48 protein-coding genes and 1 riboswitch are annotated in these 46,157 nt (G+C 35.0%); of the genes, 20 read left to right on the forward strand and 28 right to left on the reverse strand.

Annotated features, from left to right (window positions below):
• Nucleotides 1-161 precede the first annotated feature (161 nt).
• Nucleotides 162-1,358, reverse strand: coding sequence for a methionine adenosyltransferase (gene metK, locus CBF37_RS09685; protein WP_125984554.1), 1,197 nt, complete (start codon nucleotides 1,356-1,358; stop codon nucleotides 162-164).
• Nucleotides 1,356-1,444: riboswitch (SMK box riboswitch) on the reverse strand. Its footprint overlaps the gene before it by 3 nt.
• A gap of 100 nt (nucleotides 1,445-1,544) precedes the next feature.
• Between metK and CBF37_RS09690 the strand changes: the two genes are divergently transcribed.
• Entirely contained in the window at nucleotides 1,545-2,297 is a 753-nt protein-coding gene (locus CBF37_RS09690; RefSeq protein ID WP_125984555.1) for a hypothetical protein, read from the forward strand.
• 85 nt (nucleotides 2,298-2,382) lie between these two features.
• On the opposite strand, the gene CBF37_RS09695 is transcribed toward CBF37_RS09690, so the two are convergent.
• The 3 genes from CBF37_RS09695 to asnB all read right to left on the reverse strand — a co-directional run bounded on the left by CBF37_RS09695 (nucleotide 2,383) and on the right by asnB (nucleotide 6,217).
• Nucleotides 2,383-3,102, reverse strand: coding sequence for an aspartate/glutamate racemase family protein (locus CBF37_RS09695; protein ID WP_125984556.1), 720 nt, complete (start codon nucleotides 3,100-3,102; stop codon nucleotides 2,383-2,385).
• Nucleotides 3,103-3,105: 3 nt separating this feature from the next.
• Entirely contained in the window at nucleotides 3,106-4,293 is a 1,188-nt protein-coding gene (locus CBF37_RS09700; protein WP_240626702.1) for a carboxylate--amine ligase, read from the reverse strand.
• Nucleotides 4,294-4,381: 88 nt separating this feature from the next.
• Nucleotides 4,382-6,217, reverse strand: a complete 1,836-nt coding sequence (gene asnB / locus CBF37_RS09705; RefSeq protein WP_125984558.1) for an asparagine synthase (glutamine-hydrolyzing) — start codon at nucleotides 6,215-6,217, stop codon at nucleotides 4,382-4,384.
• Nucleotides 6,218-6,490: 273 nt separating this feature from the next.
• Here asnB and CBF37_RS09710 point away from each other — a divergent pair, with 273 nt between their 5' ends.
• The gene (locus CBF37_RS09710) at nucleotides 6,491-7,441 is read left to right on the forward strand and encodes a glycosyltransferase family 2 protein (protein ID WP_125984559.1); all 951 of its coding nucleotides are present in this window, start codon (nucleotides 6,491-6,493) and stop codon (nucleotides 7,439-7,441) included.
• Between the two features lie 165 nt (nucleotides 7,442-7,606).
• Complete coding sequence (locus CBF37_RS09715; RefSeq protein ID WP_240626701.1) at nucleotides 7,607-8,719, forward strand: glycoside hydrolase family 3 protein; 1,113 nt, start codon at nucleotides 7,607-7,609, stop codon at nucleotides 8,717-8,719.
• 32 nt (nucleotides 8,720-8,751) lie between these two features.
• Here the strand turns inward: CBF37_RS09715 and CBF37_RS09720 are convergent, their stop codons facing one another.
• Nucleotides 8,752-9,306 carry an NADPH-dependent FMN reductase gene (locus CBF37_RS09720; RefSeq protein WP_125984560.1) on the reverse strand — a complete coding sequence of 185 codons (555 nt, stop codon included), beginning with the start codon at nucleotides 9,304-9,306 and terminating at the stop codon, nucleotides 8,752-8,754.
• A 168-nt stretch (nucleotides 9,307-9,474) separates the two neighbouring features.
• Here CBF37_RS09720 and CBF37_RS09725 point away from each other — a divergent pair, with 168 nt between their 5' ends.
• The 7 genes from CBF37_RS09725 (at nucleotide 9,475) to CBF37_RS09755 (ending at nucleotide 14,516) form a co-directional block, all read left to right on the forward strand.
• Nucleotides 9,475-10,035, forward strand: a complete 561-nt coding sequence (locus tag CBF37_RS09725) for a hypothetical protein (protein ID WP_125984561.1) — start codon at nucleotides 9,475-9,477, stop codon at nucleotides 10,033-10,035.
• Between the two features lie 4 nt (nucleotides 10,036-10,039).
• Nucleotides 10,040-10,753 (forward strand): class D sortase, encoded by a 714-nt coding sequence (locus CBF37_RS09730; RefSeq protein ID WP_125984562.1) that lies wholly within the window; start codon nucleotides 10,040-10,042, stop codon nucleotides 10,751-10,753.
• A 12-nt stretch (nucleotides 10,754-10,765) separates the two neighbouring features.
• Nucleotides 10,766-11,644: a hypothetical protein gene (locus CBF37_RS09735; RefSeq protein WP_125984563.1), complete on the forward strand. Its 879-nt coding sequence runs from the start codon at nucleotides 10,766-10,768 to the stop codon at nucleotides 11,642-11,644.
• 150 nt (nucleotides 11,645-11,794) lie between these two features.
• The gene (locus tag CBF37_RS09740) at nucleotides 11,795-12,352 is read left to right on the forward strand and encodes a hypothetical protein (RefSeq protein ID WP_125984564.1); all 558 of its coding nucleotides are present in this window, start codon (nucleotides 11,795-11,797) and stop codon (nucleotides 12,350-12,352) included.
• Between the two features lie 3 nt (nucleotides 12,353-12,355).
• The gene (locus CBF37_RS09745; RefSeq protein WP_125984565.1) at nucleotides 12,356-13,024 is read left to right on the forward strand and encodes a class D sortase; all 669 of its coding nucleotides are present in this window, start codon (nucleotides 12,356-12,358) and stop codon (nucleotides 13,022-13,024) included.
• 14 nt (nucleotides 13,025-13,038) lie between these two features.
• The gene (locus CBF37_RS09750) at nucleotides 13,039-13,887 is read left to right on the forward strand and encodes a hypothetical protein (protein ID WP_125984566.1); all 849 of its coding nucleotides are present in this window, start codon (nucleotides 13,039-13,041) and stop codon (nucleotides 13,885-13,887) included.
• Between the two features lie 68 nt (nucleotides 13,888-13,955).
• A complete protein-coding gene (locus CBF37_RS09755; RefSeq protein WP_125984567.1) occupies nucleotides 13,956-14,516 on the forward strand; it encodes a DNA-3-methyladenine glycosylase I in 561 nt (186 codons plus the stop codon).
• A 15-nt stretch (nucleotides 14,517-14,531) separates the two neighbouring features.
• Here the strand turns inward: CBF37_RS09755 and CBF37_RS09760 are convergent, their stop codons facing one another.
• Both CBF37_RS09760 and CBF37_RS09765 read right to left on the reverse strand, forming a co-directional pair.
• On the reverse strand, nucleotides 14,532-14,969 hold the full coding sequence (locus tag CBF37_RS09760) for a hypothetical protein (protein WP_125984568.1): 438 nt from the start codon (nucleotides 14,967-14,969) through the stop codon (nucleotides 14,532-14,534).
• Nucleotides 14,970-15,089: 120 nt separating this feature from the next.
• Nucleotides 15,090-15,350, reverse strand: a complete 261-nt coding sequence (locus CBF37_RS09765) for a hypothetical protein (RefSeq protein WP_125984569.1) — start codon at nucleotides 15,348-15,350, stop codon at nucleotides 15,090-15,092.
• A 92-nt stretch (nucleotides 15,351-15,442) separates the two neighbouring features.
• Between CBF37_RS09765 and CBF37_RS09770 the strand changes: the two genes are divergently transcribed.
• From CBF37_RS09770 to CBF37_RS09790, 5 genes are all read left to right on the forward strand, one after another.
• Nucleotides 15,443-16,132: a response regulator transcription factor gene (locus tag CBF37_RS09770; protein WP_125984570.1), complete on the forward strand. Its 690-nt coding sequence runs from the start codon at nucleotides 15,443-15,445 to the stop codon at nucleotides 16,130-16,132.
• Nucleotides 16,129-17,637, forward strand: a complete 1,509-nt coding sequence (locus CBF37_RS09775) for a sensor histidine kinase (RefSeq protein ID WP_125984571.1) — start codon at nucleotides 16,129-16,131, stop codon at nucleotides 17,635-17,637. The genes CBF37_RS09770 and CBF37_RS09775 overlap by 4 nt, the downstream gene beginning before the upstream one ends.
• 104 nt (nucleotides 17,638-17,741) lie before the next feature.
• On the forward strand, nucleotides 17,742-17,963 hold the full coding sequence (locus CBF37_RS09780; RefSeq protein WP_125984572.1) for a DUF3955 domain-containing protein: 222 nt from the start codon (nucleotides 17,742-17,744) through the stop codon (nucleotides 17,961-17,963).
• A 78-nt stretch (nucleotides 17,964-18,041) separates the two neighbouring features.
• On the forward strand, nucleotides 18,042-18,509 hold the full coding sequence (locus tag CBF37_RS09785; RefSeq protein ID WP_165866691.1) for a DUF2975 domain-containing protein: 468 nt from the start codon (nucleotides 18,042-18,044) through the stop codon (nucleotides 18,507-18,509).
• Between the two features lie 14 nt (nucleotides 18,510-18,523).
• The gene (locus tag CBF37_RS09790) at nucleotides 18,524-18,748 is read left to right on the forward strand and encodes a helix-turn-helix domain-containing protein (protein WP_125984574.1); all 225 of its coding nucleotides are present in this window, start codon (nucleotides 18,524-18,526) and stop codon (nucleotides 18,746-18,748) included.
• Nucleotides 18,749-18,767: 19 nt separating this feature from the next.
• Here the strand turns inward: CBF37_RS09790 and CBF37_RS09795 are convergent, their stop codons facing one another.
• The 14 genes from CBF37_RS09795 to CBF37_RS09860 form a co-directional block, all read right to left on the reverse strand.
• On the reverse strand, nucleotides 18,768-19,040 hold the full coding sequence (locus tag CBF37_RS09795; protein ID WP_125984575.1) for a hypothetical protein: 273 nt from the start codon (nucleotides 19,038-19,040) through the stop codon (nucleotides 18,768-18,770).
• Between the two features lie 97 nt (nucleotides 19,041-19,137).
• A complete protein-coding gene (gene deoD, locus CBF37_RS09800) occupies nucleotides 19,138-19,848 on the reverse strand; it encodes a purine-nucleoside phosphorylase (RefSeq protein ID WP_125984576.1) in 711 nt (236 codons plus the stop codon).
• A gap of 24 nt (nucleotides 19,849-19,872) precedes the next feature.
• A complete protein-coding gene (locus CBF37_RS09805; RefSeq protein ID WP_125984577.1) occupies nucleotides 19,873-20,688 on the reverse strand; it encodes a purine-nucleoside phosphorylase in 816 nt (271 codons plus the stop codon).
• A gap of 14 nt (nucleotides 20,689-20,702) precedes the next feature.
• Nucleotides 20,703-21,875, reverse strand: coding sequence for a phosphopentomutase (gene deoB, locus CBF37_RS09810; protein ID WP_125984578.1), 1,173 nt, complete (start codon nucleotides 21,873-21,875; stop codon nucleotides 20,703-20,705).
• A gap of 68 nt (nucleotides 21,876-21,943) precedes the next feature.
• A complete protein-coding gene (locus CBF37_RS09815; protein WP_125984579.1) occupies nucleotides 21,944-22,897 on the reverse strand; it encodes an ABC transporter permease in 954 nt (317 codons plus the stop codon).
• The gene (locus CBF37_RS09820; RefSeq protein ID WP_165866692.1) at nucleotides 22,894-23,994 is read right to left on the reverse strand and encodes an ABC transporter permease; all 1,101 of its coding nucleotides are present in this window, start codon (nucleotides 23,992-23,994) and stop codon (nucleotides 22,894-22,896) included. Before CBF37_RS09820 ends, CBF37_RS09815 begins: the two co-directional genes overlap by 4 nt.
• Nucleotides 23,987-25,552 carry an ABC transporter ATP-binding protein gene (locus CBF37_RS09825; protein ID WP_125984581.1) on the reverse strand — a complete coding sequence of 522 codons (1,566 nt, stop codon included), beginning with the start codon at nucleotides 25,550-25,552 and terminating at the stop codon, nucleotides 23,987-23,989. Before CBF37_RS09825 ends, CBF37_RS09820 begins: the two co-directional genes overlap by 8 nt.
• A gap of 217 nt (nucleotides 25,553-25,769) precedes the next feature.
• Nucleotides 25,770-26,867, reverse strand: a complete 1,098-nt coding sequence (locus CBF37_RS09830) for a BMP family lipoprotein (protein WP_125984601.1) — start codon at nucleotides 26,865-26,867, stop codon at nucleotides 25,770-25,772.
• A gap of 30 nt (nucleotides 26,868-26,897) precedes the next feature.
• A complete protein-coding gene (locus CBF37_RS09835) occupies nucleotides 26,898-27,296 on the reverse strand; it encodes a cytidine deaminase (protein ID WP_125984582.1) in 399 nt (132 codons plus the stop codon).
• A 310-nt stretch (nucleotides 27,297-27,606) separates the two neighbouring features.
• A complete protein-coding gene (locus CBF37_RS09840; RefSeq protein WP_125984583.1) occupies nucleotides 27,607-28,908 on the reverse strand; it encodes a pyrimidine-nucleoside phosphorylase in 1,302 nt (433 codons plus the stop codon).
• 126 nt (nucleotides 28,909-29,034) lie between these two features.
• Entirely contained in the window at nucleotides 29,035-30,036 is a 1,002-nt protein-coding gene (locus tag CBF37_RS09845; protein WP_125984584.1) for a LacI family DNA-binding transcriptional regulator, read from the reverse strand.
• A gap of 117 nt (nucleotides 30,037-30,153) precedes the next feature.
• Entirely contained in the window at nucleotides 30,154-31,095 is a 942-nt protein-coding gene (gene menA / locus CBF37_RS09850) for a 1,4-dihydroxy-2-naphthoate polyprenyltransferase (protein ID WP_125984585.1), read from the reverse strand.
• Nucleotides 31,096-31,129: 34 nt separating this feature from the next.
• Entirely contained in the window at nucleotides 31,130-32,212 is a 1,083-nt protein-coding gene (locus CBF37_RS09855; protein ID WP_125984586.1) for an FAD:protein FMN transferase, read from the reverse strand.
• Nucleotides 32,213-32,327: 115 nt separating this feature from the next.
• A complete protein-coding gene (locus CBF37_RS09860) occupies nucleotides 32,328-32,897 on the reverse strand; it encodes an FMN-binding protein (RefSeq protein ID WP_125984587.1) in 570 nt (189 codons plus the stop codon).
• 280 nt (nucleotides 32,898-33,177) lie between these two features.
• Here CBF37_RS09860 and CBF37_RS09865 point away from each other — a divergent pair, with 280 nt between their 5' ends.
• The 4 genes from CBF37_RS09865 (at nucleotide 33,178) to CBF37_RS09880 (ending at nucleotide 38,572) form a co-directional block, all read left to right on the forward strand.
• Entirely contained in the window at nucleotides 33,178-35,115 is a 1,938-nt protein-coding gene (locus CBF37_RS09865) for an NAD(P)/FAD-dependent oxidoreductase (RefSeq protein WP_125984588.1), read from the forward strand.
• A 132-nt stretch (nucleotides 35,116-35,247) separates the two neighbouring features.
• Entirely contained in the window at nucleotides 35,248-35,775 is a 528-nt protein-coding gene (locus tag CBF37_RS09870; protein WP_125984589.1) for a Gx transporter family protein, read from the forward strand.
• 25 nt (nucleotides 35,776-35,800) lie between these two features.
• Nucleotides 35,801-36,787, forward strand: a complete 987-nt coding sequence (locus tag CBF37_RS09875; RefSeq protein WP_125984590.1) for a polyprenyl synthetase family protein — start codon at nucleotides 35,801-35,803, stop codon at nucleotides 36,785-36,787.
• Nucleotides 36,788-36,949: 162 nt separating this feature from the next.
• Complete coding sequence (locus CBF37_RS09880) at nucleotides 36,950-38,572, forward strand: ABC-F family ATP-binding cassette domain-containing protein (RefSeq protein ID WP_125984591.1); 1,623 nt, start codon at nucleotides 36,950-36,952, stop codon at nucleotides 38,570-38,572.
• Between the two features lie 49 nt (nucleotides 38,573-38,621).
• Here the strand turns inward: CBF37_RS09880 and CBF37_RS09885 are convergent, their stop codons facing one another.
• From CBF37_RS09885 to rpsF, 7 genes are all read right to left on the reverse strand, one after another.
• Nucleotides 38,622-39,497, reverse strand: coding sequence for a DegV family protein (locus CBF37_RS09885; RefSeq protein WP_125984592.1), 876 nt, complete (start codon nucleotides 39,495-39,497; stop codon nucleotides 38,622-38,624).
• Nucleotides 39,498-39,567: 70 nt separating this feature from the next.
• Nucleotides 39,568-40,860: an adenylosuccinate synthase gene (locus CBF37_RS09890; RefSeq protein ID WP_125984593.1), complete on the reverse strand. Its 1,293-nt coding sequence runs from the start codon at nucleotides 40,858-40,860 to the stop codon at nucleotides 39,568-39,570.
• A 120-nt stretch (nucleotides 40,861-40,980) separates the two neighbouring features.
• Nucleotides 40,981-42,342 (reverse strand): replicative DNA helicase, encoded by a 1,362-nt coding sequence (gene dnaB / locus CBF37_RS09895; RefSeq protein WP_125984594.1) that lies wholly within the window; start codon nucleotides 42,340-42,342, stop codon nucleotides 40,981-40,983.
• 23 nt (nucleotides 42,343-42,365) lie between these two features.
• Entirely contained in the window at nucleotides 42,366-42,818 is a 453-nt protein-coding gene (gene rplI, locus CBF37_RS09900) for a 50S ribosomal protein L9 (protein ID WP_125984595.1), read from the reverse strand.
• Between the two features lie 133 nt (nucleotides 42,819-42,951).
• A complete protein-coding gene (gene rpsR, locus CBF37_RS09905; RefSeq protein ID WP_125984596.1) occupies nucleotides 42,952-43,191 on the reverse strand; it encodes a 30S ribosomal protein S18 in 240 nt (79 codons plus the stop codon).
• A gap of 22 nt (nucleotides 43,192-43,213) precedes the next feature.
• Entirely contained in the window at nucleotides 43,214-43,723 is a 510-nt protein-coding gene (gene ssb, locus CBF37_RS09910) for a single-stranded DNA-binding protein (protein ID WP_125984597.1), read from the reverse strand.
• Between the two features lie 43 nt (nucleotides 43,724-43,766).
• The gene (gene rpsF / locus CBF37_RS09915) at nucleotides 43,767-44,066 is read right to left on the reverse strand and encodes a 30S ribosomal protein S6 (RefSeq protein WP_125984598.1); all 300 of its coding nucleotides are present in this window, start codon (nucleotides 44,064-44,066) and stop codon (nucleotides 43,767-43,769) included.
• Between the two features lie 961 nt (nucleotides 44,067-45,027).
• On the opposite strand from rpsF, the gene CBF37_RS09920 reads away from it, so the two are divergent.
• The gene (locus CBF37_RS09920) at nucleotides 45,028-45,564 is read left to right on the forward strand and encodes an HdeD family acid-resistance protein (protein WP_125984599.1); all 537 of its coding nucleotides are present in this window, start codon (nucleotides 45,028-45,030) and stop codon (nucleotides 45,562-45,564) included.
• Nucleotides 45,565-46,157: the final 593 nt, after the last annotated feature.

Below are 46,157 nucleotides of genomic sequence, written 5' to 3' on the forward strand. Positions count from 1 at the left end.
CTTCTTCTTTTACTTCTACTGGATAAGCAATCCTTTTAACCATAAAAAACACACCTCCGTTAAATTCATTTTACATGAATTCAACAGGGGTGTTTTTATATTTGTCTCATCTTTTGGGGTCAGTTCCCAAGCTTTCAATAGGTCTTTTTAATAGTATTCAATTATTTATGTTCTGCAGCAAATTGTTTTAATTCATCCACTTTATCTAATTTTTCCCATGTAAAGTCAGCATCATCACGACCAAAATGACCATAAGCTGCTGTCTTGCGATAAATTGGACGACGCAAATCAAGCATTTGAATAATACCTGTCGGCGACAAGTCAAATAATTCACGAATCGCTTCGATAATTTTTGATTCAGATATAGTGTTGGTACCAAATGTCTCAACAGAAATGGAAACAGGTTGTGCCACGCCAATGGCATAGGCAAGTTGAACTTCGCACTTGCTGGCCAAACCTGCAGCAACCACATTTTTAGCAATATAGCGTGCAGCATAACTAGCCGAACGGTCAACTTTTGTCGCATCTTTCCCTGAAAAAGCACCACCACCGTGACGAGCATAACCGCCATATGTGTCGACAATAATTTTGCGACCAGTCAATCCAGAATCACCTTGAGGACCACCAATAACGAAACGACCTGTTGGATTAATATAATAGCGTGTCTTTTCATCTAATAATTCAGCCGGTATTTCGGTTTTAACCACTTTGTCTATCAAATCATTTTTGATAGTTTCCAACGACACATCTTCATCATGTTGTGTACTGATAACAACAGTATCTACGCGCAGCGGTTTATCCTGTTCATCGTATTCAACTGTCACTTGTGATTTAGCATCTGGACGTAAGTAAGGTAATTCTTCGCTCTTGCGTAAATCTGCTAATTTCTTCGTTAAACGATGACTTAAAGCAATCGGCAAAGGCATTAATTCTGGTGTTTCATCAATTGCGAAACCAAACATTAAACCTTGATCACCCGCACCAAGAACTTCGACAGCCTTGTGCTGTCCTTCTTTTTTTTCTAATGATTCATCAACACCTTGTGCAATATCGGGTGACTGTTCATCAATCGCGACCATAACTGCACACGTATCACCATCAAAACCATATTTTGCACGAGTGTATCCGATACTTTTAATCGTATCTCTTACGACGCGTTGGATGTCAACGTAAGCAGTCGTTGTAATTTCACCGAAGACAAGAACTAATCCTGTCGTTACCGATGTTTCACAAGCAACACGTGCATGCGGATCTTTCGCTAAAATAGCATCTAAAATTGCATCACTGATCTGATCAGCAATTTTATCTGGATGGCCTTCTGATACTGATTCTGATGTAAATAATCGTCTTTCTTTCATTTCGGTTATTCCCCCTGAGTTTTATTCGGTTACAAGGCATCTTTACAAAACTAGATGTAAATCCTATCGGGAATCTTGCAACATTGTCAGTATAACAGATATTTTCAACTTTACCTATACAAAATTTCTTGACGTTTAATAAAACTTCGCCTAACATTAAAGTGATGTGAAAAAGGAGGTAAACCAGTGCTGAAAAAAAAGACATTATCACTGCCATTTGTAATCATTATCACTTGTCTGCAAACTGCCATTTCTATTGTACCGGGCGCTTTATTCTTTAGGGACAGCAGTCAAGGTCCTAATATTCTGCCATATATGATTGCCTACTTGTTAATCTGCGATTTTTTTCATATCTTTGGTCGAATGACCTACAAACAGGGGCGTTCTCTGGCTTTACCAGCTTACAGTTTAAAAATAATTATCAGTGTTGTCTTAATCTTTCTAATCACTAAGGAAACCGCCATCCAATTTGCGACTATCTTACTAGCTTATGAAGGGTTCCAACTGCTGACCTTTTCAAAACGATTTTTCTATATAGATTCACTGTCTTACTCAGTCGTCAATGCTTTTTTCAAAGGAATTGTTTTTAACCAACTCCTGACAATCAACTACCCGTTTACTTATCATTTCGACTTAATGAAACCATTTATTTTTTCTTTTGTCCTGATTTTATTTATTACAATTCTCAGTCAGGGAATGTACTCATTCCTTAAACGACAAGCCTGGTTTTTGATTTTAGCTGTTCTTTGTTTAGTAGCTATTTACTTTTTATTATTCAGACAGTATCAGGATGGAAGTATAAATCTCTTAAAATTTATCGGGTTCACATTAATTAATTTAGCATCAATCTACTTCTTTTTACGCTCTAAGAGCATGCATAAAAAAGAATTCGTTTTAAATGTTATGGCATTAATCGGATTATACATATATTATCTATAAAGACTGATTTTGATACATTCAAATTTAGTCTTTTTATTTATCAAAAAAGCCTCGAAACGATAGACGTTTCAAAGCTTTTTAATTTTTATTCAGCCACTTGTCTAAGTGCCATTGCCATGTTCACCGTTACATCGGCTAACACATCTTGAGGATCTATCACCAAACCATCTTGATAAGATTCAAAATCTTCAACCAATGATAATTCCGTACAACCTAACAAGACAACATCACAAGTTAATTCTTTAAACATTCTATCCAGAATTGTAAAATACAGTGTTGTATCATAGTCATTTGCCGCTTTCACTTTATCAAAGATTAATTCACTAACCAAGTCTTGAATATCTTGTGTTGGGTGAACCACTTCATACCCTGCTTCTTCAATAAATGGATCATAAATACCGTTTTTTATAGTACCCTCTGTCCCTATTATTCCGACACGAGCACCGCTTTTTTTAAAATCAGCAATACGTTCAACGGCCAGTCTCGGCATATGCAGAATAGGTATTGGTGTAGCCGCTTCAAGTTCTTCAAAGAAATAATGTGCGGTATTGCAGGTTAAAACAAAAAATTCTGGATTCAAACGGCTTTGCTGCTGCAGTATTTCAATTAAATAAGGCATCGGATTATCATTCAATTCTGGATTCATAATATAGCTACTACGATCAGGAATCGTTGAGTAATTAACTAAAATATAGTCTAAATACTCTTGGTCTTTTGTTGCTGGAGTTTTGCGATTAATCATCTTAATATATAACTCTGTCGCCATTGTTCCCATGCCGCCAATAACTGTAAAAAACTGCTTCATGCTTTACACCACTCTTTTTCCATATTTTTTAAATTCTTTACGATAATATCTAAACATACGCTGTAAATTAATGTAACGAGGTAAATTACGATCACCTTTGTAATAGAAGGTGTAGCCATACCTTTTCTCTGAAATCATTTGCTGTGCTATTTTCTTATATGGTGTATTCGGTACATAGCGGTTAAACACATCAATCGGTACATTCAACCACAATTTCCCCTCGTCATCAGAAATATTGCTGATTAAATTATCAGCATCTTTCAAGTCGTCATAAATATAATCTCTAACAACCCATTCAGCAAGATTCAATCCGTTTAATGTGACAAAAAAACTGCTACGTCCCTGACGAAGATTGATTTCAAAAAACTTATAAGTATTATCTTTGATATCGTATTTCAAGTCAAAATTAGCAAATCCGGTATAATTTATATCCTCAAGGAAAAACTTAACTTTTTCGCAAATTTCTTTATTATAGTCGGGCATAATTGCCAAATAATTACCAATTCCTAAAGGTGTTGGGTCTTCAAGCAAGGCATGACCTAGACACATCATCTTGACTTTATGATTTTTATCAACGTAGACATTCAAGACACGCATTGGGCTCTCGTTACCTTCAACAAATTCTTGAAGCACCATGTTATCGCGATAGCCAGCTTTATAAATACCTCTAATAATGCGAATGTACTCTGCTTCATCATGAATAATATATACTTTTTCCTTAATTGGCGCATCAAAATCATTCCACGTCACGCTGTTTGCCGGTTTTAATGCCACCGGATAAGAAAACGGATTAGCATCTTCACCCTTAGACATCATATCAACAGTAATGATATGAGTCTTTGGATAAGGCAGACCGTATTTCTCACAGACATTGTAAAAACTCTCCTTATTCTCCAGTTGATTTTCTAAAGATTTCGCAATATAAGGACAAACAAAAGTTTCCGACAACTCTGACAAATGTTTTGAAATTAAATCTGTATACCAATCACCCATTCCCATTAAAATAACAGGAACTTCAGCATGTGCATACTCTTTTGCTACTTCTCTCATTTTATTAATAAATATTGGGTCTGTATCAAAACCTGGTACAACTTCCATATCTAAAATCTTTGTATGCTGTGTCGGCGCGAGTACATCACTGGCGATAACTCGCACTGGCTCATGTGTTATATCATAAAAAGACCGCGCCATTCCGTATAGGTTTAAATCGCCCCCTAATAATACTGGAATAAAGTCTTGCTTTTCTGCCACTCTCATCTAACTCCTTTTAGAATTACTTTTAGTTTTCAATAAAATATACTTCATACCATTTTATAAATGTATACACAGTAAAAATCTTTTGCATATTTGCAATTCCTTGCAGTTGCTCATCCAATAATTTGTTTAGATAAGCCGTATTAAAGAATTTTTCTGCAATATCAGAATTAAATGCATCGCGAATCATTGCTTGATATTTGTCTTGTTTTAACCACGTTGCTAAAGGAGATGGGAACCCCAGTTTTTCACGATTAACAATACGGTCTGGTAATTTGCTCTCAGACGCTTCACGCCAAGCCACTTTAGTAACACCATCTTTTACACGTGTATTTACTGGCATCCTTTTCGCTACTTCTGCTACTTCTTTATCTACTAATGGCGTACGAACTTCAAGTGAGTTGGCCATACTCATACGATCTGCTTTATGTAAAATATCATATGCTAGCCATTCGTGAATATCAAAATGCTGCATTTGTGTCACTGGATCTTGGTCTTTTACTTCATTAAATAATCCCTTAACAAATGTTGATGACGGTTTATTATATTTTGAATTTTTAAGCAGATCATTTCGCTCTGATTCATTAAACACATAATTAACCCGGTAGTAGCGTTCGCTGATATCTTGTGCCCCACGAATTAAGAAACGACGGCCATGAAAATGCGGCATACGTTTAGCAGTTTGTGAGAATAATTTACGCATTGTACGTGTCGTAAATTTATTGTACGTTTCAAAAGTACCGGCCTCTAAATATGTGTTGTATCCGCCGAAGAATTCGTCCGCACCTTCACCTGACAGAGCAACTTTAACATGCTTACTGGTTTCTTGAGATAAGAAATACAGTTGAATAGCTGAAGGATTTGATAACGGCTCGTCCATGTGATACATCGCTGTTGGAATAATATCAAAGAAGTCCTGGTCATCAATTAGAATAGCCGTGTTCTTTTGGTCTATTTCAGCAGCAAACTTTTGCGCCCATTCTAATTCACTGATATTTTTATCTGAAAAACCCAGAGAAAATGATTGGATGTTCCCATCTTCACAAGCTTCATTTAGAATATAACTTGAATCAATCCCACTTGATAGAAAACTACCAACTTCAACATCTGCAATCATGTGTGATTTAACTGATGAATCGACTGTTTCAATTAACTCAGCTTTCACATCATCCATAGTTAAACTATTATCTGGTTCAAACTCAAAATGGTAGTACTCTTTTACAGCTAATTTACCGTTTTTATATAAAAAGAAATGTCCTGGATTTAACTTAAACACATTTTTAAACATTGTTTCATCATTTGGGATAAATTCAAAACTTAAATGAACAGGTAACAATTCTTCATTTAACTCTTTAACAAACGACGGATGATCCAAAAAACCTTTGATTTCTGAAGCCCATAGAAAGGCATGTTCATCTTTATAGTAGTATAATGGTTTAATACCAAAATGATCACGTGCACCGAATATCTCTTTAGTTACTGAATCATAAATGACAAATGCATACATCCCACGAATGCGATCTAATAATTTTTCTCCCCATGCATCGTACCCATGAATAAGTACCTCTGAATCAACATCTGTTTTAAAGTCATAACCCATAGCTTGTAATTCTTCTCGTAATTCCAAATAGTTATAAATTTCACCATTAAACGTCAAAATCTTTGTTCCTGAATTATTTGCCATCGGCTGACTACCATGATCAATATCAATAATTGATAAACGTCTAAAGCCCATTGAAATAAAATCATCTTGAAAATATCCTTCGTCATCGGGGCCGCGATGAATAATACGATCAGCCATCTTTTTAATTGTTTCTTCGCCGACCATCTTCTGATTTACATATCCTACAAAACCACACATATAATTAGTCCTCCATCACTTTCACTATTAATTTATTTAGTCATTCTATTTTCTAATCTTACAACTTTCAAGTATACGTTAAAATCTATAAAATTTAAAGATTTCCAGAGTTATTATATCAATTTTAATCAGACTCTACACGATTACTGCTTTTTATTTTCTTAAATCTTAATAAGTCAACCAAACAATCTATTTGGATTGTGTATATTTTTTATCAATAAACTGATATAATTAGTAATTAAATAGATTATTACAAGTAAAGGGAGTCTATCCATGAAAGTATCCATCATTATCCCATGCCTTAATGAAGAAAAAATGATTCCTATTTTCTTTAATGCAATGGAGTTAGTTAGACAAACAAATCATTATCACTTTGAATATATTTTCGTCAATGACGGTTCTAAAGATCAAAGTTTAGCTGAAATGCGTCAGCTTGCACAACAGTATAACTATGTTCGCTACATTTCTTTTTCTCGGAATTTTGGGAAGGAGTCTGCTCTGTATGCCGGATTAAAGACAGCGACAGGAGATTTAGTTACCGTTATGGATGTCGATCTTCAAGATCCACCAGAGCTATTACCTAAAATGATTGACCGTATTTTAACTTCTGATATTGATTGTGTGGGTACTCGTCGATCTGATCGGCAAGGTGAACCACCAATTCGCAGTTTCTTTGCCCGTAAATTTTACCAATTAATTAATAAAATCAGTGAAACCGAAATGGTTGATGGTGCTCGTGACTACCGCTTAATGACTCGCCAAATGGTTGATGCTGTTTTAGAACTTTCAGAGTACAACCGATTCTCCAAGGGTTTATTCAGTTGGGTAGGTTTTAACACAGAATACCTTTCGTTTGAGAATAGAGAACGTGTTGCTGGTGAAACATCTTGGTCTTTTTTCAAATTATTCAAATATTCAATTGACGGAATTGTCAATTTTTCTGAAGCACCTTTAAATATTGCCTCTTATACTGGTTTTTTATCTTGTATTGCGGCTGTTTTAGGGATGATTTTTATTATTTTTCGTGCCTTAGTCTATGGCGACCCTACAGCTGGTTGGCCATCAATGATTGTCGTTATCCTTTTCTTAGGTGGTTTACAGTTATTATGTCTGGGTATTATCGGCAAATACATCGGTAAAATATTCTTGGAAACAAAAAAAAGACCCATTTTTATTGTGAAAGAAACTGAAAAAGATCTATTAAAATCCAATGAACATCAATAACATATGTCAATCGTTCTTCATTATTCTACTGAAGAGCGATTTTTTTGATTGGTTATCTAATAAGGAGGTAATCTTATTTTGCGTGCTATCGTTAAATATTTAATGTTTATTTGTCTATTTGTACTTCTCATCACCTTTTTTTTAGTTATATGCGGCTCTCACCAAATGGATAAAACATCCTATCAAGTACATTTGTCTGAAGATAAGCCAAACCCAGAATGTATCAGAAAAAGCGCCGATATGACCTCAAAAAAAGCTACTCAATTAAAAGACACTCTCAATAAAATGACAGTCGATGAAAAAATCGGGCAATTATTTTTAGCTCGAGTACCAGAAAAAAATGCTCTTGTTGACATTAAAACTTACCACCTGGGCGGATATCTTTTGTTTGGGCGTGATGTTGCTGGCGAAACCACTGATTCATTAAAGAAAAAAATCGTCTCCTATCAATCAGCCAGTCGTATTCCGCTGCTGATTGGTTCAGATGAAGAAGGCGGTACTGTCTCTCGATTGAGTCAAAATTCGCAGATCATTCAAACGCCGTTTAAATCTCCGCAAGACCTTTATAAATCTGGAGGTTGGGAAGCAATCAAACAAGATACCGCAGTTAAATCAACAATCTTTAAAGAGTTAGGTATTCATACCGGACTATTTCCAGTGGCAGATGTATCAACTAACTCCAATTCTTTTATATACGACCGAACAATTGGACAAGATGTTGTGAGTACTAAAAAATTTGTGACCGTTATCGTATCCGAGCTTAAAGATCAGCAAATTGGTTCTACTCTTAAGCATTTTCCCGGTTATGGAAATAGTTCAGATTCACACACAGCCGTTATTCATGATTCTCGTACGCTGAAAGAATTGCAGACCGACGCCTTACCACCGTTTCAAGCTGGTATTGATGCTGGGGCTGACAGTGTCTTAGTTGCCCACAATATTTTCGACAACATTGATGCACATCTACCTGCCTCCCTCTCTAAACCAATCCATCAGCTGTTACGAGATGATTTGAACTTTAATGGTGTAATCATGACTGATGACATGGATATGGCCGGTATTACTGATTTCACCAGTCAAAGTGACGCAGCCTTAAAAGCTTTAGAAGCCGGAAATGATTTGATTTTATCATCGTCCTATGCTGAACAAATTCCCACAATCAAAAAGGCTCTCAACTCAACAGAAAGTACCCTAACTGAAAAACAATTAGATGAATCTGTACTAAGGATTTTAGCCTGGAAACAATCACTGGGGCTGATACAACAAAATACTCCTTAACCATTCATCACTAATGGTTAAGGAGTATTTTATTATTTAAAATTTTGATCTGCCCACTGAACATAACTATCAACAGCAGAGTTGATAAAATCAACAGTCTTTTCCATTAAAATACCATCATCATTCATACTATCTGCAATATGACCAATATACATCTCTGGCTGATCCATCGTATGAACATTTAAGAAACTTAAAACCTGTCTAAGATGATGATTGGCACCAAAACCGCCGATAGCACCTGGAGATACACTGATAATTGCTGCTGGTTTATCATTCCAGCCATTCTCTCCATAAGGTCTTGAAGCAATATCTAAGGCATTTTTTAACACCGCTGGGATAGAACGATTATGTTCGGGTGTGATAAACACATAACCATCTAACTTTTTGACTTTATCTCTAAATTCTGTCCATTCAACTGGTGAGTGATCAGCGTCATCCAATCCCTGATCAAAAAGTCCCAAATGATTAATAGGGAGTGTCTCAATAACAAACGATTGACTTAATCGTTGACTAACTGTTTCTGCAACTAACTGACTGTATGAACCTGGGCGACTGCTTCCAACTAAAATTCCAACTTTTTTTGACATAACGTGTATCTCCTCTCGTTAATGTAGTCCATCTTTAGTTTATACTAGAATAGACGGATGTTACAAACAATTGACTTTAAATACTTATGATAAATCATTTAATTTATCCACGATTTAAATAATAATCTATGTTATAATAAACATAGATTATTATTGGAGGGAATTATAATGAAAAAAATCTGGAGTCTTGCTCTGTTGGCTTTAATTACATTTGGCTTCTCAACTATGGTAAGTGCAAATAATCCGTTAACTACAAATGAAAAGGCTATTTTAAAAGAATTAGAGTCTGTCACTTCCGCTGATGGTACTATTTATAAAATACCGACAGATAAATTGACACAAGTAGAGAATACACTCAAAGCTAATACATATACCGATAAACAAACCGCAGAAGTCCTTGACTTAGTAAAAGCATCTAAAAAATTAGTCCACAATACATCAAAAGGTATCAAAGGAAAAGGTGGCAACATCATAGATTTCGGGAAACAATTACCAGAAACAACAAAAAAAGAAATTCGTGCTAATTTTACTAAAGCTGCGAGCATTTTAGAATTAAAAGTAGATCCTAAGACATTATCATTAGTCACTAAAAATGATAAAACTGCAACAAACGGTCCTGTCGTTAAAGCAACCGGCGGTAATTACCTAAAAAGTTTTGGTGCAGTAAGTTCATTATTCATCGGTGCACTCGTGCTTGGTTTTAGCACTAAAAAATATTGGTTGGCTTAATATTATGAGAAAATACAAGTTGTGGGCATATATTTATATGCCCATTCTTTTTCTTTGTTTAGGTTACGGTATTTTATCTGTGATATTAAGTCCAGTCATTGATTTAGTCAAGTCAACAATCACGTTGGTTATTATGGATAAACCAACCTCTGATATGAAACAAGCAAAATCTATTTTTAGTGACAAAAAAACAGAAAAAAAGAATGGTGAAAAAAAAACTAATATCAAAGAGAAAGAGACGACCCAAAAGACTCAACCAGCAACCATTCCAGCCAAAGACGTGACTTATCCCGATACCAGTGTCGAATATGCAAAAATTAATATCGATAAGGCAAACATTCATTCTAAAATATTTTTTGGTGATAGTCCCGCTGATTTACGCAAAGGTGTTGGGCAATATCCCGGCAGTGTTTTTCCAGGTGAAGTCGGAACTTCATTAATGGGTGGGCATAATACAACGGATTTTGGCACCATGAACTTAGTTGATGTCGGCGATTCAATTGTTATTGAAACAAATTATGGTACGTATACTTACAAAGTAACGAGCCACCGTGTGGCTAAGTTTAACGACCCGTCAGCAATTGAATCGCTCTATGTGAAAGAGGGGCATAAACTAATTTTATACACCTGTTACCCCATGGATATGGTTGGTCTAACGGATGATCGCCTGTTTGTTTACGCAGACCTAGAATCTGGACCTCTCATTGATGCATCATAAAGGAGTAAATCTATGAAGAAAAAACAACGTCTCATTCGTCAATTTATTTGGGGATTTGTGGCTTTTGCAATAACTATCTTTTTATCTGGTTTTATTATTCTGTTAATTATCCAACATACTATTTTTTCAGGTGATTATTATCTTAAACAAGCTGATAAAACCGATTATTTTCAAAAAGTCCACAAAGAAGTTATTGTTTCCATTCAAGATTTAGGACGAGGTAGCGGTATCCCACCAAAAGTCTTATCTAATGCTATCGAACAAAAGCAGGTCACTACCGATATGACAATGTATCTAAAGCATGCACTTAATCAAGAAGATTTCCAGCCACAAAAAGAACCCGTTCAGAATTTAATTGAAAAAAAAGTAACCGTTTATGCTAAAGAAAAGTCTGGAAAATTGAGCAAACAGGAATTAGATGGTATTAATTATTTCACCGAAGAAGCCTATAAACAATACATATCTTATTTAAAAATACCTTTTCTAGCAGCCCTAGGTCAAAAAATTGGGACCTTTAATCAGCAAATTATGCTATTTTTAATTAGCTTGGGACTAGGAACAGTCATTTTATCAGGTATGCTTATCTTCCTATTATACAAACGTCTTTTTATGCTGTTACGGTATCTATCTTTTGCTTTCAGCGGAACCGGTCTTATTCTAATAACTATGCCACTCATAATTATCACTTCAAAAGTCATTAATCGGTTGTCTATACAGCAACCATCGTTGTACACTTTAATGACGACTGTTTTGAAGGGTAGTCTGATTCGGCTAATTGTACTAGGCAGTCTATTTATAATAATTAGTCTTATTTTAAGTTATTCCTCGGTCCAATTAAGAAAAAAAGAGGTTGCTGCTCGTGTCAGACGGAAACGTAAGAAAAAATATTAATAGCTCATATAAAGATTTCATAAATATAAAAATAAGGCATATGATTAAGTTTGTTCCAACATTTTTTTAAAAGGCTTTATGTTTAACATATGATTATGATACAATGCTAGTGTATCACTGTCTCAAAAAATAAATAATGGAGGAATTCAAATGAAAAAACTTTTTAGTTTATTGTTAGTTTCTTTACTGGCTGTTATCTTTGCTAGCTCAGCAAGTGCTAATACTGCTAAAGGCGGAGCTATTTTAGATGAGTTAAATGCTGGTGTTACAACTGATGCTGGTACTTTCTACTTACCGCAACAATTTATTACACAGGCTGAAAATGAATTAAAAGCTAACAACTATACTGATAGTCAAGTTGATCAAGTTGTTGCGAATATTCGTGCAGCAAAACAATTGGTTATCGATAATTCAAAAGGATTGAAAGCAAACAGCTTAAGCGAGTTGATGAATCAACTTCCTCAAAATGTTATGGACCAAATTTGGAGTTACGTAACTAAATCTGCTAACGTCCTAGGTTTATCAATTGACCAAAAAGGTAATATCCTATCACGTGATGGTAAAGCTATTATCACAACAAACACTAAGAATCAACCGGTTGTTAAAGCTACTGGTGCCAACTATACAACAGCTTTAGCATTACTATCAACATTGGTTTTAGGTTCTATCGGTAGTGCTGTTGTTTTAAAAAGACGCGCGGTTGCATAATTTATGAAGAACAAAAACGTATGGGCATATTTTTATATGCCTATTCTTTTTCTCATTATTGGATACGGCACCATCTATATCCTACTGTCACCGGTAGTGGATTTAGTATCTTCTTCTGTTCGTTTAATTCTATTAGATACAAAACCGACTTTTAATAAAGCAGATAACTCCATTTTTGATGAGAACAAAGAATTAAAAGATAATAATAAAACTCTTTCCCAAAATGACATAAAATATCCAACACTAGGTGTTGAATACGGCCAAGTAATTGTAGATAAAGCTAAAATCAAAGCCAAGCTTTACTTCGGCGACAGTCCTGAAGACTTACGTCGCGGGGTTGGCCAATATAACGGCAGTGTCTTTCCTGGTGAAGAGGGAACATCTCTAATCGGCGGTCACAATACAACTGATTTCGGTACCTTAAATGTTGTTGAAACGAACGATCCGATTGTCATAAAAACTAATTACGGCACATACACTTATAAAGTTACAAGTAAACGAGTTGCTAAATTTGATGATCCTACTGCAATTGAGTCGATTAATGTGCGAAATAAAGGACGGCATTTAATCTTATATACCTGCTATCCGATTGAAATGATTGGTTTAACGGATGATCGTCTGTTTGTCTATGCAGACTTAGTCTCTGGACCGTTAATCGAACCTAATAAGTAAGGGGAATAGAATAGATGAATAATAAGCAATCTTTTTTACGACATTTTCTTTTAGGCTTTCTTTCTTTTGTCTGTACAGTTTTATTATCCAGCTTAGCAATTGTAATGATTATTGAGCATACTCTCTTTTCTAGTAATTTTTTAATTGCTTCAGCAGAAAAATCAAATTATTATTCAGAATTGTCAAAAGATATTAAAACAAACATACAAGATTTAGGCATGGGCAGTGGAATTCCTAAAGACGTTATCCAAACACCTGTTAGTCAAGAACAGATTAAAGTTGATGTTAATTCATACATTAAGCATGCATTTAACGGTGCACAAGTCCTTGGTGATAAAGAAGCCTTTAAAAAGAATTTAACAACTAACGTTACAGCCTATGCTGAAAAACGTGATAGTACCATTTCCGAGACTGAAAAACAAAATATCCAAAAATTTGCAGATACAGCTTATGCAAATTACACTGAATACGTAGAAATTCCTTTTTTACCTGCTTTTGGTCAAAAAGTTCAGGTGTTTAAAGCAAATTCATTAATTTTTAAAATTATTTTAATTTCTTGTCTTGTTTTGCTACTTATCCTGCTTTGGTATTTATTACATACGTGGATACATCGCTTATTGCGTTACTTATCCTATGTCTTCAGTGGATCAGCCCTCATTTTAGGTGTTATCCCTTTAATTATTTTGATAAGTCGCATAATCGACCATATATCAATTACATCTAAACCGCTGTATGATTTAACTACATCATTTTTAAAGGGATCGCTCATGCATTTTGTTGTTGTCAGTATGGTTTTCCTAGTCATCAGTGTCGTCAGCGGTCTTTCTGCCAATCGCTTGCGGAATAAAAAAATAAAGAGCTGATATCAAAGTCACTAATCATCCGATAGTGGCTTTTCTTATAAATTTATTTTTGAAGGAGGGGTATCTTTATGGGAACACGTTGCGACTGGGCTGAAAATAATTTATCAGAACAACATTATCATGACACGGAATGGGGTCGACCTGTTCATGATGACACTATTCTATTTGAATATCTAATACTGGAAAGTATGCAGGCAGGCCTAAGCTGGTCAACTATTTTAAAGAAAAGAGAAACATTGACTAAAGCTTATAGTCATTGGGATTATCAAAAAATTTCAGACTACAACGAACAAGATGTTACACGTTTACTTAATAATCCAGGTGTTATCCGACATAAACTGAAGATAAAATCTGCCATTACTAATGCACAAGCATTTATGATAGTTCAAAGAGAGTTTAGTTCATTCGATTCCTATCTATGGGGATTTGTGAACAATCAGCCCATCATTAATCATTGGCAATCAATCACTGAAGTCCCAAGCCGGACTGACCTTTCTGATGAAATCAGCAAAGACTTGAAAAAGCGTGGTTTTAAATTTTTAGGCAGCACCACTGTCTATGCTTATCTGCAAGCTACAGGTATTATTGATGACCATTTAGACACATGCTTCATCAGAGAAAAAGAATAATAATGACTGGCATTATTATTCTTTTTCCTCTAACGAGAGAATATTTATTTGAGGCGGCAAGGACTTGGTCATTGCTGCTTTTTTTTCTACTGAAAAAGAAACTTTTTTCCCTTTTTTAAGCTGTTCTCCTGATAAATTGGCTTTATCCAACACCCCTTGTTGAACAATCAGCACTACACCATCAGCGTTTAATATCTGTTGAATCTCAGCCCCATGCGTAATATTCTTTATGTCTTGAACTAAAAAGGTTGTCACTCCTGTCTCATCAGTAACAGCAGCTTGTTCAATAATACCGCTCAGCACAGCTGTTTGTTCACTAACAGCAGGATGAATGATTGAACTACTTGTTGTACTCGATACATCTGTCTCTTCCTTACCTCTTAATTGACTACATGCCGATAATAAAAGTACCATCCCCATTACCGTCACGCCTAACTTTAACCATTTTATCATTCGATATCGCTCCCTCCTATGATACAAACTTTCATTATCACTTATCTCAAATTTATTATACTATAAAAATAACCTGTTAATTGTATTTTACAATTAACAGGTTTCTTTTTCTGAACACTACTAGCGAACAGCCTCAGTTGATTCAGTCATGTGTTGTCTATAACCTCGCTCCGAGCCGCATCTCCGATGGTTTTTTTTATTCATATGATGTTCTCGACGTTCAACACATCTATCTTGCCGATAGCCATTTTCAGACATCATCGTACCGCTCTTTTGTACCGATGTCTCGACATCAGAAATACTTGTTGTTGCGTGAACTGTAGTTATGCCGATACCACTAAATAAAGCCAAACCACCAATTATTACTAATTTCTTCTTCATTATCATCCCTCCTATGTTATCTTTAATGTATAGTAAGTATAAAATAAAAATGTGGCAGAATTATGACAAAAAAGAAGATAAGGAGAATAAACATGACTATTCTAATTATTGAAGACAACTCAACTTTACGTAAATTATTAGCCGATTATTTAAAACAACAAGGTTATCTTGTTCTTGAAGCTGAATCAGGTGAATCGGGGTTAGGTTTATGGAAATCACAAGTGATTGATTTAATTCTCTTAGATATTATGCTTCCAGGTATCGATGGATTTACCGTCTGCCAAACGATTCGGCAAACTTCAATGATTCCCATTATCATGATTACTGCTAAAAGTGAAGACCATGATAAAATATTAGGCTTGGACGTCGGTGCAGATGACTATATTGTTAAGCCATTCTCTAACAAAGAAATGTTAGCAAGAATACATGCAATTATGAGACGTGTCGAATTCACCAATTCTGCAGATAAAAAACTGATACTAAAAAACTTAAACATGAATTACTCCGCACATCAAGTATATTTAAATACTTTACCAATTCATTTAACACAAAAAGAATTCGACTTGCTTTATTTATTTATTACCCACCCTAATCAGCTGTTTTCTCGAGATCAACTTTTAGATGCTGTTTGGGGAATGGATTATTTCGGCGATTTTCGAACGGTTGACAGTCATATTAAACGATTGCGCGAAAAACTAAAGCAGTCCGACAAGCAGACATATAATTGGGCAATAAAAACGATTTGGGGAAAAGGCTATTTATTTGAGGTTACCAGACTATGAAAAAAAAGATTGTTTACCGTTTAACTGCAAGTTTTTCTTTTATCTTGATTACTTTTTCTCTGATTTCATTGATTACTTTCTTTATTATTTATAATCGGCAGACTGCCACAATTCAATTCAAACAAATGACTGAACAAGGACAGATGCTGGCAGATAAATTAATCGAGGATTATAATCAAAGCGATATACAAGCTGGACGACAAATGAGACATCAGCAAAGCAACGGTTGGGGCCACATGACAGCTTATAATTATCAAACACTAGTATCTTTTATGAATCAATTAACAACCACTTCAGTTTGGATTGTTGATGATACTGGGAAAGCGTTATTTGACAATTCACAGATGATGATGCGACATCAGAAAATTGAAACATTTTCTAATCTACCGAAACAACTTAATCCCATACTGAAAGAAGCCACTGTAACTAAGAATAATGTGGAGAAAAAAAATAACTCTCTCTTACAAACCGGCAAACAGCAATTAGCGATACCACTAATCGATAACCATCAGCAAATATTTGGTGTTATCGTGCTTGAGCAAGCACCAATCATCAAATCTAATTTGCACTCAGGTGATTTTGTCAGTCTGATAAACAGTTTTCTAGTTGCTCTGCTATTAACTATTATTTTGGCAACTTTAACAGCAAAACGCTTTGTCAAACCAATCTATCACATGGCCGATTACACTGAACAACTAATTAAAGAAGATTATGCTGGCACTTTGATTATTTCAACAGAGGATGAATTAAACTTATTAGCTGATAAATTGAATAGATTGACACAACGTCTAGCACAAGCTAAGCAAGAACAAGATAATCGTGAGGCTAGTCAAAAACAATTCCTTTCTCAAATCTCACACGAGTTACGAACACCTGTCATGATCATCAAAAATACTTTAGAAACACTATCTGAACAGTCTGATCTTTCTACAACCAATCAACAGCAAGTTCACTCCTTACTATTAGAATCACAACAGTTGACTATCTTGTTAAATGATTTACTAGAATTAAGTCGGCTTCAATCATCAGAATTTACAATTAATCAAGAGATTATTGATATTTCTGCCGTTATCAGTGATAGCTTGCGTAGCTATCGACCACTCTTTAACAATGCTGAGCGATATTTAAATGTCACTTACATACGCCCTCAATCATCTGATTTCGCCGTCTTGGGTGATTATATGAGACTTACCCAACTGCTGAAAATTTTATTAAGTAATAGCTTAAAATATAGTCTGATTGGATCACAAACAGAGATTACTATCGGCCATAATCAGCAATACTTTCAATTGACCATCACTAACTTAGTTGAACACACTCTATCACAAAAAGAGGCTGAGCAACTCTTTCATCACTTTAAACGTGGCAATAATCCTGATATCTCCGGACATGGATTAGGCCTGGCGATTGCAAAACAAATTGTAGAAAGACATCATGGCAGCATTAATATTTTAAGCGAAAATCAAAAATTCAGTGTATTAATTACTTTACCTTTATATTCTTAAAGGATATAAAATTATTGTTTTACGATAAAAAAATATTGCTTAACAATATTCAATATGCTATATTAGAGGTATGAAAAAATATAGAAAGAAAGTTGGCAATAACTATGAAAAAAATATCACCTATAACAATAGCATCACTAACATCTCTAATCCTTGGTATTGTAGTTTACTTAGTAAGTTCACAAATGCCATCAACCATTGACAGTAATGGAATATTACATGAACCCTACTTCTTTATGTTGCCTGTAGGTGCCTTGCTAGTTTGTTTAGGCATTATCCTTGGTGCCATTAGTTTCATTAGAAAAATGACAAGAAAAAACCTATAATCTTTGATTATAGGTTTTTCTCAGCATTAATATCGATTATAATAGATAAAAGAATACCTCTAAGGAGATATGACACTCATGATGAAATTAAATACATTGAGCAATTTATTCCAAACTTTAATTATACTGACCGCTTGTTTAGGCTTAGCCTTTTTACTATTTGTATCCCCAGAGTTATCTAGTTTCTTTAATATTCAAAAATACAATACTTGGTTGCAACTGTTCTTTTGGATTACGGCCATTCCTGTTTACTATATTCTTTTCAGTCTGTGGCGATTAAGTACCGATTTCAAGCAAGAAAGGCTATTCACAGCTGAAACCAAAAAACGACTAAAAATAATCGCCTATGCGGGAATTGGTGAAAGTATTTTTTATGCTTTTTCTCTAACTTGCGGTATTATTTTCTTTAAAATAAACTTACCTTTCTTAATTTTATCAGGATTATTTTTCTTTATCGGCATAATTATTGCAATTATTGCAGCCCTTTTATTTTATTTATTTGATGCGGCTGAACAACTGCAACAAGACAACGACCTAACTATATAACAGGAGGAAATAATGTGGCTATCCAAGTAAACATTGATGTTATGTTGGCTAAACGAAAAATGAGTGTCACTGACTTAGCCAACCATGTTGGCATTACTATGGCTAACATTTCTATTTTAAAAAACGGCAAAGCTAAAGCAGTTAAATTTTCAACCCTTGAAAAAATTTGCGAAGCTTTAGATTGTCAACCTGGAGATATTTTAGAATACATACCTGAAATTAATAAGAACACTGACTAATACTAGGTAAATCCCCAGATTAATCAGTGTTTTTCTGTTTCGTAAAATATTCTTTTTTACCCTTCCGCCATAAATCAATTAGAAAAATCAACCAACCGACTAAACAAAGTCCAATAAAAATCTTTTGTCCTTTATCAATTTGCTGTGTGTAATTAATCAGCAGATAGACAAAGGTCCCTTCTGTTACAGCCGCATAGACGATGCCCGCAATCCTTTGACGATAATAGCCTAACCACCACATAATAACTGATAAAACAGCAATCGCTAAAAATAATAATACTAGATTAAACACTTTATCCACCAACCTTATAACTTTCATCTCTTATCTATCAAATCATAACACAAAAAAACTGGTTCTTGCTAATTAACAGCAAGAACCAGTTTTTAATTTAATCTTCTTTGATAATTGTTTCTAAGCCGACTATCATCATTTCATCAAAGGTCGTTTGACGCTCCTCAGCGGTCGTCTCTTCACCAGTAATAATATGATCACTGACAGTCATTAAAGCTAATGATTTAACTCCATATTTTGCAGCTAAGTAATAAATGACTGCTGCTTCCATTTCAACACCTAACACACCATGTTCAGCTAATTTAATTGTGCCTGAGATATCGTCCGCATAAAAAGTATCGCTTGATAAAACATTCCCAACATGAATATTAAAGCCATGTTCTTCTGCAGTATCGTAAGCAGTCCGTAGCATCCCGAAATTAGCGATTTGTGGAAAATCAAAAGTTGGAAAACTTTGACGGATAATTGCTGAATTTGTTGCTGCTGCTTGTGCTAAAATCAAATCACGAACATGGACATCTTTATGCAGCGCACCACAAGTCCCTACACGCATTAATTTCTTTACACCATATTCACGAATTAATTCGGTCACATAAATAGCCGCTGACGGCATACCCATACCAGTTCCTTGAACCGATACACGATGACCTTTATATGTTCCCGTATAACCTAACATTCCGCGAACATTATTATAACAAACAGGATTATCTAAAAATTTCTCAGCAATATATTTTGCTCGTAGCGGATCGCCTGGAAGTAAAATTTTATCAGCTATTTCTCCTTGTTTTGCTTCAATATGTACACTCATTAAAATAAGCTCCTTTGAAATAAATTAGATTCTTTCTAGTGTTAATTTAATTAGTTCTTTGAAGTGTGCTTTAACACGTTCAGTTGTTTCCACAACTTCTTCGTGGTTTAAATTAGATTGCATACCTGCAGCTAAATTAGTGACACATGTAATACCTAACACTCGCATTGACATATGGTTGGCAACGATCACTTCTGGAACTGTTGACATACCAACTGCATCGGCACCCATTAGACGAGCCATTCTGACTTCAGCCGGTGTTTCATAAGTTGGACCAGAGAACCCCATGTAAACACCTTTTTGAAGGGTGACTTTTAATTCATCTGCAACGTCTTTCGCGATTTTTCCGTATTCTTTATCATATGGTTGTGACATATCAGGGAAACGAGGTCCTAATTCATCATCATTTAAACCGATTAAAGGATTGTCACCTGTATAGTTGATTTGATCAGTGATCAGCATTAAATCACCAGGTGAAAATGATGTGTTCACACCGCCTGCAGCGTTGGTTACGACCATGGATTCAGCACCAAGGGATTTCATCACACGAACTGGGAAAGTAACAGTCTGCATTGAGTGACCTTCATAGTAGTGGAAACGACCTTGCATTGCTAATACATTTTTACCAGCTAATTTTCCGTAAACCAATTGACCCGCATGACCAACAACTGTTGATACTGGGAAGTGTGGAATAGATTCATAAGGAATCACGACACGGTCAGTAATTTCATCTGCCAATTCGCCTAATCCTGAACCTAAAATTAAACCAAACTCAACATCTTTAACACCTTGAGATTGAATAAATTGTGTTGTCTCTGTTAATTTTTCCATGAATGACATTTTAATGTAACTCCTTATTTTAAATATTTTAAGAAACTTTCACCATTTTCAGTTGCTGGTACATCAAAGTTTTCAGCAATTGTTGCGGCAATATCAGAATAATGACCTTGAGGCAATGAACCGTGACCAGTCATTTTTTTACTATATGCTAATAACGGTACATATTCTCTTGTGTGATCCGTTCCAGGGAAAGTTGGGTCGTTACCGTGGTCAGCCGTAATTAATAATAAATCATCTTCAGCCATGGCATGATAGATTTCAGGCAAGCGACCATCAAATTCTTCAAGTGCTTTACCATAACCTTCTGTATCACGGCGGTGTCCGAATAAAGCATCAAAATCAACTAAGTTAGTGAAACTTAATCCTGTAAAATCTTGTCCCATCACTTTAAGTAATTGGTCAACACCATCCATATTGGATTTTGTACGAATGGCTTCAGTCACACCTTGGCCGTTAAAAATATCATTAATTTTACCAACAGCAATCACATCTTTACCGTTGTCTTTTAATGCATCTAACACTGTTTCATCAAACGGATCTAACGCATAGTCATGACGGTTAGCTGTTCGTGTAAAGTTGCCTGGCTCACCAACATAAGGACGTGCAATGATACGGCCAATCATATATGGATCATCTTTGGTAATTTCACGAGTGTATTCACAAATTTTATATAACTCTTCTAAAGGAATGACATCTTGGTGTGCTGCAATTTGTAGAACAGGGTCAGCTGAAGTATAGATAATCAAATCGCCGGTTTCCATTTGTTCGGCACCAAAGTCTTCGATAACTTTTGTACCACTGTAAGGTTTATTGGCTGCCATGATAATACCACGGCCAGAAAATTCAGTAATTTTATCTAACAAATCTTGTGGGAATCCTTCAGGAAAAACACGGAATGGTGTTTTAATATCTAGTCCCATAATTTCCCAGTGACCAGTCATAGTATCTTTACCCACAGAAATTTCTTCTAATTTAGTTGCATAACCTTTGTGATCTTCAACTGCTTTAACACCTTTTAAATGTTCAATCGTTCCTAATCCAAGATTTTCCATATTTGGTACATCTAAGCCGACTTTTTCAGCGATATGACCTAATGTATGGCTGCCAACATCGCCAAATTTTTCAGCATCTGGTGCTTCTCCAATACCAACAGAATCTAAAACGATTAAATGAACTCTCTTAAACATACTATTGCCTTCTCTCATGATATTTATTTGATTAAACACCCTCAAAAATGAGGGTGTTATCGCTAAATTTATTTAGATTTAATATATGTTTTACCATTAGCTTTAGGACCAGTTGATTTACCAATGAATAAAACTAAAACTAAAATTGTTAAGAAGTATGGCGCGATTTCCATGTAGACTTTTGGAATACTTGAAATAATCGGCAAGCCGTCGCCAGCAATACTTAAGTTTTGAGCAAAACCAAAGAACATTGCTGCTCCCATTGCACCAATCGGATTCCATTTACCAAAGATCATAGCGGCCATTGAGATAAAACCTTGACCCGAAATAGTAGTCACTGCAAAACGGCCAGAAATAGATTGAGCAAATACTGCGCCACCCATACCACCTAAGAAACCTGATAATAATACACCAGCATATTTCATACCGTAAACATTAATACCTAATGTATCAGCCGCTTGGGGATTTTCACCAACTGCACGCAAGCGTAAGCCAAAACGCGTTTTATAAAGAACGAACCAAGAAATAATTGCTATAAAAATAGCAACAAATGCTGGTGCTGTCGTATTTGCAAATAGCAATGGTCCAATCACTGGAATTTTACTTAATACTGGAATACTTGTATAACCAAAGGTTTCAGTTACTTGGTCTGTTTGACCTTTGCTATAAATAATTTTTACTAAGAAAATACTTAAGGCTGGCGCCATTAAGTTAATTACCGTACCACTGATGATGTGATCTGCTCGTAAATTAATCGTAGCCACCGCATGTAATAGTGAAAACAGCATACCTACCAGACCACCGACTAGACAAGCAAGCCACGGTGTCCAAGCACCAAAGGTTGAAGCAAAACTTAAGTTAAAGACAATTGAACTAAATGCACCCATTACCATGATACCTTCCAAACCAACGTTAACAACGCCACCACGTTCAGAGAATGTACCACCTAATGCCGTTAAAACAAGAGGTGTCGAATACACCAATGTCTGAGTAATGATTGAGGCAATTGTTTCTAAACTCATGATGCTTGACCTCCTTTAGCAACTTTTTCTGATTTCTTTGTTTCAATTTTCTTCAAGATAAATTTAATTAAGTAACTAATACCAATGAAGAAGATAATCGCTGCAATAACAACATCTACTAACTCTGTTGGTACACCTGCAATCATCGGCATACCTTGACCGCCGAGTTTTAAAATACTGAATAATAGAGCGGATAACAGAATTCCGATAGATGAACCTCCGCCTAATAATGATACGGCCATACCGTCAAACCCAATACTTAATGACCCACCTTGAACGAAGAAGTTTCCAAAAGTTCCTAATCCGTAAACAACACCACCAAGTCCAGCCAAAGCACCAGAGATGACCATAGATAAAACGATAATACGTTTGCTGCTCATCCCAGCATACTCAGAAGCAAATGGGTTTAACCCAACAGAGGTAATTTCAAAACCTAATGTTGTTTTCTTCATTAAAAACCAAACAACGACTAAAGCAATAATAGCAAAAATAATTCCCATGTTTAAACGAGAGCCGTTACTGATTTGATTCAAAAATTCTGTTCTAAGCGATGCATTGGCTCCAACCATTTTAGTTGTACCTTTAGTTGAAATATATTGTTTTGCGATAACATTATTAACAATATGTGTACTAATATGCAGCAAAATATAATTCATCATAATGGTAACGATAACTTCACTGGTACCAAAATAAGCACGTAAAAACCCTGGAATTGCAGCAGCAATTGCTCCAGCAACAACACCGACCACTACAGCCGTAATTATTGTAATGAAACGTGGTGAATCGTGCATCACCAAACCGACCCAAACACTTGCTACCCAGCCAGCCAATGCCTGCCCAGACAAACCAATATTAAAGAATCCAGCAGAATTAGCCACGGCAAAACCTAAGGCTGTAAAGATTAGCGGACCAGCCATTACAAAAATTTCACCTATACTTTTTGGTGAACGAAAGGCTGTTTCAAACATAGCTTGGTAACCCAATATAGGATTATAACCGAAAACAACCATAATAATTGCACCTAAGATAAAGCCCATAAGAATAGAAAATAACGGAACCAGTATCCTATTCAGTTTATTAAATTTCAGATTACTCATGAGGCTCACCTACTTTCACGTTCAATTCTTTTCTCGCTTCTTCCAGTGAGTATCCAGCCATTAATAAACCAAGTTCTTTTTCAGATGTTTCTTTTGGATCAACAATACCGACAATTTCACCCGCATGAATAACTGCAATACGATCAGAAACATTAAGTATTTCTTCTAATTCAAAACTAACTACTAATACGGCTTTACCTTTATCACGATGTTCAATTAAGCGTTTGTGGATATATTCAATCGCACCGACATCAAGTCCACGTGTGGGTTGTGAAACAATCAATAGATCTGGATCACGATCCATTTCACGAGCAATAATTGCTTTTTGTTGATTACCACCTGATAATGATCCAGCAAGTGCCATTTCACCAGTAGTTCTTACGTCGTATTCTTCTATTAATTTACGTGCGTAATCATTAATATATTTTTGATTTAACACACCACTCTTACTAAATGGTGGATGATAATAACTCTGTAAAGCAATGTTATCTGCTAACGTCATTTCTAAAACTAAACCAAATTTATGGCGGTCTTCCGGAACATGTCCAATACCAGTTTCAGTGATTTGACGTGGACGTTGATTAGTCACATCTTTATTTAGAATAGTGACAGATCCTTTTTCTACCTTCTTCAAACCCGTAATTGCTTGAATTAATTCTGTTTGACCATTTCCATCAATACCGGCAATTCCAACTACTTCACCCGCACGAACGTCTAAAGACAATCCTTTAACCGCATCTAATCCGCGGCTTTCTTTAACATACAAATCTTTAATTGATAAGATAGCTTCTTTTGGATCAGCTTCTTTTTTCGCTGTTTTAAATGATACTGATCGACCCACCATTAAATCTGCCATCTCTTGTGAAGACACATCTTTAACATCAACCGTTTCAATACTTTTACCACGGCGAATAACTGTGCAACGATCAGCAACTTTTTTAATTTCATCCAATTTATGCGTAATAATAATAATTGATTTTCCTTCTTTAACAAGTTCTTTCATTGTGGAAATCAATTCATCAATTTCCTGAGGTGTTAACACTGCTGTCGGTTCATCAAAAATTAAAATATTTGCCCCGCGATATAATGTTTTTAAAATCTCGACACGCTGTTGCATACCAACAGAAATATCACGGATTAAGGAGCTAGGAACAACCTCCATTCCATACTGCTTTGAGATGCGTGCAATTTCTTTCGCTGCTGTTGCTTTATCTAATTTACCCTTTTCAGTCGGTTCATCACCCAAAATAATATTCTCTGTAACCGTAAAAGCATCAACCAACATAAAATGCTGATGTACCATACCGATTCCGCGCTTGCTAGCGTCTGTAGGTCCTGAGAAGTTAACCGGTTTACCATCCATATAAATTTGACCGCTTGTCGGTTGTAGCAGACCTGACAGCACATTCATTAATGTTGATTTTCCTGCACCATTTTCACCTAATAATGCATGAATCTCACCTTTTTTAATCTGCAAATTAATGTTATCGTTAGCCTTAAAATCACCAAATTGTTTTGTAATATTACGCATTTCGATGACATAATTCTCTTGACTCATGGTTTCACATCCTTTTTTAAAATAAATGCTTCAGTTGCATAGTCGATCCAATTCTTTTAGATCTTTTAGATATTGAAGGAAACAAAAATAATTGACATAATTGTCAGAAGTTCACACTTCCTTTAAAACCTAAAAATAAAAACTTCATGGAAAAGCAATTAATCCATTTAAGGGATTCATGCCTCCCATGAAGTTTTAAAAGTACAAGTCTTAATTATTATTTTTCAGGAGCTTCAGGAACTTTTACATCACCTTTAATCACGCGATCACGAGCTGCCTTGACAGCGTCTAATGCTTTTGTATCTAAATGACCATCGACTAACTCAACACCACCATCTTTTAATCCATATGATAAGTGCTCGCCACCAGGGAATTTGTTGTCTAAAGCACGAGTAGAGATATCTTGAACAGCTGCACCCACACCTTTAATTGTAGATGTTAATGTAAAGTTAGATTCTTTACCATCTTTATCTTTATATTTACCATCTTCATCTTGATCTCTATCAACACCAATTACCCAAACCTTGTCAGCTTCAGTACGTTTTTCATTGATACTTTTAGCTTCTTGGAAGATCCCAGGTCCAGTACCGCCTGAAGCATGATAGATAATATCAGCATCGTCTTGATACATTTTAGCAGCTAATGCTTTACCTTTAGCAGGATCACCAAATGATGCTGCATATTTCACATCAACTTTAACTTCTTTTTTCAATTCCTTAGCACCGTCAGCCACACCTTTAACAAAACCAGCCTCAAAACGGTCGATTACGGCTCCTTCTTCTCCACCAATAAATCCAACTTTATCAGTTTTTGTTGTGTATGCTGCCGCAATACCAGCTAAGTATGCCGCTTCATTATCTTTAAATGTCGCTGAAACAACATTGTCTTTTCCTTCGATAACATCATCAATAATACCAAAGTTTGTTTCTGGATTTTGTTCAGCTGCTGATGTGATTGAATCTTTCAATAAGTAGCCAATCCCAAAGATTGTTTTGAAACCACTTGACACAGCTTGATCGATATTCGTTGTATACTCAGAAGCGTCGTTTGATTGAATATAGTCATATCCATCAACACCTTTAGATAAATCATGCTCTTTGCCCCATGCTTGTAATCCTTCCCAAGCTGATTGATTAAATGATTTATCATCGACACCACCGACATCGGTAACGATTGCTACACTATGATCTTTGTCTCCCTTTTTATCTGAACCGCCATCTTTTTTAGCATCTTTAGCGCCGCTGCCACAAGCTGCAAGTCCAACAATAAGACCTGTTGTTAATAGTGTAACGCCTAATTTTGTTGATTTTTTCATCATCAAAATCCTCCAATATATTTTTTATTTTTAATGCTCAATGTTAGTAAAGGAGTATGGTAATAATTCCTGAATGGTCGTCTCCTTTAAATCGCCATTCAGATTACATAATGTCACCGGCATGTCCGGTTTGCAAAATTCTACAAGCACTTGCCGACAAGCACCGCAAGGCGAAATCGGTTCATCCGTTTGGCCAATAACAACTAAGTGCTTAAATTCTTTGTGTCCCTCAGAAACAGCTTTAAAAATAGCTGTCCTTTCAGCACAATTAGTTAATCCAAAAGAGGCATTTTCAATATTGCATCCGGCATAGATCTGGTTACCTTCTGTTAATAACGCTGCTCCTACAGGAAATTTAGAGTAAGGAACATATGCAGATTGCATCATTTTTCTAGCAGATTCTATCAGTTTCTCTTTTAGATGATCCATAATATTAACCTCGATTCATTTTCACTCACTAATGCTATTAAAGGCCAAGATAAATAAATAATCCATAGCCATTTTACTATGTTTTACTGCTGATTAGTGATAAATAATCACAATTATTTTATTTTTTACCATAGAAAGCCCTTCAAACGCTAACATTATTACGTTTAGTAATTTAAATTTTTTTAGCAAAAATTAAGTAATTTCAACTTTTATTGTGCTAAAAAAACCTCACATAACTAAGATACTACGTTTATAATGTTTAATCAATCATTCTAATTAAATACAAACTATTTTTAAATAATGTTATTTATCATTCGGTTATTATTTTGTGAATTAACTTAGGTTCTTCTCCTTGGTCAGAAATTGAAATATTACGATATAGAACATCTTTAACATCTTCAACATCTTCACGATTTGACTGAATAGTTACTAATGACTCACCTTCTTTAACTGAGTCGCCAACCTTTTTGTTTAAATAAAGTCCTACTGCATAATCTATCGGTTCTTCTTTCGTACGTCGACCAGCACCTAAAAGCATTGCAGCAACACCAACCTGATCAGCCACAATTTTCGATACAACACCTGTTTCCTTCGCTGGCAATTCAATGATGTATTGTGGTTGTGGTAATTTCTCAGGGTGGTCAACAACTGAATCATCCCCACCTTGGTTTCTAATCATTTCTTTAAATTTATCCAAGGCTTTACCTGAATTTATGCTTTCTTCCAACATTTGACGAGCTGCATCCAGTGTATCTGCTTTTTTAGCTAAGACAACCATCTGACTACCTAGTACATAAACCATTTCCATTAAATCTACAGGTCCATTTCCATTCAAAGCATCAATAGCTTCTTTAATTTCATTTGCATTTCCGATAGCATTCCCTAAAGGCTGCGACATGTCTGAAATAATAGCCATTGTTTGACGATTAGCTAATTTTCCGATACGAACCATTGTGTGTGCCAATCGCTCAGCATCTGCCAAGTTTTTCATAAATGCTCCGTCACCAGTAGTGACATCTAGTACAATCGCATCAGCACCTGAAGCAATTTTTTTACCCATGATTGAACTGGCTATTAAGGGAATAGAATCAACTGTTGCCGTGACATCGCGTAAGGCATAGATTTTTTTATCAGCCGGCGCCAAATCACCCGATTGACCTGTTACAGCGACATAGCTTTTATTAACTAATTTAATAAATTGTTCATTAGGAATTTCCACTTGAAATCCTGGAATAGCCTCTAGTTTATCAATTGTTCCACCTGTGTGACCTAATCCTCGTCCGCTCATTTTTGCAACTGCCGCACCCACTGAAGCCACTAACGGTGCTAGAATAAGTGTCGTCGTATCTCCAACACCGCCTGTTGAATGTTTATCTACTTTTATTCCTTCAATTGCTGACAAATCAATCGTATCACCTGACTGACTCATTGCCATTGTTAAGTAAGTTATTTCTTCATCTGTCATATCATTAAAAAATACAGCCATCAAGAAAGCACTCATTTGATAATCTGGAATTGTTCCATCAGTATACCCATCAATCAAAAAGTTTATTTCTTCTTTAGTTAGAACTTCTTTATCACGTTTTCTTTGAATTATATCAACAATTCTCATCTTGCACTAACCCTCCATCATCTTTAATCACATACAGTAAAGCGCTTTACCAAAAACGAGTAAAACGATTTACAAAATAGTAAAACATTAGATATAGCGCTTACATTTAGAATATACCACTCTTCTTTACTTTTTGTCAATGTTTTTTGTACTATTTCTAATAACTAGACTCGTTTTAAAATTTACATTTGGAATATTTTTTTCACCAAAATTTATTGATTGAAATAAATTTTTAGCCGCAATATAACCAATATCGAATGCCGGCTGTTCCACTGTTGTCAACGGTGGATTTAAAAATTCTGTGATTTCTAAATTATCAAAACCAATAATTGATAAATCATCAGGAATAGATAAGCCTTTTTCAAACGCTGCTCGATATGCTCCAATAGCCATTTGATCATTTCCACAGCATAACGCCGTAACATGTTCCCTCTCTAACAAACGGGAAGCTGCCTCGTAACCGCCTTGAATAGAAACCGGACCATCTTCTATGTATTTACTATCATAGTCCAATCCATTAGCAATTAAACAGTCATAATAAGCTTGGTAACGGTCAGTCATTTCATAATAACCCGTTTCGTTCGTTAAAATACCAATCTTCTTGTGACCCAAATCTACCAAATACTGAACAACATCATAATATCCTCCGTATTCATCAACCAAAATGTTACCGTGTTTTCTAGTATTTAATCCTCTATCAATCAGCATATAAGGACATCGATTCATATTTTTTTCTAATTCAATCGCATTAGGACTTGCCAAAATAATCCCTGCTACCGATCGATTTTGAAGTTTTTTTATATATTTTTTTTCTAATACTCCTGAATGTTTTGAATTACACAGTAAAATCATATAGTCTTTCTCATTTAGATAAGATTCAACGCCTTCAATCACTTTAGAAAAGAATAAATCTGTTACATCAGGTACAATCATCCCAATTGTTTTTGATTCTTTTTGAACCATATTTTTAGCAAAGTAGTCTGGTGTATAGTCATTATCTTTAACAATTTTTAATACATTTTTTCGTGTTTCTTCGCTAAAGCGCTGACCTTTATTATTTAAGATTTGAGATACTGTAGTTGTCGAAACACCAGCGATGTTCGCAATATCTTTAATTGTCATTTTCATTCCCTATCCCCCTTATTCTTTTTATAACCGTATCATACCAAACAACCAATATTTATGACAACGTTTTCTCAAAAAAACATACGAGCATATCTTAACTGAGCTACTCGTATGTTTCATTTATTTTAAAATAATACTAAGGATTAATCCCAAAATTTGTGCACCATTGAATATAACTAAATTTTTAATTGACACACTAAATGTCTGCGATTTTATTTGTTTTTTTGTAAAACTTTGGGTATTTTTTCTAATCTTCGGTAGCGTTAAAAAAACAACCAACATTGCCCAATGATAAATACCAAAGAAAATACCTATAAACACCGTCACATAACAGCCATAAATCAAAATATTAAATAAACGAATACCATTTTGTCTGCCAATATAAAACGGCAGTGTATACCGATGGTTCTTAATATCTTGATCCATATCACATAAATTATTAGCCAGCATTATATTAGCTATTGTAAAGATCAGTGGTAAGGATGCCCAAAGAACTACCACCAGCTGAACAATATTACCATAAATTCCGAAATAGCCTGATTGTAATTCTAAAACTAGAATATCTAAATGAGCAATGTTTAAATAGATTGTAATAAAGAAAATACCAAACCCCATTGTCACTCCACTGAAAACTTCACCTAACGGCATTCTGGATAGTGGAATGGGCCCAAAAGTATAGAAAATACCAATTAAAAAACACAAACCGCCCATTGCCAGTAGCAGCAAACTTGTCCGATAAGTCAAAATCAAACCAATTAAACTAGAAAATGCAATCATTCCATAAATTAATTTTGATACATGTCTCACATCTAAGTTAGCTGACCCGACTATGTTTGTTGCCGTTTGATACTCATTATCATGTGCCTTTTTATAATCCATTAAATTATTAATGGCTGTAGTCGCCATATCAAAAGACAGCATCGCTGCAAAAAATAATACCATATTTTCAAGATTAACCTGCTCAAAATAATACCATGAAAATAATAAGCCAACTGCATAAGGAAAGAGACTGGCCAATTTGGTACGGATCTCAACCAGTTCTAAAAAAACCTTTATTGTCACAACAACCTAACCTCCTTCAATTAACTACTTTAATTCACTGCTTTAATTCACTGCTTTTTTTAACTTTATAATGAGACTCTTCATTAAATTTAAAATTATCTTGAATTCCACTGCTTAAATAAATATCATCATTTTTTGTTACGAAAATAGCTTCAATATCTTTTCGATTCTCAACGAAATTCAGTCCTTCTTTCACACCCATCGAAAAAACTGCGGTTGATAATCCATCACCTGCGATTGACGTTTCTGAAATAATTGTGACACCTGCAATCTCATTATCAAAGGGATAGCCTGTTTTTCCATTAAACAAATGATGATACAATTTCCCATCCACTTCTAGATTACGCTCGTAAATACCTGACGTAACAATAGATTTGTTTTTTTCAGTTACAGAACCGACTACTGTATTCCGTGCTTCATTAGGATCTTGAATCCCCACACGCCAGTCGCCCGTTTTTCCTCGTGGACTGTCTCCTAAAACATAAACATTGCCGCCTAAATCAACAATAGCACTTGTTACATCGTTCTCTTTCAGCACGTCAACCGCTTCATCTGTAATATATCCCTTAGCAATCGCGCCCAAGTCAAGCTCCATTCCTTTTTCTTCAAGATAGACCGTTTTAGCTTTATCATCTAAAATTACTTTATGGTAATCAACGAATTTTAATTCACGATCAATTTCTGTTTGTTCAGGTTTTCGGGCATCATCAAATCCGATATGCCATAATTGTGTAATCGGTCCGATTGTTAAATCAAAACCACCTTTAGATTCCTTACTGTACTTAATAGCATCTTTGATTAAATCATATACATCATCAGAGACTTTTACAGGCTTAATTCCTGCTTCTTTATTAATTTTATCAACCTCTGATCCTGGTTTATTGACGGTAATTTTTTTATCCAGCTCTTTAATTCGATCATAAACTTTTGGAATAACATCTTTTTTTCCTTCATCAAAAATCTGTACATTTACATAAGTTCCCATCAAAAACTGCTGTTCTTTATATGGTTCAACCATATACTTTGGTTTTGATTCCTCTTTTTTTCCACAAGCCGTTATAACAATCAGCAACACCAAAGGTAGTAGCCACTTCACATATGATTTTGTTTTTTTCATTGTTTCATTCCTATCTTTTTTAATTAACATTAACTATAGCATCATTTTATTAATAGAAATAGCGACAAGTCAATAAAAACTCGTCGCTAGATGATTTATTCAAATGGTAGTTAAACTATTTTTTCTCAACTTTATTATCAATTTCAATTTTAGCTGTGTCGCCTTTTTTAGCTGCTTCAACTAATTGTTTAGCGTAATCTTTGAATGTTTCTGATGATGACGTTGCACCTGATACAGTGTCGACAACTTCAGGGTCTTGTGCTTCAACTAACGCTTTATTTAATTCTGGAATAAAGATGTCTGGAGATGTACCAGATTTATCCTTCATCATTTTATTATATTTTGTATCTGCAGTTTTTGATTCGCCGTCTTTATTTATATTATCGTATTTAGACTCTGAAATTTTTCCGTCTTTAACAACAATTGTGAAAACAGTACGATAACCATTACTTTCATTTTTTTCTTCTAGTGTATATTCACCATCTTTTAAGTCTGCTTTAGCATCAGTTTTGGTTTCTGATGATGTTGATGATTTAGATGTTTCTGTTTTAACTACAGATGATGATGAAGCTGACGAATCTTTAGCAGTTTTTGTATCATCCTTTTTATCACCGCCACAAGCTGCAAGAACTAGAGTAGATAATGCTAATAATGTCACGCTTGATATAATTTTTTTCATCTTCATTTTATTTACCACCTTTTTTATTTATAAGTTATTTAATGTTAAAAACGTTTACAAGTAGAATTGTATTATATTATATTTTAAAAAGCAAACAATTAATTAATTTTTTCACAATTTTTTAATAAAACTTATTTTTATCTTTAAATATAACATTTTCATCATTTTGTGATAGACATTTCTATTATCAGCTTATATAATAATAACGATTGTGTATTTTTTTTCACGTAATCATTATTATTATTTATATTATTGCTATATTTTTATTAATCAAGGAGGAACGAAAATGACAAAAACAGAAATAGTTGTTGTCGGTGCTGGTTATTCCGGTGTGGCAGCAACCAAAATGCTGTCGAAAAAGTTAAAAAAACAAGATGTACATATTACATTAATTGACCGTCATTCCTATCAAACAATGATGACTGAACTACATGAAGTCGCCGGAGGACGTGTTGAACCAGAAGCAATTCAATATGACTTACAGCGTCTATTTTGCAAACGTAAAAACGTTAGCGTTATCACTGATGAAGTTGTTAATGTAGATAAAGATAAAAAAGTAGTAACAACACGTGGCGGATCTTTCTCATTTGACTACCTTGTATTGGGTATGGGTGGTGAACCAAATGACTTCGGTACACCTGGTGTTAAAGAAAATGGTTTTACTTTATGGTCAATGGAAGACGCTATTAAATTACGTCACCATATCGAACGTACAGTGGCTATTGCTGCTTTAGAGCCAGATGCTGACAAACGCAAAGCAATGCTTACTTTCGTAGTCTGTGGTTCTGGATTTACCGGTATTGAAATGGTCGGTGAATTAATTGATTGGAAAGACCGTTTAGCAGCAGATAACAAAATTTCTCCTGATGAAATTAATTTATTAGTTGTTGAAGCAGCACCAACTATTCTTAATATGCTTGACCGTAACGATGCAGCTAAAGCTGAGAAATACTTAGTGAAGAAAAAAGTTCAAATTTTAAAAGACACACCGATTGTAGAGGTTGCCGAAAATCATATTAAATTGAAATCCGGTGAAGAAATTGCTACAAACACACTAATTTGGACTGCTGGTGTCAAAGCAAACAGCGATGCTGAAGAATTCGGTATGGAAAAAGCTCGTGCCAATCGCTTAATAGCTAACGAATACATGCAGGCTAAAGGCTTTGAAGATAAAAATATTTATGTTGTCGGTGACTTAGTTTATTTTGAAGAAGCTGATAAAGAAAATCGCCCTACACCACAAATTGTGCAAGCTGCTGAACAGACTGGTCATTGTGCAGCTAAGAATATCATTGCTGATGTTGCTGGTGGAGAAAAAGAAGCCTTTAAAGGTAAATATGATGGATTTATGGTTTCTATCGGTTCAAAATATGCAGTTGCCTGTGTCTTTAATAAAATCCATATGAGCGGTTTCTTTGCAATGTTAATGAAACACATCATTAACCTACGTTACTTCTTTGACGTTCGTTCTGGTTATTATATGTTTGAATATATTATGCATGAGTTCTTCCGTATTAAAGATGAGCGTAATATTTTCCGAGGACATACATCTCGTAACAGTAATGTCCTATGGTCTGTACCGTTAAGAATTTTCTACGGATCTGTCTGGTTAGTTGAGTCAATGAAAAAAGTTGTTGGTAACGGCAGTGTCTTAAAACCTGGAACTTGGTTTGGTGAAGGTTCATGGTTTACTGATACCGTTGTTTTCCCATTCCCATGGCTGCAACAGACAGCTGAAGCAACATCTGGTGCATCCGGGGCTGCAGAAGCAACATCTGGTGCATCTGGTGCAGTAGTTGAAGCCGCAACCGCTGCAGTGCCTGACCCTACATTTGGTTTGAGTTATGCTTATGGTGAAACACCAATGACTGTCTTTAAATCAATGCCTGATTGGTTTGCCTCTATTATGAAATTTATGATGCCTAATCAAGAAGTTGCTCTATTCATGCAAAAATTCATGACTATTGTAGAAATTTGTATCGCACTAGCGATCATTGTTGGTCTGTTTACGTGGCTGGCTAATGCAGCAACAATCGTTTTAGTCTTCATGTTCTGTTTATCTGGCATGTTCTACTGGGTTAACATCTGGTTCTTATTCGTTGCCTTTGCCTTAATGAACGGATCTGGTCGTGCATTTGGATTAGACAAATGGGTAATTCCTTGGATCCAACGTACACTTGGCAAATGGTGGTATGGCGATATTAAAGCCAGATACGGTCATTAATCTATCAGTTGAATAACTGATTTTTAATAAAGTTCTAGAAGTCAGCACTTCTAGAACTTTATTTTATATTGTATCTTTTTTATTGCTTTCACTAACAAATGATAGTATTCTCACTATGTTAGGAGAATCATAATGAAAAATAAAAATAAGCGTTTAATCTATATTGCGCTACTTGTCGCTCAGGGTGTCGTTTTAGGTCTGCTTGAGAATATGATTCCTTTCCCCTTCGCAATTGCCCCTGGAGCAAAATTAGGATTAGCTAATCTGATTACCGTTATTGCTCTCTTCACGCTTCCGATGAGAGATAGTTTTCTTTTAGTCATCATGCGCTTGTTTCTAACCACTTTACTTGGTGGTACTGTTTCTACTTTAATGTATAGTGCAGCTGGCGCTTTACTAAGTTATTTTGGGATGCTGACAGTCAAACAGCTAGGACCAAAACGTATCAGCACTATCGGTATTAGTGCCTTAGGCGGTTTTCTGCATAATATCGGCCAACTACTTGTTGCTAGTTGGATTGCACAATCATGGACCGTTATGATGTATCTACCTATCCTATCGTGGATTGGAATCTTGGCCGGTATCGCTATTGGTATCGCTACAAACTATATTATGGAGCATGTTAAAACAATCAAAGAATTTAAAACACTATATAACTAGACACTGATACTAAAGGAGTCGAACGATGCAAATTCATCCAATGTGGGACAATTACCCAAGTTTAAAAAAAGAATTATCAGCCACGATGACTTTGATGTCTGATTCAATTAATTTACCAAATAAAGAGGTCGAACAATCAATTCTTGATGTGATTCAAGCTGGCGGAAAACTGCTGCGTCCAGCTTACTTGTTACTTTTTTCTGAATTTGGAAAGAAAAAAGACATAAAAAAAAGCGTTGCTTTAGCTGCTGCAATGGAAACACTACATACAGCTACGTTGGTTCATGATGACGTCATTGATGAGGCTGATACACGGCGCGGTGTAAATACCTTGCAAACAAAATTTGATCGGGATGTCGCGGTTTATGCGGGGGATTACCTATTTATTGTCTGTTTCAAACTACTAGCTAACTATTCTGAATCGCTTAAAAGTATCCAATTAAATTCCACCAGTATGGAGCGTGTATTACTTGGGGAATTAGGTCAAATGAATTCTAGATATGATTTAGATGTTTCAATTGATGACTACATTAAAAATATTTCTGGGAAAACGGCTGAACTTTTTGCTTTAAGCTGTTTTCTCGGTTGTTACGAAAATGGTGGTTCATTGAAACTGGCCGAAAAATGCCGTAATATTGGCAAAGATATTGGTATTACTTTTCAAATTATTGACGATATTCTTGACTATTCACAAAGTCAGCTTTTTATTGGTAAGCCTGTCCTAGAAGACGTTAAACAAGGTGTCTATAGTTTGCCTCTAATCTGTGCGATTAAAGAAAATCCAGACGCATTTAAACCCATTTTACAAAAAAAAGACTTGATGACTAATGATGATACGCAAGCAATTCTTGATTTAGTCGTGACACACAATGGTATCCAAAAAGCTTATGAGCTAGCTGAACTGTATACTAATCAAGCACTTAGTGCGATTCAAGCGTTACCCGAAACAAAACTAAAAACAAAACAAACAATCTACGATTTAACGCGAACCATTTTAAATCGTCAAGTCTAAACTTAAAAACCATTCTCTAACACTAAGAGAATGGTTTTTAAGTTATAACTATTGAGCAAACAATAAATTAATATCAACCTACTTGCATTCCCCTGATAACCTAGATATAATCGGGAAGATACTATGATTACATGAGAAAAAATAAAGTGAGGTAAATTATACATGATTACAGTAACAAATGTGAGTTTACAATTTCCTGACCGTAAACTATTTGATGACGTAAATATTAAATTTACTCCTGAAAATTGCTACGGATTAATCGGAGCAAACGGTGCAGGTAAATCAACATTTTTAAAAATTTTATCCGGCGAAATCGAACCGACTACCGGAAGCGTTACATTGGGACCTGATGAACGATTAGCAACACTAAAACAAAACCATTTTGATTATGAAGATGAGACAGTTTTAGATACAGTTTTTATGGGACACAAGCGTCTTTATGAAGTTATGAAAGAAAAAAATGCTATTTATTTGAAAGAAGATTTTTCAGATGAAGATGGAATCAAAGCTGCTGAATTAGAAGGCGAATTTGCTGAATTAGACGGCTGGGAGGCTGAACCTGAAGCTGCTAGTTTACTACAAGGACTAAATATTCCAGAAGAACTGCATACATTAAAAATGGCTGAATTAACTGCTGGACAAAAGGTTAAAGTCTTACTTGCCCAAGCTCTTTTTGGAAAACCAGATGTTTTGCTTTTGGATGAACCAACTAACGGTTTGGATATCGAATCAATCGCATGGTTAGAAGAGTTCTTAATTAATTTTGACAACACAGTAATTATTGTATCCCATGACCGTCATTTCTTAAATAAAGTCTGTACACACATGGCTGACTTAGACTTTGGAAAAATTCAGCTATATGTTGGTAACTATGATTTCTGGTTAGAGTCCAGTCAATTAGCTGCGAAATTACAAGCTGATCAAAACGCTAAAAAAGAAGAAAAAGTCAAAGAACTAAAAGAGTTTATTGCACGGTTCAGTGCCAATGCTTCTAAGTCAAAACAAGCAACATCACGTAAAAAAATGCTGGATAAAATTGAGTTAGATGATATCCAACCTTCATCACGTCGTTATCCGTTTGTCGGGTTCAAAGCAGAGCGTGAAATTGGTAATGACTTATTACAGGTGGAAAATTTATCTAAAACTGTCGATGGTAAAAAAATATTAGACAATGTTTCCTTTACGTTAAATAAAGATGATAAAGTAGCTTTCATTGCCAAAGACGATATCACTACAACGACTCTCTTTAAAATTATTATGGGAGACATGGAACCCGATACCGGCAGTGTTCGTTGGGGTGTGACCACTTCACAAGCTTACTTACCAAAAGATACATCTGAAGAATTCTCTACGGACACCCCAATCTTGGATTGGCTGCGGCAATATGCTTCAAAAGAAGAAGATGACAACACGTTTTTACGCAGCTTCTTAGGACGGATGTTATTCTCAGGAGATGAAGTATTAAAACCAATTAATGTCTTATCTGGGGGGGAAAAAGTTCGTTGTATGTTATCTAAATTAATGTTGTCTAAGTCAAATGTTTTAGTACTTGATGATCCGACAAATCATTTAGATTTAGAATCAATTACTGCATTGAATGATGGACTAATTGCCTTTAACGGATCTATCCTCTTCACTTCTCATGACCATCAATTTATTCAAACTATTGCTAATCGGATTGTTGCTGTCTCTGATAAAGGCGTTGTGGATCGTGCAGAAACAACTTACGATGAATTCTTAGAAAACACAACTGTCAAAGAACAATTAAAAGAGTTGTATAAATAAAATAAAAAAAGAGATTAGATAAATTAATTTTCTAATCTCTTTTTTTATTTTATTTTCTCTTTTCTCCAAAGGAAAAAACCGCTATAGCTCCATAACCTGTGTGGCTTGAAATAGTTGGACCCATTGGATACAACTCCACACCTGCAATATCAATCGATTGTAATAATAACTCTTTCACTATCTCAGCTGCCTCTAAATCACCGGCATAAGCAACGTAAAGGACTTGCTCAGAACTATTTTGAATCGTTTCAGATGTCTTAACTACTAACTCTTTTAATGAGTGCTTACGACCACGAATCTTACCAACATTGATTAATTGCCCCTCTAAATTCATCACAATAATCGGCTTGATTTGGATGAGACTACCTAACGTTGCAGAGACCTTTGAAATACGACCACCACGCTCTAAATGACTTAAATCAGTCACCGTTACCCACGAATGCAGATAATCGATATGATCGTTCAACCAAAAAATCGTATCATCGAGCGTTTTTCCTTCATTTTTTAAATTAATTAAATGATTTGCCAGCAACCCTTCACCTAAACAAGCTGCTTTTGAATTAACTACGGTTACATTGACATTTTCATGCTCTTCTTTCAACATATTTACCGCTGTAACTGCATTTTGATAAGAACCACTCAAACCAGAAGAAAATGCAAGATATAATAATGGCTGTTCACTATTTATGTATGGTTTAAATAATTCTAAATATGTTCCCAAATTAATTTGCGAAGTTGATGACATTGCGCCGTTTTTTAAGTCTGTCATAAATTTTTGATTATCAAATGTTTTGCCTAAATCATCAATATATTCTTCACCATCTATATTAATAATCATACTAACTAGTTGGACATTACTTTCTGCTAATCTTTTATAAGGTAAATCACAGCATGAATCTAACAATAAATCAAATTTGTCTGTCATGTCAAACACTCCTTTCTTTGTTTATATCAAAAAAAGAAGAGTTTGACAACTCTTCTTTTTTATTTGTTCGTTATATTTGTGCCCAAACACTTTCTAAGACATTTGTTTGTGTACGATCAGGTCCAACAGAGAATGTTGAAATACGGACACCAACTAATTCAGAAATACGATGAACATAGTTGCGTGCATTTTCAGGTAATTCTGCCAATGTTTTACATTGGGTTATATCTTCTGACCAGCCAGGCAGCTCTTCATATACTGGTTTACAGCGTGACAACTCTTTTAAACTTGCTGGATAATGGTAAATTTCTTGACCATCTAATTCATACGCGGTACATATCTTAACAGTAGGTAATCCAGTTAAGACATCGATAGAATTTAGCGATAAATTAGTAATACCAGAAACGCGTTTAGAATGACGCATCACGACAGTATCAAACCAACCGACACGACGCGGACGTCCAGTTGTTGTACCATATTCACGACCAACCTCGCGAATTTGGTTGCCTGTTTCATCAAATAATTCAGTAGGAAACGGGCCATCGCCAACACGTGATGTATATGCTTTACATACCCCAACTACACGATTAATTTTTGAAGGTCCAACACCACTTCCGATTGTGACACCACCGGCTACTGGATTAGAAGAAGTTACAAACGGATATGTTCCTTGATCAATATCAAGCATAACGCCTTGAGCACCTTCAAACAACACTCGTTTTCCATTATCTAAAGCATCATTTAAGATGACTGAGGTATCTGTGACATATTTTTTAATTTCTTGTCCATAAGCATAATACTCTTCAAAGATATCATCAAATAATAAAGGTTCACTGTCATACATTTTAACGAATTGACGATTTTTATCTTCTAAATTAATTTTTAACCGTTCGGCAAAAATTTCTTTATCCAATAAATCAGCAATACGAATACCCACACGAGCAGCCTTATCCATATATGCCGGGCCAATTCCTTTAATTGTCGTTCCAATCTTATTCTCACCTTTTGCATCTTCTTGCAATTGGTCTAATTTAATGTGGTAAGGTAAAATGACATGCGCGCGATCAGAAATACGCAAATTATCTGTGTGAATACCATGATCAGCTAGATAAGCTAACTCTCTTGTCAATGATTTAGGGTTAACAACAACTCCATTACCAATAACACTAATTTTTTCTTTATAAAAAATCCCAGAAGGAATTAAATGCAATTTGTAAGTTACTCCGTCAAATTGAATGGTATGACCTGCATTATCTCCACCTTGATAGCGAGCAATAACTTCTGCATTTTCGCTTAAGAAATCGGTAATCTTACCTTTACCTTCATCGCCCCATTGTGTTCCAACAACTACTACTGATGACATATGAACACTCCATTTCTATGATATCTATTACCTAACTATTTTAACAGTAAACACCACTTCATTCAACTATTTTCGAACTTTAATAACTTTAAAAATATATTCAAAGCTAAAACACGAACATTAAAACTCTTCACGATTTGATAAAGAAGAAAATTTGTTATATTCTTTGATAAACAGCAATTCAACAGTTCCACGGGCACCGCTTCGGTTTTTTTCGATAATAACTTCAATAACATTATTGACTTCTTGCTCATCATTATCTTCATCGCCTTCGCGTTGGTAATAATCATCACGATAAAGAAAGGCAACAATATCGGCATCTTGCTCGATCGATCCAGATTCGCGAATATCACTTAATACAGGCCGCTTATCTTGACGCTGCTCAACACCACGAGATAGCTGCGACAATGCGATAACAGGAACATGCAGTTCTTTAGACAACTTCTTTAACTGTCGTGAAATTTCAGATACTTCTTGTTGACGATTTTCTCGTCCATTACCTTCAATTAGTTGTAAGTAGTCAATCAATATCAAACCTAAATTGCCTTGTTCTTGTGCTAATTTTCGACATTTCGCACGAATCTCAGATATTTTAATACCAGGAGTATCATCGATGAAGATACTAGCACGAGATAAACTACCCATCGCAACGATTAAGTTATCCCATTCTTCATCAGTTAACTGACCTGTTTTTAAATGAGATGCTTCCACAAGTCCCTCTGAGCAGAGCATTCGGTTAACTAAAGACTCTGCACTCATTTCTAGACTAAAGATAGCAACCGATTTGTCTGTTTTCGTACCTACATTTTGAGCAATATTCAGAGCAAAGGCTGTCTTACCCACTGCTGGTCTAGCAGCTAAAATAATCAGCTCTTCAGGCTGCAAACCAGCAGTCATCTTATCTAAAGCATGATAACCCGTTGGTAACCCTGTTATGGTGTCTCCTTGCTGAGCCAATCTTTCAATCTGACTGATAGAATCTCCCAGAACATCCGAAATAGCCAAAAAACCACTACGATTCCGTTTTTCAGAAACCTCTAAGATGCTGCGCTCAGCGTCATCCAGTATTGTTTCAACATCATCACTTTGTTCGAATCCGCTAGTCACAATTTCTGTTGCTGTTTGAATCAATTTTCGAAGTAAGGATTTTTGCTCCACAATTTTCGCATAATAACCAACATTAGCAGCAGTCGGTACACTCAATGTTAACTCGGAAAGATAACTAATCCCACCAATATCTTCCATGAGTCCTTTTTGTTCTAGTTCATCTTTGATTGTTACAACATCAATCGGTTCATTTTTGTTATTTAGATCCACCATGATTTGAAAAACTAACTGATGCGCACGACGATAGAAATCAGGTGCATCAATATATTCCATAGCTTCCACAATCGCATCTGAATCTAAAAAAACCGAACCCAATACAGCTTGTTCCGCCTCGATACTTTGCGGTGGCATTCTGTCTTGTTGAATCATTTCCATTCAACATAACTCCTATCTTTTTCTTATTCTGTCACAACATGGACACGTAATTTGGCCACAACTGTCTTATGCAATTTAATAGGAACATTTGTATATCCTAATGACTTGATAGGTTGATTTAAGTCCATTTTGCGCTTATCAACTTTAATGTCATGTTGTTTTAGTAAAGCTTCAGCGATTTGTTTTGATGGAATCGAACCAAATAGTCGACCATCTTCACCAGCTTTTGAACGAAGTGTTACTTCAAATCCTTCAGTCTCTATTATATCTTTCAATTTTACAGCTTCTTGTAATTCCTCTGCTTCTTCTCTTGCCTTAGCTTTATTTTTACCTTGTAGTTCGCTTAATGCTTGAGGAGTTGCTTCAACAGCTAAACCTTTTTTTAGTAAGAAATTTTGTGCGTAGCCTACAGCAACGTCTTTTACATCACCTTTGTTTCCTTTTCCTTTAACATCTTGTAAGAAAATAACTTTCATTTATATGCACTCCCTTATCTATATTAAGCATAATTGCTACTACTCATTTTACCATAGATAAAACATCTTTTCATAATCAAGCAATAGAATATAAAAAGACATTCATCAAAATTGATGAATGTCTAAAATCTCTCTATTCTTCGCCTACGAATGGAAGTAATCCCATAATTCTAGCGCGTTTAATAGCGATTGTTAATGGTCGTTGGTATTTAGCGCTTGTACCAGTAACACGACGTGGTAAAATTTTTCCTCTTTCAGAGATAAATCTTTGTAATAAATCTACATCTTTATAATCGATATGTTCGATATGATTAGATGTAAAATAACATACTTTACGACGTTTTCTTCCGCCTCTTCTTTGTTGAGCTGCCATCTTGTGCTCCTCCTATTCTATCTTAGAATGGTAAATCATCATCCGAAATATCAATCTGCTGTGATGAATTTCCGAAAGGATCACTATCACGATCAAAATTCGGCATGTCATTTTTACCTGAAAATGAAGGTTGTCCAAATGATTGATTATTTTGGTTTTGAGAAAAATTGTTATTATTATAATCTCCTGAGTTTTGTCTTTGTTCAGACGTACCCTTTGATTCTAATAATTGGAAATTTTCACATACTACTTCTGTCACATAAACACGTTGACCTTGTTGATTTTCATAATTTCTTGTTTGAACACGACCGACTATACCTAGCAATGTGCCCTTACGAGCATAATTGGCTAAAGTTTCAGCTGGTTTTCTCCAAATCACACAATTAATAAAATCAGCTTCACGTTCGCCACTTTGATTTTTAAAGTTGCGATTAACAGCTAATGTAAATGATGCAACAGCTGATCCATTTGACGTAAAACGTAAATCAGGATCTTTAGTAAGTCTTCCGACCAATACCACATTATTAATCATTTGCACATCTCCCATCATAAATTAATGTTTCACGTGAAACATTTTATTTTTCTTCTTTAACGATCATATGACGTAAAATATCGCCATTGATTTTAGCTAAACGGTCAAATTCATTAAGTGCGTCAGCATTTGTAGAAGAAACTTTTACGATATGGTAGATGCCTTCATGGAAATCTTTAATTTCATAAGCTAAACGACGTTTTTCCCATTGTTTAGACTCTAAAACTTCAGCTCCATTATCTTTTAAGATAGCATCAAAACGAGCTACAAGAGCACCTTTTGCTTCTTCTTCAATGTTAGGACGAATAATATACATGATTTCGTAATTTACTGCCTGATTCATTGATTTTCACCTCCTTATGGACTTAAGGTTCCTAAGAAACTAGGAACAAGGAGAGTAAACTTGTCCGTCTACTCACATTAGAACATTATACAGTTTTTGTTATACTAACGCAATAGCTATTTACATTTTTTTAAATCATTTGCCAACTATTTAAAATATACGCTATTCACTTGTTTATATTTAAAAAGGTAAAAAAATAGCCTAGTAATCATTGCGTTAACACTGAACGAGGTTTCTCATCATTAAACGTCCAGGTCATTGTTAACTGATTACTAGGTCTTTTTACGTAAGGAATACGGCACATCCCCACTCTCCTTCATTAAAAAATCTTTCCCTGCATTAGTACGCTCCTACTTCGTGCATACATCCATAAGTATCTTGTCGTAGCCTCCTATTAAAGCAATCTATATCAAATATCTTATGGGGGATCTCTATCCCTTACACTTCGTATTATAGCATATTTACACTATTTAAGAAAGCGTTTTCTTTAATATTTATTTAAGCAATCAAAATAAAAAATACTGTCCTTTTGAGTCGCTTCTTCAGAAAACATCTTTTGATGAACTTAGTTTGACTGGAAGTATTTTATAGATTGCTTCTTATTTTGTCTTATTGATAGTCATCAAATCACGTGGTAAACACTAGATCATTAAACTAATTTTTATTCCTGGTCATGTATTAAATGTCCATTGACTATTTAAATTAATCAAACATCCTGACTATTTCTTAACATCATTCCCGAGTTGATTGCTGTAACCCTTATTTTTCACTCTAACTCTGATTATCTATCAGTATACTATAGCCATCCCTTATGCATATTTCTAGTAATACGTATTAAAGAATAAAACGACCTATTAGGCACTCTTAAGCAATCCTAGGAGACTTTTAATAGTTATCAGTTCAATATGTTCTAACAAAGTGGTACTATAAAACTGTAGATATTAATAGGAGGTTTTATATTATGACTAGTCAATCGAAATCTTTCAACTGGCTCAGTTTACTAGTTGGTATCTTATTCATTGCGACAGCCATTATGTCGTTTAAAGATCCAACTGGAAGTCTTGCCAGTATCACCATTTTTATAGGTATTATTGCTTTAATTAAGGGGATATCAGATATTACAATTCGCAACAAATTGAAAAAATATACCGGAAAAACACCTAACGTTTTACTTGTTGTTGGGATTTTAGATATCGTCTTTGGGATTATCCTTTTAACAAATGTTACAGTTGGGATGATTGCTTTACCTTTTATTTTCGCGATTTGGTTTATTGTTGATTCTATCAGTGGGTTATTTTCTTTAGACATTGCTAAAAGTGTCAGCACTGCCTACTACTGGCTTTGTTTGATTCTTAACATCGTCGGAATCTTCTTAGGTATCTCATTATTCTTTGATCCCATCGCTTCTGCTTTGACGCTAAGTTTTATTGTTGGATTTTACTTAATGTTGATTGGGATTGTATATATTGTCCATGCCTTTACAAATGATAGTTATTAGTGGCCCTCCAACAAAAATCTATACTTAAAAAACTGCTAAAACAAATTTATAGGATGAGTGTTTACTGTATCTTAATTTTCCTCATCTTTCTAATTCTACGTCTAATAGTGTAAAACAGACAGATAAGTTTATTTAAGCAATAAAAGCCTGTTGGTTTTATTGCTTATTTGTTTGTGTTTAAAGTTAAGTATATTCTATATTTGTAGTTTTAAAAGCTCTCATATTCGTAAACTAATTGTTTAATTGGTGTAATATCATTAAGCGAATCGGAAACTAACTCATTATTCAATAATACACCGACAACGATAATCTATCTATGTATGTCAATCATCTAAAATTTTTCAAGAGAATCTTCTAAATTTTCTGTTGTATTTTAAATTAATTATTCACAACCCTTCCATTCTAAAGTTGCGTTTTGTCACTTTAATTTTACCTAAAAAATTTATTTACTTCATTTTTTGCAAAAAATCAAAACCTCCAGTGTGAACTGGAGGTTTGTTCTTCGGCTGAAAGCCTCTATTGCCGGCCTGAGCCTAAAAGGCTCACTGAAAAAGTCTCCCTTATGCACCACATTCACTCGCTGATCCTAAAAG

Origin of the sequence: Vagococcus vulneris (assembly GCF_003950515.1) — a bacterium.
Classification (GTDB): Bacteria; Bacillota; Bacilli; order Lactobacillales; family Vagococcaceae; genus Vagococcus; species Vagococcus vulneris.

What these genes read in the sequence shown, in the direction of transcription:
- CBF37_RS09770 (WP_125984570.1), top strand. Translation starts at nt 15,443, where the DNA reads ATGACTATTCTAATTATTGAAGACAACTCAACTTTACGTAAATTATTA.
- CBF37_RS09725 (WP_125984561.1), top strand. Translation starts at nt 9,475, where the DNA reads ATGAAAAAAATCTGGAGTCTTGCTCTGTTGGCTTTAATTACATTTGGC.
- CBF37_RS09765 (WP_125984569.1), bottom strand. Translation starts at nt 15,350, where the DNA reads ATGAAGAAGAAATTAGTAATAATTGGTGGTTTGGCTTTATTTAGTGGT.
- CBF37_RS09730 (WP_125984562.1), top strand. Translation starts at nt 10,040, where the DNA reads ATGAGAAAATACAAGTTGTGGGCATATATTTATATGCCCATTCTTTTT.
- CBF37_RS09835 (WP_125984582.1), bottom strand. Translation starts at nt 27,296, where the DNA reads ATGGATCATCTAAAAGAGAAACTGATAGAATCTGCTAGAAAAATGATG.
- CBF37_RS09840 (WP_125984583.1), bottom strand. Translation starts at nt 28,908, where the DNA reads ATGAGAATTGTTGATATAATTCAAAGAAAACGTGATAAAGAAGTTCTA.
- deoD (WP_125984576.1), bottom strand. Translation starts at nt 19,848, where the DNA reads ATGAGTGTACATATTGAAGCAAAACAAGGAGAAATAGCTGATAAAATT.
- CBF37_RS09825 (WP_125984581.1), bottom strand. Translation starts at nt 25,552, where the DNA reads ATGAGTCAAGAGAATTATGTCATCGAAATGCGTAATATTACAAAACAA.
- dnaB (WP_125984594.1), bottom strand. Translation starts at nt 42,342, where the DNA reads ATGGAAATGATTCAACAAGACAGAATGCCACCGCAAAGTATCGAGGCG.
- CBF37_RS09880 (WP_125984591.1), top strand. Translation starts at nt 36,950, where the DNA reads ATGATTACAGTAACAAATGTGAGTTTACAATTTCCTGACCGTAAACTA.
- deoB (WP_125984578.1), bottom strand. Translation starts at nt 21,875, where the DNA reads ATGTTTAAGAGAGTTCATTTAATCGTTTTAGATTCTGTTGGTATTGGA.
- asnB (WP_125984558.1), bottom strand. Translation starts at nt 6,217, where the DNA reads ATGTGTGGTTTTGTAGGATATGTAAATCAGAAGATGGTCGGCGAAGAA.
- ssb (WP_125984597.1), bottom strand. Translation starts at nt 43,723, where the DNA reads ATGATTAATAATGTGGTATTGGTCGGAAGACTTACTAAAGATCCTGAT.
- CBF37_RS09760 (WP_125984568.1), bottom strand. Translation starts at nt 14,969, where the DNA reads ATGATAAAATGGTTAAAGTTAGGCGTGACGGTAATGGGGATGGTACTT.
- CBF37_RS09710 (WP_125984559.1), top strand. Translation starts at nt 6,491, where the DNA reads ATGAAAGTATCCATCATTATCCCATGCCTTAATGAAGAAAAAATGATT.
- CBF37_RS09720 (WP_125984560.1), bottom strand. Translation starts at nt 9,306, where the DNA reads ATGTCAAAAAAAGTTGGAATTTTAGTTGGAAGCAGTCGCCCAGGTTCA.
- CBF37_RS09860 (WP_125984587.1), bottom strand. Translation starts at nt 32,897, where the DNA reads ATGAAGATGAAAAAAATTATATCAAGCGTGACATTATTAGCATTATCT.
- CBF37_RS09845 (WP_125984584.1), bottom strand. Translation starts at nt 30,036, where the DNA reads ATGAAAATGACAATTAAAGATATTGCGAACATCGCTGGTGTTTCGACA.
- CBF37_RS09695 (WP_125984556.1), bottom strand. Translation starts at nt 3,102, where the DNA reads ATGAAGCAGTTTTTTACAGTTATTGGCGGCATGGGAACAATGGCGACA.
- CBF37_RS09775 (WP_125984571.1), top strand. Translation starts at nt 16,129, where the DNA reads ATGAAAAAAAAGATTGTTTACCGTTTAACTGCAAGTTTTTCTTTTATC.
- CBF37_RS09785 (WP_165866691.1), top strand. Translation starts at nt 18,042, where the DNA reads ATGATGAAATTAAATACATTGAGCAATTTATTCCAAACTTTAATTATA.
- CBF37_RS09885 (WP_125984592.1), bottom strand. Translation starts at nt 39,497, where the DNA reads ATGACAGACAAATTTGATTTATTGTTAGATTCATGCTGTGATTTACCT.
- CBF37_RS09735 (WP_125984563.1), top strand. Translation starts at nt 10,766, where the DNA reads ATGAAGAAAAAACAACGTCTCATTCGTCAATTTATTTGGGGATTTGTG.
- CBF37_RS09855 (WP_125984586.1), bottom strand. Translation starts at nt 32,212, where the DNA reads ATGAAAAAAACAAAATCATATGTGAAGTGGCTACTACCTTTGGTGTTG.
- metK (WP_125984554.1), bottom strand. Translation starts at nt 1,358, where the DNA reads ATGAAAGAAAGACGATTATTTACATCAGAATCAGTATCAGAAGGCCAT.
- CBF37_RS09755 (WP_125984567.1), top strand. Translation starts at nt 13,956, where the DNA reads ATGGGAACACGTTGCGACTGGGCTGAAAATAATTTATCAGAACAACAT.
- CBF37_RS09870 (WP_125984589.1), top strand. Translation starts at nt 35,248, where the DNA reads ATGAAAAATAAAAATAAGCGTTTAATCTATATTGCGCTACTTGTCGCT.
- CBF37_RS09740 (WP_125984564.1), top strand. Translation starts at nt 11,795, where the DNA reads ATGAAAAAACTTTTTAGTTTATTGTTAGTTTCTTTACTGGCTGTTATC.
- CBF37_RS09820 (WP_165866692.1), bottom strand. Translation starts at nt 23,994, where the DNA reads ATGAGTAATCTGAAATTTAATAAACTGAATAGGATACTGGTTCCGTTA.
- rpsF (WP_125984598.1), bottom strand. Translation starts at nt 44,066, where the DNA reads ATGAATCAGGCAGTAAATTACGAAATCATGTATATTATTCGTCCTAAC.
- rpsR (WP_125984596.1), bottom strand. Translation starts at nt 43,191, where the DNA reads ATGGCAGCTCAACAAAGAAGAGGCGGAAGAAAACGTCGTAAAGTATGT.
- CBF37_RS09780 (WP_125984572.1), top strand. Translation starts at nt 17,742, where the DNA reads ATGAAAAAAATATCACCTATAACAATAGCATCACTAACATCTCTAATC.
- CBF37_RS09745 (WP_125984565.1), top strand. Translation starts at nt 12,356, where the DNA reads ATGAAGAACAAAAACGTATGGGCATATTTTTATATGCCTATTCTTTTT.
- CBF37_RS09805 (WP_125984577.1), bottom strand. Translation starts at nt 20,688, where the DNA reads ATGTCATTCATGGAAAAATTAACAGAGACAACACAATTTATTCAATCT.
- CBF37_RS09890 (WP_125984593.1), bottom strand. Translation starts at nt 40,860, where the DNA reads ATGTCATCAGTAGTAGTTGTTGGAACACAATGGGGCGATGAAGGTAAA.
- CBF37_RS09750 (WP_125984566.1), top strand. Translation starts at nt 13,039, where the DNA reads ATGAATAATAAGCAATCTTTTTTACGACATTTTCTTTTAGGCTTTCTT.
- CBF37_RS09830 (WP_125984601.1), bottom strand. Translation starts at nt 26,867, where the DNA reads ATGAAAAAATCAACAAAATTAGGCGTTACACTATTAACAACAGGTCTT.
- CBF37_RS09715 (WP_240626701.1), top strand. Translation starts at nt 7,607, where the DNA reads ATGGATAAAACATCCTATCAAGTACATTTGTCTGAAGATAAGCCAAAC.
- CBF37_RS09865 (WP_125984588.1), top strand. Translation starts at nt 33,178, where the DNA reads ATGACAAAAACAGAAATAGTTGTTGTCGGTGCTGGTTATTCCGGTGTG.
- CBF37_RS09920 (WP_125984599.1), top strand. Translation starts at nt 45,028, where the DNA reads ATGACTAGTCAATCGAAATCTTTCAACTGGCTCAGTTTACTAGTTGGT.
- CBF37_RS09700 (WP_240626702.1), bottom strand. Translation starts at nt 4,293, where the DNA reads ATGGCGCGGTCTTTTTATGATATAACACATGAGCCAGTGCGAGTTATC.
- CBF37_RS09815 (WP_125984579.1), bottom strand. Translation starts at nt 22,897, where the DNA reads ATGAGTTTAGAAACAATTGCCTCAATCATTACTCAGACATTGGTGTAT.
- rplI (WP_125984595.1), bottom strand. Translation starts at nt 42,818, where the DNA reads ATGAAAGTTATTTTCTTACAAGATGTTAAAGGAAAAGGAAACAAAGGT.
- CBF37_RS09875 (WP_125984590.1), top strand. Translation starts at nt 35,801, where the DNA reads ATGCAAATTCATCCAATGTGGGACAATTACCCAAGTTTAAAAAAAGAA.